Consider the following 57,014-nt stretch of genomic DNA (forward strand, 5'->3'; position numbering starts at 1 on the left):
GGGCGGTTCGTCAGGGGCGGGAGGAACGACATGATCCAGGTGGCCGAGATGCCGCCGTCCACATAGTTCTCAGTGGACGACGGCCGCCCGTCGATGGTGCATGTTCACGCGGGGCGGTAGGTCAGCAGGACGTTGCCTGAGCGGAACGTCGTGGTCCGCCACAGTTCGAGCGGGATGCGCCTGGTCAGCGTCGAGAACAGCGAGCGGCCTTCGCCCAGGATGAGCGGGTTGACGAGCACGCGCAGCTCGTCGATCAGGCCGAGTTCGAGCAGGCTCGCCGTCAGTTTCACGCTGCCGAAGAGCGCGATCTCCTTGCCCGGCCGCTGTTTCAGCGCCTGGACGGTTTCGGCGAGGTCGTCGCTGCCGACGAGGGTCGTGTTGTTCCACTCCGCCTTCTCGAGGGTGGAGGAGACCACGACCTTCGCCACGCTGTTCATGAACTCGACGATCTCCGGGTCGGGCCCGGTGGCGTTGGGCCAGTGCGCGGCCATGTGCTCGTATCCCGTCCGGCCGAACAGCAGCGTGTCGATGTAGGCGTCGCTCTGGTTGGCGAACTCGAAGTACTCCGCGTCGACGTTCGGCCAGTCGAACTCGCCGTTCGGGCCTTCGTAGTAGCCGTCGAGGCTGATCGCCACGTAGGAGAAGAGTTTGCGCACGGGATTCGGTCTCCTATCTCGTCTGCGTGCCGGCGCGCGTGGTCCTGTCGCGGCCGATGAGCTTCGGGAGGGCGGACCCCGCCGAAGCTGAGTGGTTGCAAGTTGCAAGCACTCGGATGCTAACAGGGAGTGCTGGTGGACTGCTACCGGTTCGGGGCGGAAGGAACGACATGATCCAGGCGGCCGGGATGCCGCCGTCCGCATAGTCCTCAGTGGACTTCGGGCGGTCCGTGGTCGCCGTGGCGATTTCCTGCCTGGACGTGTTTTTCGGAATCCGCAGTGCGGAAGTCCTTGCGCTGGTAGGAAGAACGCGTGGGCAGTCATTGCGTCAGCGAGCTCGAGCGGGCCGGCTGGATTCGGCGGAGCACCATCCAGGAGGCCGCTTGCCTGACCTTCGTTCGGGGCACCGACATCGACCAGGTGGCCGAGGACTTCGGTGCGGTCGCCAGGCTCGGCCGGGTGCTGGACATCGATGACTTCTGCGAGGAGGCCTTCGCCCACCAGGAGAAACACCCCATGATCGCGCTCCGGCGGATCGGCGACTGGGTGCTGGTGGTCGAGGACAACGGTCGGCAGGGGCAGCGGCCGGAGGTGCTGCGGAAGGTCGCGCGGCAGGCCGCCGTGTCGGTGTTCTGGGACGCGAGCACGCTCACGCGCTTCTCCCACGCGGTTCGCGGCGACGTCCGGACGTCGTTCGAGGCCGTGCTTCCGGAGTACCGGGAGGGCAGCCGCCCGGACGAACTGGAGGCCGCCCGCGCCGACCTGCCCTGGTCCCAGGCCGACCCGGTGGCGCTGATGCTGGCGTTGTCAGGGCGGCTGACCGGGCTGTCGCCGAGCCCGGCCTGGCTCGCCGGCGACTTCCAGACCTTCCCGGTCGCACCGTGGCCCGACGACCTGGTGACCGTGCCCGATCCGCTGGACAAGATCACCGGATTCCCGCCCGAACTGATCGCGGCGCTGGGCACTGCTACCCAGACCGACCTGCGGCGGGCCGCCGCCGCGGTGGCGCGGCACGCTGTCAGCGCCGCCGACTGCGCGGACCACCCCGTCGTGCAGGAGGCCCTGTCGTCGCTGAACGGCGGGCCCGCGATCGACCGCGGCGTGCTCTGCGCGGTGGTCCGGGAATGGGCCTGGCAGAGCACCTGGGACCGCCCGAACAGCAAGATCCGCAACCAGCTGCGGGCCGCGGACGCGCTGCGCCGGGCGACCCACGAAGATCCGCTGAACGCGCTCGTCGGCACGCTGACCGAGGCCCGGCAGGTGCGGGGCGTCGACGTCGGCGACCTCGTCGGCATCGTCACCGCCGAGCTGGGTGGCCGGCCGGCTCGGTGAGTCCGCGGGATCGCGCCCGGAGACCGCGCCCCGCCCGGCACAATGGTGGGCATGTTCAGGTTCCTCCGTCGTCGCGACGCCGAAGCCCCGGGCAACGCCGAGGCCGCCGAGGTCGATGTCCACGCCCAGGCCGCCGAGCGGTTCTGGCAGCGGTGGGACGACCTGCTGCCGGAGATCGCCTCCGCGCTGGGCGACAGCGTGCCGCAGCGGATCGAGAGCCTGGTCGCCGAGGCGCTCGCCGAGGTGCACCCGAACCTGACCTTCGCCATCGAGCACGGCGAGAAGGCCGTGTACGCGCTGGTCGTCAGCGGTCAGGCCGACCCGGAGCTGCGCCCCTACACCGACGCCTGGATGGCGGCCGCGCCGCAGGGCGACACGTTGTGGGAGTACCACGACTCGGTGCCGCCGGTGCCCGATCCGACCGGGGTCACCGTGAACCTGCGGGGCGAGAAGTATCCGCTGGCCGACGTTCGGGTCGTCGCCCAGGTCGACGAGGCGGAGGGGCTCGTCGACGTCGCCGTCTACCACCCGGGCTTCAGCGGCCTGGAGGAGAACGCGCGCCGGGCCCTGACGTTCCTGCCGCTGGACGCCACCCTCGGCGAGCGGCTGGCCGCCGACCGGCTGGGCCGGGTCGAGACCGCGGAACTCGAACCGGAGGGCGCGATCGGCCTGCTGGAGCTCCGCGAACTGGTCCGCGAGCTGGACCGCACCGCAGCCGCGCCGCCCGAGTCGTGAGTGCTGAGTCCGGTTCTTACCGGATTCGTCACTCACGACGCGTCGTGCGTGCCGTTGTCGGGGGCGCTCGCTAGTCTCGGGGCGTGACCAGCAAGGACGTGGATCTCGCCCCGAACGACGCAGTGGCCGCCGCCGAGGAGGTCGTGCCCGACGACCCGGCCGCCGGCCGCTCGGCGGAAGGCGTCGAAGACGTGCCCGCCGACGTGCGCGAGCGCTACGCGGAACTGGCCGAGGAAGTCCGCGGCCACCAGTTCCGCTACTACGTGCTCGATTCGCCGACGGTCTCCGACGGCGAGTTCGACGTGCTGTTCGCGCAGCTGCAGCAGATGGAGGAAGAGCACCCGGCGCTGCAGGCGCCGGACTCGCCGACGCAGGTGGTGGGCGGCACCTTCTCCACCGAGTTCACCGCGGTCGCGCACCTGGAGCGGATGCTGAGCCTGGACAACGCGTTCAGCGCCGAGGAGCTGCAGACCTGGGTCGACCGGGTGGAGCGCGAGGTGGGCACCGACGCGCACTACCTGTGCGAGCTGAAGATCGACGGCCTGGCGATCAACCTGCTCTACCGCGACGGGCGGCTGGAGCGCGCCCTGACCCGCGGCGACGGCCGGACCGGCGAGGACGTGACGCTCAACGTCCGCACCATGGGCGACGTGCCGGAGCAGCTGACCGGGACCGACGAGTACCCGGTGCCCGCGCTGGTCGAGGTGCGCGGCGAGGTGTTCTTCCGGGTGGACGAGTTCGCCGAGCTCAACGCCAAGCTGGTGGAGGCGGGCAAGCCGCCGTTCGCCAACCCCCGCAACTCCGCCGCCGGGTCGCTGCGGCAGAAGGACCCGCGGGTCAGCCGCAGCCGGCCGCTGCGGCTGATCTGCCACGGCCTGGGCAAGCGGGACGGCTTCGAGCCGAACCTCCAGTCCGAGTCCTACGCGGCGCTGAAGGCGTGGGGCCTGCCGGTTTCCAAGCACACCGTCGTCCTGTCCACTGTGGATGAGCTGGTCGCGCACATCGACTACTGGGGCAAGCACCGCGACTCCGCGGAGCACGAGATCGACGGCATCGTGATCAAGGTCGACGAGGTGCCGCTGCAGCGCCGGCTCGGCACCACCTCCCGCGCGCCGCGCTGGGCGATCGCCTACAAGTACCCGCCGGAGCAGGCCACCACGCGGCTGCTCGACATCCAGGTCAACGTCGGCCGCACCGGCCGGGTCACGCCGTTCGCCGTGATGGAACCGGTGAAGGTGGCCGGCTCCACGGTGTCGATGGCGACCCTGCACAACGCCGACGAGGTCCGCCGCAAGGGCGTGCTGATCGGCGACCGGGTGGTGATCCGCAAGGCCGGCGACGTGATCCCCGAGGTGCTCGGCCCGGTGGTCGACGTGCGCACCGGCGACGAGCGCGAGTTCGTCATGCCCGCCGTGTGCCCGGAGTGCGGGTGGCCGCTGGCGCAGCAGAAGGAGGGCGACGTCGACCTGCGCTGCCCTAACGCCCAGGGCTGCCCGGGGCAGCGCCGCGAGCGGCTGTTCTACCTGGCCAGCCGGAAGGTGCTGGACATCGACGCGCTCGGCTACGAGGCCGCGGGCGCCCTGCTGACGGCCGGCGTGATCGAGGACGAGGGCGACATCTTCGACCTCGACGAGCCGAAGCTGCTCAAGACGGCGCTGTTCACCACCAAGGAGGGCAGCCTGTCGGCCAACGGCGCCAAGCTGCTCGCCAACCTCGAGGTGGCCAAGCAGAAGCCGCTGTGGCGGGTCCTGGTGGGGCTGTCGATCCGGCACGTCGGGCCGACCGCCGCGCAGGCGCTCGCCCGCGAGTTCGGCTCGCTGGACCGGATCGAGGCGGCGTCGGAGGAGGAACTCGCGGCCGCCGACGGCGTCGGGCCGACGATCGCCACGGCCGTCCGCGAGTGGTTCGGGGTCGACTGGCACCGCGAGGTGGTGCGCAAGTGGCGGGACGCCGGGGTGCGGATGGCCGACGAGCGCGACGAGTCGATCCCGCGCACCCTCGAAGGCCTGTCCATCGTGGTCACCGGCACGCTGCAGACGTTCTCCCGGGACGACGCCAAGGAGCTGATCATGGCCCGCGGCGGCCGGGCGGCGGGATCGGTGTCGAAGAAAACGGCGTTCGTCGTGGTCGGCGACTCGCCGGGCTCGAAATACGACAAGGCCGTGCAGCTCAAGGTCCCGGTGCTCGACGAGAGCGGGTTCCAGGTGCTGCTCGACGACGGCCCGGAGGCCGCCACCGAGGTCGCGCTGCCGACCGAGGAGGAATGATCGCTGTCGGCCGGGGTGTCACGATCTGCGGCATGACGACGATCCGCGCGGCCCGGTCGGCCGAGTACGAAGCCATCGGTGAGATTTCGGCCCGGGCCTACACCGAGAGAGGGAACCTGTCGGACGACATCGACTACACCGTGGTGCTGCGCGACGCCGCCGGGCGGGCGGAGCACGCCGAACTGCTCGTCGCCGTCAAGGGGGACGAAGTGCTGGGCACGGTCACGCTGGTGCGGCACGACAGCTCCTACGCCGACCTCGCGCGGCCCGGCGAGCTGGAGTTCCGGATGCTGGCCGTGGCGCCGGAGGCGGTGGGCAACGGAGTCGGCCGGGCGCTGGTGGAGGCGGTGATCGACCGGGCGCGCGCGGAGGGGCTGGAGCGCGTCGTGCTGTGCGTGCGGGACTCCGTGAAGCCCGCCCGGCGCCTTTACGAGCGGCTGGGCTTCGAGCGCCGCCCCGACCGGGACTGGCACCCGGCACCGGACGTCCACCTGCTCGGCTACGCCCTGGAACTCTGACCGATCCGGTTATCTCCGCAGGTCAGGTGCTCGTGAGTGTTTTGGATCGCGATAGCGGTCCAAAACACTCACGAGTGCTCGCCGCGACGCCCAGTGCTGCGTGCGGGAGCCGCTCGCAGCTCGCACCGCCACGCAGAACGGGTCTGGGAACGGGGCTTCTCAGCTGTCGAGGACGACCGAGACGATGCCCGCGAGGTGGGCCAGGCGGGCCAGCTCCGCGGTGCGGAACATCGGGCCGCCCGGGCGGCCCGCCAGCAGCACCCGGTCCGGCTTGCCGATCGGCGTCGCTGCCAGCTCGGTGCCCAGTTCCTTCCAGGTGTCCGGCACCCACGGCTCGTCGCCGTCGAGGATCGTCGCCCGCGCCAGCGGCAGCCACGGCAGCTCCAGGTAGCCCTCCTGCGGGGCCGAGGTGCTGGCAGCGAGCTGCTCCGCGCCGCCCGAGCGGTGCCCGAAGACGACCGCCCAACCGGATCGGATGATCTTCGGGACGCCCTCGGCGAGGATCTGCAACCCGTTCGCCGGCTCGGCCGCGATCTCCTCGACGAGTTCCAGCTCGCGGTGCGTGTCCAGCACGCCCGCGTACGGCCGGACCGCGTCGACCTCCACGCCGTCGACCGACTCGGCGGCGGTGATCAGCACGTCCGGCAGCCGGCCCGACGGCAGCTCCACGACCAGGTCGTCGATCGCCACGCCGTTGCTGCGCTCGACGACGTCGACGCTGAGGATGTCGGCACCGATCTCGCCGAGCGCGCTCGCCACCGACCCGAGGTTGCCGGGCCGGTCCGGTATCTGCACCCGGATGAGGAAGGACACCGGACTCAACGCCTCCAGTTTCGTGCGCGACACCTCGCCGGCCGCGCTCTCGCTACCGCACGAGGCCGCACTGCAGCGGCTCCTCGTGCGAGGAACTGGCGGTTGAAATTGTGTCAGACGCGACGCGCCCGCGGTGCGCCCGGCGTCCACGGAGTGGAAGTACCTGCGGTTTTCCGTCGTGTCGTCGGCATTTTCGGGAGCGGTCGGCACGTTGATCCGCAGTGGAATCGCTGCGGGCCCGGGTGGTCGCGGCGGTGCCCGCGCCCCCTCCAGGAGCGGGTCCGGGCACCGCCATAGACTGAGCTGTACCCGTGAAACCGGACATGACCAGGGAGCCTTCGCAGTGTCCAAGATCTCCCGCGACGAGGTCGCACACCTCGCCGGCCTGGCGCGGCTGGCCGTCACCGAGGCCGAGCTCGACACCTTCGCCGGCCAGCTCGACCAGATCCTCGATGCGGTGGCCAAGGTGGGCGAGGTCGCTGCGGACGACATCCCGCCGACCTCCCACGCCGTGCCGGTGACCAACGTTTTCCGCGATGACGAGGTGCGGCCGGGCCTGTCGCGCGAGCAGGCGCTCGCCGCGGCGCCGGCTGCCGAAGAGGACCGGTTCCGCGTGCCGCGGATCCTGACCGAGGAGGCCTGATGACGACCGCATCCGGCGGCAGCCTGACCGGGCTGACCGCATCCGAGCTCGCCGCCAAGCTGCAGGCGGGCGAGGTCACGTCGGTCGAGGTGACGCAGGCGCACTTGGACCGGATCGCCGCCGTGGACCAGGAGGTGCACGCGTTCCTGCACGTCGACGCCGACGGGGCGCTGGCCGCCGCGCGGCGGGCCGACGAGGAGCGCGCCGCCGGGAACACCACGTCGCCGCTGGCCGGCGTGCCGCTGGCGCTCAAGGACGTGCTGACCACCACCGACATGCCCACCACCTGCGGCTCCAAGATGCTGGAGGGCTGGGTTCCGCCGTACGACGCGACCGTGACGCGCCGGCTGCGCGAGGCGGGCGTGGTCATCCTCGGCAAGACGAACATGGACGAGTTCGCGATGGGCTCGTCGACCGAGAACTCCGCGTACGGCCCGACCCGCAACCCGTGGGACCTGGAGCGCATCCCCGGCGGTTCCGGCGGTGGTTCGTCGGCGGCGCTGGCCGCGTTCGAGGCGCCGCTGGCCATCGGCACCGACACCGGCGGCTCGATCCGCCAGCCCGGCGCGGTGACCGGCACGGTCGGCGTCAAGCCGACCTACGGCGGTGTTTCCCGCTACGGCCTCGTCGCGTTCTCCTCGTCGCTGGACCAGCCCGGCCCGTGCGCGCGCACGGTGCTGGACGCCGCGCTGCTGCACGAGGTGATCGCCGGGCACGACCCGATGGACTCCACCTCGATCGACCAGCCGGTGCCGCAGGTCGTCGCCGCGGCCGAGCAGGGCGCTTCGGGCGGCCTGCAGGGCGTGCGCGTCGGCGTGGTCCGCGAGTTCTCCGGCGACGGCTACCAGCCGGGCGTGCAGCGGGCCTTCGACGCCGCCGTCAAGCAGCTGTCCGCGCTGGGCGCGGAGGTCATCGAGGTCTCCTGCCCGCACTTCAGCTACGCGCTGCCGGCCTACTACCTGATCGCGCCGAGCGAGTGCTCCTCCAACCTCGCCCGCTTCGACGCGATGCGCTACGGCCTGCGCGTCGGCGACGACGGCGCGCGCAGCGCCGAGGAGGTCATGTCGCTGACCCGCGAGGCCGGGTTCGGGCCCGAGGTGAAGCGGCGCATCATGCTCGGCACCTACGCGCTGTCGTCGGGCTACTACGACGCCTACTACGGCCAGGCGCAGAAGGTGCGGACGCTGATCACCCGCGACTTCACCGCCGCGTTCGAGCAGGTCGACGTGCTGGTGTCGCCGACGACGCCGACCACCGCCTTCAAGATCGGCGAGCGGGTCGACGACCCGATGGCGATGTACCTGGCGGACCTGTGCACCATCCCGTCCAACCTGGCCGGCAACGCCGCCATGAGCGTCCCGTGTGGACTGTCCGATGAGGATGGTCTGCCGGTCGGGCTGCAGATCATGGCCCCGGCGATGGCCGACGAGTGGCTGTACCGGGTCGGCGCGGCCTACGAGGCGGCGCGCAACGCCAGCCAGGACGGCCCGCTCATCAACCGTGTTCCCCAGCTGGAGGTCGCGCGATGAACCCGAAGATCAAAGCAGCGTTCCAGCTCGCCTCGGTGCTGTCGGCCGCCCTCGGGCTGCGGGCGAGCTTCCGCTCGGCGCGGGAGGAGAAGGACAAGCTCGCGCTGGCGGACGCGGTCATCACCGCGCTCGGCCTGATCACCGGCACCGCGCTGGCCGTGCGGGCCCTGCGCAAGGGGGAGGACGACAAGTGACCGCCGTCGCCGAGATCATGGACTACGACGAGGTCCTCGCGCGGTTCGACCCGGTGCTCGGGCTCGAGGTGCACGTGGAGCTGTCCACCAGGACGAAGATGTTCTGCGGCTGCGCCAACGCCTTCGGCGCCGAGCCGAACACCCAGGTGTGCCCGGTGTGCCTGGGCCTGCCGGGTGCGCTGCCGGTGCTCAACGGCAAGGCCGTGGAGGCCGCCATCCGGATCGGGCTGGCGCTGAACTGCCAGGTCGCCGAGTGGTGCCGGTTCGCCCGGAAGAACTACTTCTACCCGGACATGCCGAAGAACTTCCAGACCTCGCAGTACGACGAGCCGATCGTCCACGACGGCTACCTGGACGTGCTGCTGGACGACGGCGAGACCTTCCGGGTCGAGATCGAGCGGGCGCACATGGAGGAGGACACCGGCAAGTCCTCGCACATGGGCGGCAGCACCGGCCGGATCCACGGCGCGGACTACTCGCTGCTGGACTACAACCGGGCCGGCGTGCCGCTGATCGAGATCGTCACCAAGCCGATCGTCGGCGCCGGGGAGCGGGCTCCCGAGGTCGCGCGCGCCTACGTCTCGGCGCTGCGGGACCTGCTGCGCGCGCTGGACGTCTCCGACGTGCGGATGGACCAGGGCTCGCTGCGCTGCGACGCGAACGTGTCGCTGATGCCGAAGGGCACGCCGGAGTTCGGCACCCGCACCGAGACGAAGAACGTCAACTCGCTGCGCAGCGTGGAACGCGCGGTGCGCTTCGAGATGCAGCGGCACGCCGCGGTGCTGACCTCGGGCGGCTCGATCCTGCAGGAGACGCGGCACTTCGACGAGTCCACCGGGACCACGTCGGCGGGCCGCCGCAAGGAGACCTCCGAGGACTACCGCTACTTCCCGGAGCCCGACCTGGTGCCGATCGCGCCGGCCAGGCAGTGGGTCGAGGAGCTGTCCAAGACCCTGCCGGAGATGCCGTGGGAGCGGCGCAAGCGCGCGCAGGAGGACTGGGGCCTCTCCGACGAGGAGCTGCGCGACCTGGTGAACGCCGGGGCGCTGGAGCTGGTGGCGCAGACCGTCGACGCGGGCGCGCCCTCCGGCGACGCCCGCTCCTGGTGGGTTTCGTACCTGGCGCAGCAGGCCAACACCCGCGGCGTCGAGCTCGCCGACCTGGCGATCGCGCCGAAGCAGCTGGCGCGGGTAATCGCGCTGGTCACCGAGGGCAAGCTGACCAACAAGCTGGCCCGGCAGGTCGTCGACGGAGTGCTCGCCGGTGAGGGCGAGCCGGATGACGTGGTGGTGGCCCGCGGCCTGGAGGTCGTGTCCGACGACTCGGCGCTGCAGGCGGCGATCGACGAGGCGCTGGCGGCGCAGCCGGACATCGCGGACAAGATCCGCGGCGGCAAGGTGCAGGCGGCGGGCGCGATCGTCGGAGCGGTCATGAAGGCCACCAAGGGCCAGGCGGACGCCAAGCGGGTCCGCGAGCTCGTCCTCGCTGCCTGCGGCCAGTAACGGGCGCCGGAACGGCCGAGAACCGAAGCGGGGAACCGGGATTTTCCGGTTCCCCGCTTCGTATCTCCGCAGTTTCAATTGAAACTGCGGGTTGGGGTCAGCGGGCGAGGTAGCCGCCGTCGACGTAGAGCTCGGAACCCGTGGTGAAGGACGCGTCGTCGCCGGCGAGGTAGGCGACGGCCGCCGCGACCTCGGCCGGGCGGCCGAGGCGGCCCAGCGGGGTCACCGCCAGCATCGCCGCTTCCCGGTCGGTGCCGCGGGCGCCGTCCAGGATCGCGGTGTCGATGAACCCGGGATGCACCGAGTTGACCCGGATCCCCGCATCGGCCCACTGCAGCGCGGCGTTCTTGGTGAGCAGCCGGACCGCGCCCTTCGCCGCGTGGTAGGCCGGGCTGGTGCCGAAGCCGCCGCTGGCGCCGAAGATCGAACTGATGTTGATCACCGACGCGTGCTCGGAGGCGCGCAGCGCCTCGGCGGCGGCCCGCATGCCCAGGAACACGCTGGTCTGGGTGACCGCGATGGTGCGTTCGTAGCTCTCCGCGGTGGTGTCCTCGATGGTGCCGCGGTCGGCGATCCCGGCGTTGTTGACCAGGATGTCCAGGCCGCCGAACTCGTCGATGGCGGTGCGGACCGCGGCCGCCCACTCGGCCTCGTCGGCGACGTCGTGGTGCACGAAAAGCGACCTTCCGCCGTCGTCGCGGATCTCGGCGGCGACGGCGGCCCCGGCCTCGTCCTGGATGTCGGTGACCACGACCGCCGCGCCTTCCGCAGCAAGCCGGAGGGAGGTCTGCCGGCCGATTCCGCCCGCACCGCCGGTGATCAGCGCGACCCTGTCCTGCAACCGCAACATCTCTCCACCTCTCGCTGAACGATCGTTCAACGGAGGGTGGCACGGCGCGGCGGGATCCGTCACCGGCCGGATGGGCGAGCGCCCGCGGCCTCGGTGATCCGGCCGATGTGGCCGTCTGGCCGCACCAGCACGAGCGTCCCGGCGGCCACGTCGTAGGCCCGCCAAGCGTCCACATGGGACTGATCGATCCGGTGGACCAGCACGTCGGGGCCGGTTTCCGGCGGCTGCGCGCCGAATGCCAGCAGCGTCCAGTGCGGGCCCCGGAACAGGTCGAAGAGGCGCACGCCGTCGCCCACGGGCGAATCCGGCGCCCGGTCACCGGCCTGCACGCGGCCGCGCGCCGCTCGCTCGTCGTGCGCCAGCGGCCCGGTGCGGTAGGAGATGTCCAGTTGCCGGGTCTCGGTCCCGCGGCGGTACGCGTCCTCGTGGCCATCGGTGTGCTTGCGCAGGAGCGCCGTGCTGATCCCGAGCACCGAGGCGGCGACCGGGAGCCGTTCCGCTTCGTAGCTGTCGAGCAGGTCGTGATCTCCGTCGGCCAGCTTCCAGCCGAGGTTGTAGGCGTCCTGCACGCCGGTGTTCAGGCCCTGGCCGCCGGTCGGCGGGTGTACGTGCGCTGCGTCGCCGGCGAGGAAGACGCGGCCGCGCCGGAACTGCCGCGCCAGCCGCATGTTCGCCCGCCATGCGGTGGACCACGTCAGGTCGTGCAGCCGGAGGTCCGTGCGGCCGGAGAGCTCGTCGAGCAGGCGCTGCAGGGCGGGCAGCGAGGCGTCCTGGTCGTCGGGCAGCGGGGCGGCGCACTGGAAGGAGTCCGTGCCGGGCAGCGGCGTGAAGGCGATGCCGTGCGCGAGGTCCGCCGCGGTGCCGAACCAGTGCCCGCGGTCGGGGTCGAGCCCGGCGACCCTCACGTCGGCCAGCAGCATGCGAACGGATTCGTCGGTCTCGCCGACGAAGTCGATGCCGACGCTCTTGCGGACCGCACTGCGCCCGCCGTCCGCGCCGACCAGGAAATCGGCTCGCACCGGGCCGGTGCTCAGCTCCGCCGTCACGCCCCGGGAATCCTGGCTGCAGCCGAGGAACTCGGTGCCCACCTCGACTCGCACGCCGAGTCGCGCCAGCCGGTTGCGCAGGATTTCCTCGGTGCGCCACTGCGGAAGCACCCACGGGTTGGGGTGCGGGATGTCCGGCGTCGGTTCGACGTGCTCGGCCATCCGCCGCTCGCCGACGAACTCGCCGTCGAGGTGGGCGCGGATCGGGGCCGGTGGCGCGCCGCCGGCGAGCACCTCGTCGAGCACGCCGAGATCGTCGAAGACCTCCAGCGTGCGGGGTTGGAGGCCGTCGCCTCGCGAGCCCCTGGGCGGTTCCGGCGCCGCGTCCACGATCCGGCATCCGACGCCGCGCCTGGCGAGCTCGATGCCCAGCGTCAGGCCGGTCGGTCCCGCGCCGGCGATCAGCACCCGGGTGTCCATGCGCCACTCCTTGGTGAATTAAGATTCAGTGAATTCAAATTCAGAATGCGGCTTGCTAGCGTTCCTGTCAAGCAGCGGGAGGAGTGCGATGCCGGGCAGCCGCAAGGCGAAGGCCGCCGAGACCGAGGCCGCGCTGAAGGCTGCGGCGACGCGGGTGTTCGAGCGAGCCGGATACCTCAACACCAAGATCACCGACATCACGGCCGAGGCGGGGCGCGCCGCCGGGTCGTTCTACAACCACTTCCGCGGCAAGGAAGAGCTGCTCGAGTCGCTGCTGGCGGACATGCTCGCGGCCAGCGACCAGGCCGTCGAGGCCGATCCGGCGCACGATCCGGACCTCGGCGGCCGCGACGCGATCCGCTGGCACGTCGAGCAGTACTGGCGGTTCTTCCGCGACCACCGGGTGGTGATGATCGCGCTGCACCAGGCGTCGCTGGTCGACCAGCGGTTCGCGGACCGGCTGTCAGCGCTGCTCGAACCGGATCTCCGGCACCTGGCGGATCACCTGCGGGGCACGGCCCAGCGGCCGGAGGCGACGGCGCTCGCGCTGTCCTCGCTCTGGCACCAGTTCGCCTACGCGGTCCTGGTCGAGCGCAGCCCGCTGGCCGAAGGGCTGGCGGACGAACAGGCCATCGACCTGCTCACCGACCTGACGCACCGGGGCCTCAACGGCAAGTAGGCCTAGTCCTTGCCCGCGGAGCCGGCGGACGGGGACTCGATGCGCAGGGCGCGGTCGTCGCTGGAGATCGGCTGGCCGCCGTCCTTGTTCGCCGTGCCCAGCCAGATCAGGCCGTCCGGGCCGAGCGCGGCGGCGGAGAAGCGCCCGTAGGTCTTCTCCATGACCTTCGTCGGCTGGCCGGTGAAGCTGCCGTCCGGCGCCGGGTGCAGCGTGTACAGCGCCGCGGCGTCGGTCAGCGCCACCACGACCTGCGCCGGGTCGGCGGCGCACCCCGCCACCCCGGGCCGCTCCGCCCAGGTCCACGCCGGCGACCCCAGCGGCTCGCCGAGCCGCACCCGGTACAGGGCGTCCTGGCCGCCGCTGCGGTCGGTCACCCAGTACATGCCCAGCGCGGGCGTGCCGCACAGCCCGCCCGGCGAGGTCAGCCCGGCTGCGACCACCGGTGACGTGGGGTTCGGGTTGCCCGCCGCGGGCTTGCCGGAACTGTCGATGCGCAGCACCTTGCCCGCCAGCGACTGCGGATTCGCGGCGTTGGCCGGGTTGCCCGCGTTGCCGGTGGCGATCAGCAGCGAGCCCTGGCCGTCGTCGAGCATCGCCCCCGCGTTGCCCGTCGAACCCTTCGGGATGCCGGTCAGCACCGGCTTGGGCCGGTCCCCGGCCGCGACCCGGACGACTTGGTTGTCGCTGCGGGTCGTGACGTAGGCGTAGAAAAGCTCGTCCTCGTGGTACGTGGGGGAGAGGGTGAGACCGGTGAGCCCGCCACCGCCGCTCGGGTCGACCGGAATCCGGGCCAGTTCAACGGGTTTCGTGCCGCGCTGCACGCGCAGCACCCGCCCGGTGGCGCGCTCGCCGACGAGCGCGGCCTGGCCGCCGGGCAGCACCGCGATCGCGCCGACCGGATCCAGGCAGGTGGCCACCACGGCCGGATCGGGGTCCTCGCACCCGACCGGCGCGTTCGGCTGCTGCGGCGAGCTGCCGGATTCCGGCGGCGGCGAGGACTCGTTCTCGAAGGAGGGCTGGGGGCCGGCCTGCGGCTCCAGCGAGGGCGGGTCGCCCCACGGCCGGGGGTGCTCGTCGGGGAACTGCGCGCAGCCGGCCAGCAGCGTGCCGAGCACGGCGGTCATGCCCAGCAGAAGACGACGCATGCGAAACGAGGCGGCCACGACGCCCGACCCTATCGGCCGATGGGTGAACCCAGGGTGAGACGGGGCTCAACACCTGCTCGACCCCACCGCCGAGGTGACGGCAAACGGGTCTCGGGTTCCGGGATGCGGAAGGTTCAGTGGTCGGGGTGTTCGGCGCGGCGGCGCGGGCCCGGTTCCGGGAGGCGCAGGCTGATCCGCCGGACCGGCGGCGGTGGCGGGTCGATGCCGAGCCGGGCGCACTCGACCGCTTCCACCCGGCGCAGCAGCAGGGCCAGCTCCTCGCGCACCACGTCGGGGGCTTCGAACGGGATGAAGTGCGACGTCGCCAGCTGCCGCACCCTCGCCTGCGGCAGCGCCGCGACCGCCCTGGCGGTGCCGGCGAAGTCCGCCAGCACATCGTGCCGTCCAGTGAGGACGGTCAGCGGGCAGCTCAGCCCCGTCACCTGGGTCCGGGCCGATGCGCTCCACGCGAGGCCCATCGCCAGGTGCCACTGCCAGTCCTGGGGCAGCAGCTGGCGGAGCACCGCCGCGGCGACCTCCCGGTCCACCTCGGGGCGCAGCAGGCCGCTGCACCGCACGAGCTGCGCCGCGAGTTCCGTGACCGGCAGCCGGGACGTGATCGACGTCAGCAGGCCGCCGAAGACCTGCAGTGAAGCGGAGCCGCCCGCGGCGAGCAGCCGCCGGGCGAGCTCCGGCACGCCGAGCGCCCCGAGCAGCGCGTCCGCGGCCGCCGTCGGCGGCCCGGCGAGGAGCATCAGGCCGCGGACCCGGTCCGGGAACCGCCGGGCGAGCTCGACCGCCACCACCGTGCCCGCCGACCAGCCGACGACGGTGCAGTCCTTCACCTCCGCGTCGTCGAGCACGGCCAAAGCGGCGTCCACGTGATCACCGAGAGTGCCGGAATGGTTGTTCTCCGGTGTCCAGCCCAGCATTTGGGCCGACGAATCCACCGGAAGAATTTCGGGCGCGGCACCGAGCTCCGGGCACATCAGGACCGCCTGCGGCGCTGCGGTCTCCGGCGCCCAATGCGCGGACGCCCATTCCCGGGGCCGCGAGCCACCTGCGGAAACGTCGAACTCCCGGAACAGCTGATCGGCCATCGAACCATTTTCCCCCAGCCGGGTGTGCGCAGTATCGAACAAATCACGTGTCGGGAAGCTTTTGCCGGAAAAGCTCGCACGTTGGGGTGACCATGCCCTAGCCTCGTCCGGCGTGAGGATTCACGACGATCGCCCCGGCGGTGCGGGCGGCTACCCCGACGATCGCAACTACGGCGCGCACGCCCAGCAACCCGGAGCGGGTTCGCAGGGTGCACCGAGTGCCGCGCAAGGCGCACCCGGTGCGCGGAGCACGCAGAGCCTCAGCGCGCAGAAGTACAACTACTACGACGAAGATGACGGCTACAGCGACGCCGAAGCCACGTCCATGGTCGACCAGCGCGGCGGCGCGGCGGCGGGCGACTACTACGACGACCTCGGCGGCGACCCGCGCAAGCCCTTCGGCTGGAACGCGGGCACCGACCTCGGCCTGCTGATCCTGCGGCTGGCGCTGGGCGGGATCTTCCTCGCCCACGGCGCGCAGAAGCTCTTCGGCATCCTCGGCGGTCCCGGCCCGGACGGCTTCGCCATGGCGCTGGGCAAGATGGGCTTCGAGAACAGCGCCATGCTGGCCCTCGTCACCGGCGGCACCGAGCTCGGCGCGGGCGCGCTGCTGGTGCTGGGCCTGTTCACGCCGCTGGCCGCCGCCGGCATCGTCGGCGTGATGGGCAACGCGATCTTCCTCAAGCTCGGCGCCGGGTTCTTCGCCGCCTCCGGTGGTTTCGAGTTCGAGGCGACGCTCGGTGTGCTGGGCCTCGGCCTGATGTTCACCGGTCCCGGCCGGGTGGCGCTGGACTACGGGCGCGTGTGGTTCCGCCGCCCGCTGATCTTCGGGTTCATCGCCCTGATCATCGCGGTCGCCGCGTCCGCAGCGGTCCTGGTCCTGTTCCACCGCCCCTGACCGCGGGACGACCCGGAAGCGGGGGCGCGCACGCCGAGTGCGCGCCCCCGCTTCGTCTTCCGCGAGGCGCTACCGGACCCGGGTCTGCTCGGCGTGGTAGCCGCCGCCCGGCCAGACCCAGTCCCCGGCGATGGTGTCGCCGTCGGCGCTGAAGTGGGCGCGGTAGTACGCCGGCGACCCCTTCTCGCCGCCCCAGATGGTGAGCACGTCACCCTCGATTTCGTAGACGTAGTCGAGGGTTTCGCCCTCGTCGCCGTAGAACCGGGACTTGAGGTCGGGGCCGGGTTCCTCGGCGCCGAAGGGCTTCTCCCGGCCGATGATCTCGATCCCGGTCACCCGCCTGCCGCCCTGTTCGAGGTCGATCTCCTGCTTCAGGAAGTGACCGCCCGGCAACCACGAGTAGGTGACGCGGCCGGTGGCTTCGCCGCTCACCTCCCAGGTGCCGACGAGCCGGTCGAGCGAACGGATTCCGTTGTCGGTGTGCTGCGCGGTGTTGTTCTCGGACATGACGATCTCCACAGTTCTCCCGGATTCGGTGTTCTTGCCCGTGTGACGGCCCGCCGGCGGAAAAGGAATCGGTGCCGCCGAGAAGTTCTCCCGGCGGCGCCTCAGGGCAGGACCAGGGGCAGCCCGAACGCGGCGAAGTAGCGCGGTTCGAACGAGGTGATCGCGGTGATCCGGCCGCCTTCGACCGTCAGCACGTCGAGCACTTGCGCGCGGAACCCGCCAGCGAGGTCCCGGGTCTCCGCCGCCGTCGGGTGCTGGACGTACTGCGCGACCGCGGGCTGCAGGTTCGCGCCGGTGACCACGCCGCGCCAATGCCCGTGGTACCACTGCGAATCCCGGTCGAAGACCTCGGCGGTGAAGGCCAGCAGCGGGTCGCGACCGATGAGCCAGGCCGGGTGCGGCGGCATCGTGAGCCGCACGTCCTCGGCGAGCAGCTCCGCGAGCGCGTCGAGGTCGGCCCGCTGGTGCGCATCGACGTAACGCCGCAACAGCGCGCGCTCGTCCGCCCCCGGCTCGCCGCTGGGCGCCCACTCCTCCCGGCGTCGGGGCAACTGCTGCTTGAGCGTCGCCCGTGCCCGCTGCAACGCGCTCTTCACCGACGCCACGCTGGTCTCCAGCAGCGCCGCCGTCTCGGTCGCCGGCCAGCCCAGCACGTCCCGGGTGATCAGCACGGCCCGCTGCCGGGCGGGCAGCTGCTGGATCGCGGCCAGGAACGCGAGCTCGATCGTCTCCCGCGCGACGGCCATGGCGGCCGGCTCCTCGGCGGCGTCCGCGGCCGGTTCCAGCAGGCGGTCCGGGACCGGCTGCAGCCAGGAGACATCGGCGGGCGGCTCGCCCGACCCGGCCAGCGGCGGGACCTGGTAGGGGACCGCCCGCCGCTTGTTCTGGTCGATCAGGTCGAGGCAGGCGTTCGTCGCGATCTTGTACAACCAGGCGCGGAACGTCGACCGGCCCTCGTAGGTCTCCCGCCGGCGCCACGCGCGCAGCAGCGTCTCCTGGACGACGTCCTCGGCGTCGTCGTACGAGCCCAGCATCCGGTAGCAGTGCACCCGGAGTTCCCGGCGGTAGCGCCCGGTCAACTCGCCGAACGCCCGCTCGTCGCCGGACCGCGCCGCGCTCACCAGCTCGGCAACCTCACCCGAAACCACCGCAACCTCCCCAGACCGCAACGGGACGGATCAACAGTACAAAGCGGCGGCCGCCCGCTTCGGGCAAAACGCGAGGGGCACCCGGTGACGGGTGCCCCTCGCGTTCGGCAGGTCGATCACTTGTTGACGTCGCGGACCGCTCCGTAGGAGGCGGACGTGGCGAAGCGGGCGTAGGCGCGCAGCGCCGCCGTGACCTTGCGGTCGCGGCCCACCGGCTGCCACGGGTGCTCGCTGGCGTCCATCTTGGCGCGGCGCTCCGCCAGGACCTCCTCGGGGACGAGCAGTTCCAGCTTGCGCTCGCGGACGTCGATCAGGATCTGGTCGCCGTTCTCCACCAGGCCGATCACGCCGCCGTTGGCCGCCTCCGGGGAGATGTGCCCGATCGACAGGCCCGACGAACCGCCGGAGAACCGGCCGTCGGTGATCAGCGCGCACTTCTTGCCCAGGCCCGAGCCCTTCAGGAAGGCCGTCGGGTGCAGCATCTCCTGCATGCCCGGCCCGCCCGCCGGACCCTCGTAGCGGACCACCAGCACCTCGCCCGGCTGGATCTCCTTGTTCAGGATCACCGACACGGCCTGTTCCTGGCTCTCCACCACGCGCGCCGGACCCTGGAAGTGCCAGAGCTCCTCCTCGACACCGGCGGTCTTGATCACCGCGCCTTCCTCGGCGAGGTTGCCCTTGAGCACCGCCAGGCCGCCGTCGGCGGTGTAGGCGTGCGCGACATCGCGGATGCAGCCGTTCTCGGCGTCGGTGTCCAAAGAGGACCAGCGGTTCTCCGTGGAGAACGCCTTCGTGGTGCGGACCCCGCCCGGCGCCGCGTGGAACAGCTCGACGGCCTCCGCCGACGGCGACTCGCCGCGGATGTCCCATTTGGACAGCCACTCGGTCAGGCTCGCGCTGTGCACCGACGAAACGTCGCGGTGCAGCAGGCCGGCCCGGTCGAGCTCGCCCATGATCGCGCTGATGCCACCGGCCCGGTGCACGTCCTCCATGTGGTAGTCGGAGTTCGGGCTCACCTTCGACAGGCACGGCACCCGGCGGCTGGTCTCCGCGATGTCGTCCAGCGAGAAGTCGATCTCGCCCTCGAGCGCCGCCGCCAGCGTGTGCAGCACCGTGTTCGTGGAACCGCCCATGGCCATGTCCAGCGCCATCGCGTTCTCGAACGCCTTCTTGTTCGCGACCGAGCGCGGCAGCACCGACTCGTCGTCCTCGCCGTAGTAGCGCTTCGCGATGCGCACCACCGTGCGGCCGGCCTCCTCGAACAGGGCGCGGCGCGCGGCGTGGGTCGCCAGCGTGGACCCGTTGCCGGGCAGCGCCAGGCCGAGGGCCTCGGTGAGGCAGTTCATCGAGTTCGCGGTGAACATGCCCGAGCACGAACCGCACGTCGGGCACGCCGACCGCTCGACCTCCGAGAGCCCGTCCTCGTCCACCGCCGGGCTCGCGGACGCCGAGATCGCCGTGATCAGGTCGGTCGGTGCCTGCGCCACGCCATCCACCACGACCGCCTTGCCGGCCTCCATCGGCCCGCCGGAGACGAACACCGCCGGGATGTTCAGCCGCATCGCGGCGTTGAGCATGCCGGGCGTGATCTTGTCGCAGTTGGAGATGCACACCAGCGCGTCGGCCTGGTGCGCGTTGACCATGTACTCCACCGAGTCGGCGATCAGCTCGCGCGAGGGCAGCGAGTAGAGCATCCCGCTGTGGCCCATCGCGATGCCGTCGTCCACCGCGATGGTGTGGAACTCGCGCGGCACGCCCCCGGCCTCGCGGATGGTGGCGGCGACCACGTCGCCGAGGTCGCGCAGGTGCACGTGGCCGGGCACGAACTGGGTGTAGGAGTTGGCGATCGCCACGATGGGCTTGCCGAAGTCGTCGTCGGTCATGCCGGTGGCACGCCACAGCGAGCGGGCGCCGGCGGCATTCCGTCCGTGCGTCGTGGTGCGGGAGCGCAACTGAGGCATTTTGAAGGTTTCCAAACTCGTTTTGCGTGGCGGTGCAGGTAGCGGAACCTCAGAAGCCTTCTCGACTCCGGGATCCCCGACTTGCGTATGACCAAATACGCGGCGTCGGGGCTGTCCTCGCGAGAAGACTTCTGAGAACCCGCGGCGGTGCAAGTTGCTCAGGTGGGCTAAGCGGCTTCGCCGCTTGCGGCTGCTTTCGGCCTTGCGAGTCGGGCGTCGCGGCGGCGGTCTACCACCGGAAGTGGCTTCGCCACTTCCTGACGGCGAGGCGTTGCGAGCCCGCCCCCGGACCGCGCCTTGTGGGCGCGGGAAGTTGCGGTGCGGCCGACATTACTCCTGCGTGGTCGGGTCGGGCAGCCGCCCACCGCTGATCGCCGCCACTCGCGGCAGGTCGCGCACCCGCACCGCCGGGAGCTGGACCTCCTTGCCGGAGCGCAGCACCGCCTTGAGCCAGCGCTTCTCGTCCAGCCGCAGCGACACCACGTCGTCCCAGCCGAACTTGGTGCGGCCGAACATGGTGCGCGCCACCACCTGCTGCGCGTCGAACGTGGTGCGGGTGCGCAGGATCCACACCGCCAGCCCGAGCGGGATCAGGTAGATCAGCAGCGCCCAGGTGCCCGCGGTGGTGGCCAGCGGGGTGGCGCAGATGATGACCGCCAGCACGCCCAGCAGCGCCACCGGCGTGATCCGGAACGTCAGGGACTTCGGGCCCTCGGGCTCCGCCGGGGCGGCCTGCTCCGCGTCGGCGGGCTCGGCGGTCCGCTCCGCGGCCTGCTCCGCGTCGGAGGACTGGGTGTCGGACGGCTCCGGGGCGGGCTGCTTGGCGTCAGGCTGCTCGGGCTCCTGCGGGGTCTCGCTCACGTCCCGATGGTCTCACCTGCGGTTCCCGGCCCCGTGGGCGGCCGAACGCCGCCGGCGATCCGCCGCCCGCGTGACCGCCGCGACGCGCACGGCCCACGCGTCGCACGTCACATCTCACGGCGCGGACCACCTCGGACGGCATCGCTGAGCTGGGATTATCGTCGCGACTGGGGCAGCGCGGGGCCATCCCGGGCGTCCACGATGCGGGAAGATCGTCCCGCATGGTTTGACGTCGCGGGTCGCTTTGATTAACGTCCTTGCCATGCTGCGACTGCACGACATTCTCGTACTTCCCCGGCGCGTCGACGCCTAGGAAGTTCGCAGCGTCGACGCGCCAACCCTCGTCAGGCCTATTGGGGTCTGCGGGGGTTTTTTCGTGTCCGGTCCAACTCCCGACCCCGAGGCAGACCCGATGACCAGCGCCAATACTCGGCAGAATCCGGTCCCGGCGCCCCCGCCAGGACGCCGTCCCAAGCCCGCGCCGCCCAGCGGTGCTCCAGTGAAGATGACCGGTGCGCAGGCACTGGTGCGCTCGCTGGAGGCCGTCGGCTGCGAGATCGTCTTCGGGATTCCGGGCGGCACGATCCTCCCCTCCTACGACCCGCTCCTCGACTCGAAGAAGGTCCGGCACGTCCTGGTGCGCCACGAGCAGGGCGCCGGGCACGCGGCCACCGGCTACGCGCAGGCCACCGGCAAGGTCGGCGTGTGCATGGCGACGTCCGGCCCGGGGGCGACGAACCTGGTCACCGCGCTCGCCGACGCCAACATGGACTCGGTCCCGATCGTCGCGATCACCGGTCAGCAGAGCACCGGCCTGATCGGCACCGACGCCTTCCAGGAAGCCGACATCTGCGGCATCACGCTGCCGATCACCAAGCACAACTTCCTGGTCACCGACCCCGAGGACCTGCCGCGGGTCATCGCCGAGGCGTTCTACATCGCCGCCAGCGGCCGCCCCGGCCCGGTGCTGGTGGACATCCCCAAGGACGTCCAGCAGGCGACCATGTCGTTCTCCTGGCCGCCGGAGATGAAGCTGCCCGGCTACCGGCCGACCAGCAAACCGCACGGCAAGCAGGTCCGGGAGGCCGCCAAGCTGATCACCGAGGCGCACCGCCCGGTGCTCTACGTCGGCGGCGGGGTCATCAAGGCCGAGGCGCACGCCGAGCTGCGGCAGCTGGCCGAGCGCACCGGCATCCCGGTGGTCACCACGCTGATGGCGCGCGGCGCGTTCCCCGACTCGCACCCGCAGCACATGGGCATGCCCGGCATGCACGGCACGGTCGCCGCGGTCGCCGCGATGCAGCGCGCCGACCTGCTGATCGCGCTGGGCACCCGCTTCGACGACCGGGTCACCGGCCAGCTGTCGTCGTTCGCGCCCGAGGCCAAGGTCGTGCACGCCGACATCGACCCGGCGGAGATCTCCAAGAACCGCTACGCGGACGTGCCGATCGTCGGCGACTGCAAGGAGGTCATCGCCGAGCTGATCGACGCGGTCGCCGCCGCCACCGAGCAGCACGGCACCGCGGACCTGACGGCCTGGCGGGAGGACCTCGACGACCTGCGCAAGCGGTTCCCGCTGGGCTACCAGTGGCCGACCGACGGCAGCCTGTCGCCGGAGTACGTCATCGAGCGCCTCGGCAAGCTGGTCGGGCCGGAGGCGATCTACGCCGCCGGCGTCGGCCAGCACCAGATGTGGGCCGCGCAGTTCGTCGGCTACGAGAACCCACGCACCTGGCTGAACTCCGGTGGCCTCGGGACCATGGGTTACGCGGTGCCCGCCGCGATGGGCGCCAAGGCCGGCATGCCGGACAAGGCCGTGTGGGCCATCGACGGCGACGGCTGCTTCCAGATGACCAACCAGGAGCTCGCCACCTGCGCCATCGAGGACATCCCCATCAAGGTGGCCGTCATCAACAACGGCAACCTCGGTATGGTCCGGCAGTGGCAGAACCTGTTTTACGCCGAGCGCTACTCACACAGTGACCTCGGCACCCACAAGCACCGCATCCCGGACTTCAAACTGCTGGCCGAGGCTTACGGCTGCGCGGGCCTGCGGTGCGAGTCCAAAGAGGACGTCGACAGCGTCATCCAGCGGGCGATGGAGATCAACGACCGACCCGTCGTGATCGACTTCGTGGTGGGCAAGGACGCCCAGGTGTGGCCGATGGTGGCCGCGGGCACCGGAAACGACGAGATCATGGCGGCGCGCGGCATCCGCCCGCTGTTCGAGGAGGATGAATGAGCAGCCCTATGTCAACTCTGGTGCTGCTCAACCGCACCTCAGGGGACCGTGACGTAAACCAGCCACAAGAAACCTCGAAACGAGCGATTGAGCTGGACGCAACCACAACTGCAAATCTCGGAGAGGCGGGACTGCGCCCATGACCCGACACACGCTGAGCGTGCTGGTGGAGAACGTCCCCGGGGTGCTGGCCCGGGTGTCCGGCCTGTTCTCCCGGCGCAGCTTCAACATCGAGTCGCTCGCGGTCGGCCCGACCGAGCACCCGGAGATCTCCCGGATGACGATCGTGGTCGCCGTCTCCGACCAGCCACTGGAGCAGGTCACCAAGCAGCTCAACAAGCTGGTCAACGTGATCAAGATCGTGGAGCTGGAGACCGATGCCGCGGTGCAGCGGGAGCTGCTGCTGGTCAAGGTCCGCGCCGACGCGTCGGTGCGCAGCCAGGTGCTGGAGACGGTGCAGCTGTTCCGCGCGAAAGTGGTGGACGTCTCGCCGGAGGCGCTGACCATCGAGGCCACCGGTACCGCCGATAAGCTCGACGCGCTGCTGCGAATGCTGGAACCTTACGGCGTCCGCGAGATGGTGCAGTCGGGAACGATCGCGATCGGGCGTGGCCCGCGTTCCATCACGGCCACTGCAGTGCGCTGATCCGGCGCCCCCGCCACAGGGCCGAAAACCGAAGAACCTGTCGCCGAATTCGTCCGCGGAGCCGTCCTGGCGGGGTACCCCGGACGAGAAGACCACCGCATTCGGCGGCGGGTACGAAGAAGTCCCGAAAGGAAACGCTGAATCACCATGGCAGTTGAAATCTTCTACGACGCGGACGCCGACCTGGGCATCGTCCAGGGTCGCAAGGTCGCGGTCATCGGCTACGGCAGCCAGGGCCACGCCCACGCGCTGAGCCTGCGGGACTCGGGTGTCGACGTGCGAGTCGGCCTCCCGGAGGGCTCCAAGTCGCGCGCCAAGGCGGAGGAGGAGGGCCTGCGGGTGCTCACCCCGGCCGAGGCCGCCGCGGAAGCCGACCTGATCATGATCCTCGCGCCCGACACCAAGCAGCGCGAGATCTACGCCAACGACATCGCGCCGAACCTGAAGCAGGGCGACGCGCTGTTCTTCGGCCACGGCTTCAACATCCGCTACGGCCTGATCCAGCCGCCGGCGGACGTCGACGTCGCCATGGTCGCCCCGAAGGGCCCGGGCCACCTGGTGCGCCGCCAGTTCGTCGACGGCAAGGGCGTGCCCTGCCTGATCGCGGTCGAGCAGGACGCCTCCGGCAACGCCCAGGCGCTGGCGCTGTCCTACGCCGCCGCCATCGGTGGCGCGCGGGCCGGCGTCATCAAGACCACCTTCAAGGAGGAGACCGAGACCGACCTGTTCGGTGAGCAGGCGGTCCTCTGCGGTGGCGCGAGCGCCCTGGTGCAGACCGGCTTCGAGGTGCTGGTCGAGGCCGGCTACCAGCCGGAGATCGCCTACTTCGAGGTCCTGCACGAGCTCAAGCTGATCGTGGACCTGATGTGGGAGGGCGGCATCGCCGGCCAGCGGTACTCGATCAGCGACACCGCCGAGTACGGCGACCTCAGCCGCGGCCCGCGGGTGATCGACGCCCACGTCAAGGAGTCGATGCGCAAGATCCTGAGCGAGGTCCAGGACGGCACCTTCGCCAAGGAGTGGGTGGCCGAGGACGAGGCCGGGCGCCCGAACTTCACCAAGCTGCAGGCCGAGGGCAACGCCCACCAGATCGAAGAGGTCGGCAAGAAGCTGCGTTCGCTGATGTCCTGGACCAACAAGTAAGGACCCGCGATCCTCGGCGGCGCGCCGACCGCGCGTCCGGCCGATGCGAAAAGGCCCGGTGAGCCCCACGAGGGATCACCGGGCCTCGGCCTTCCCGGTAGGTTCCCGGTGCGGCTTTCCCAGTTGCCAAAGGGGGAAACCGGTCGCTGCGGGTGAGGGATAAGGTACGCATCGTGAGTGCAGACAACGAGATCGTCGACAACAAGGCGCACATCCGCCACAAGCTCGACTTCACTGACGCGGAGTGGATCACCAGCACGGACGACCCGGACGAGCCGGGCGTCGAGATCGCCTTCGTGGACGGCTACATCGGCATGCGCAACGGCGCCGAACCGGAGGGCCCGGTCCTGGTCTTCACTCCCGAGGAGTGGGACGCGTTCGTCGCCGGAGCCAAGGACGGCGAGTTCGACGAGCCGTGATTTTTGGAGTGAACGGCTCGTTCTGCGTGGCGGTGCGGGTAGCGGCCCCCCTGCGGGAGTTGCAGAAGCCTTCTCGGCTGTGGGATCCCCGACTTGTGTATAACCAATACGCGGCGTCGGGGCTGTCCTCGCGAGAAGACTTCTGAGAACCCGCGGCGGTGCCGGTTGCGAGGGTGGGCTAAGCGGCTGCGCCGCTTGCGGTAGGTCCCGCGTGTGTGGGTTCGGCATCGCGGCGGCGGATGCGTTTCGGCGGAAGGCGAATCTCGCTCGTGCAGGCGTCAGAAGAAACGGCATTCACGTTGGTTGCCAGGAGGCTGGCGCGCGTGCCGGCGGTAGCCGCGCCTTCGGGCTACCGGTGGCCCGGCAGCCGCATGGGTGACAACGCGTCCCCGCGGCGTTGCGCGTTGTGTTCGCAGCCTGGTTGATCTGCGACAATGCCGAAGAATCGGGTTTAACGGGCGGGCGATTCCGGACCGGTGATCCGGGCAACACCCTTGTGAACGCTTTCTCAAACTCCCGTTAAACTTCGACCCCGTCCGGGCACATCGCCGTGCCGACCGTGATCTTCAAAATGGAGTTCGCCCGTGACCAACGCAAGCCGTCCTGTCGTCCTGATCGCCGAGAAGCTGGCACCGTCCGTGATCGACGCCCTCGGGGACGAGGTCGAGATCCGCAACGTGGACGGCACCGACCGGCCGGCGTTGCTCGACGCCGTCGCCGACGCCGATGCGCTGCTGGTCCGCTCCGCCACCAAGGTCGACGCCGAGGTGCTGTCGGCGGCGAAGAAGCTCAAGGTCGTCGCCCGCGCCGGGGTCGGCCTGGACAACGTCGAGGTGCCCGCCGCCACCGAGCGCGGCGTGATGGTGGTCAACGCCCCCACCTCCAACATCGTCTCGGCCGCCGAGCACGCGATGGCGCTGCTGCTCGCGGTGGCGCGCAACGTCGCGCAGGCCGACGCCAGCCTCAAGAACGGCGAGTGGAAGCGCAGCTCCTACACCGGCGTCGAGCTCAACGGCAAGACTGTCGGCGTGGTCGGCCTGGGCAAGATCGGCCAGCTGTTCGCGCAGCGCGTCGCCGCCTTCGGTACCAAGCTGATCGCCTACGACCCCTACGTGTCGGCGGGCCGCGCCGCGCAGCTGGGCATCGAGCTGGTCACGCTCGACGAGCTGCTGGCCCGCGCCGACGCGATCTCCATCCACCTGCCCAAGACCGCCGAGACGCTCGGCCTCATCGGCGCCGAGGAGCTGAAGAAGGCCAAGCCGGGCCTGCTGGTCGTCAACGCCGCCCGCGGCGGCCTGATCGACGAGGACGCGCTGGTCGACGCGCTGCGCAACGGCCAGATCGGCGGCGCGGGCATCGACGTCTTCAAGACCGAGCCGACCACCGAGAGCCCGCTGTTCGAGCTGTCCAACGTGGTCGTCACCCCGCACCTGGGCGCGTCCACCGTGGAGGCGCAGGACCGCGCGGGCACCGACGTGGCCCGCTCGGTGCGGCTGGCGCTGCGCGGCGACTTCGTGCCGGACGCCGTCAACGTGCAGGGCGGCGTGGTCGGCGAGGAGGTCCGCCCGTACCTGTCGCTGACCCAGAAGCTGGGCCAGGTGCTGGCCGCGCTGGTCGGCAGCACGCCGAGCTCGGTGACCATCGAGGCCCGCGGCGAGCTGGCCGACGAGGACGTCTCGGTGCTGCAGCTGGCGGCGCTGCGCGGCGTTTTCGCCGGTGCCGTGGAGAACCAGGTGACCTTCGTCAACGCGCCGCAGCTGGCCGAGGACCTGGGCGTGCAGGTGGAGGTCAAGACCTCCTCGGAGAGCCCGAACCACCGCAGCGTGGTGTCGGTGCGCGCGGGTCTGCCGGACGGCCGCACCGCCGTTGTCTCGGGCGCGCTGTCCGGGTCGAACCAGGTGGAGAAGCTGGTCGAGGTCAACGGCCGGCACTTCGACCTGCGGGCCGAGGGCAACGTGCTGCTGCTGGAGTACCCGGACCGGCCGGGCGTGATGGGCCGGGTCGGCACCCTGCTCGGCGAGGTCGGCGTGAACATCGAGGCGGCGATGGTCAGCCAGACCACTGAGCGCTCGGAGGCGATCATGCTGCTGCGCGTGGACCGTCCGGTCGAGCCGGGCGTGCTGGAGCCGATCGGCGCCGCGGTCGGTGCGCGCATCGTGCGCACCGTCAGCTTCGAGTAACTCGGACGAGTGACCCGGGGGCCGTTCCACGATGTGGGACGGCCCCCGTGTCGTACCAGGGACCGATGGTCATCTCACTCCAATGGGTGTCCCACACTCCGGGAGATATCATCCACTTGGTGGGCCCGGCATGCCGCTGCCCGCAGTCGTGCCGGTAGCCTTCGGCTCAACAGTTCGAGCCCCGCGGGTCGGGGTGGTTCTCGGGAGGTGTGTAGATGCGGCTCGCTGTGATCCCCGGCGACGGGATCGGGCCGGAGGTTATTGCCGAGGCACTCAAGGTCCTCGGCGAGGTGGTGCCGGATACCGAGATCACTCGTTACGACCTGGGAGCGGCGCGCTGGCACGCGACCGGGGAGCTGCTGCCCGAGTCCGTGCTGGGTGAACTCCGCCAGCACGACGCGATCCTGCTCGGCGCCGTCGGCGACCCGACGGTGCCCAGCGGCATCCTGGAGCGCGGCCTGCTGCTGCGGCTGCGCTTCGAGCTCGACCACCACGTGAACCTGCGGCCGGCCCGGCTCTACCCGGGCGTGAAGAGCCCGGTGGCCGACCCCGGCGAGATCGACATGGTCGTGGTCCGCGAGGGCACCGAGGGTCCGTACGTGGGCAACGGCGGTCTGCTGCGCAAGGACACCACGCACGAGATCGCGACCGAGGTCAGCATCAACACCGCGTTCGGCGTGGAGCGGGTGGTGCGCGACGCGTTCGCCCGCGCCGCCTCCCGGCCGCGCAGGCACCTGACGCTGGTGCACAAGACCAACGTGCTCACCCACGCCGGATCCTTGTGGTCGCGCGTGGTGGAAGAGGTCTCGCTGCAGTACCCGGACGTCACCGTGGCCTACCAGCACGTGGACGCCACCACGATCCACATGGTCACCGACCCGTCCCGGTTCGACGTGATCGTCACCGACAACCTCTTCGGCGACATCATCACCGACCTGGCCGGCGCCATCACCGGTGGCATCGGCCTGGCGGCCAGCGGCAACATCGACGCCACCCGCCGTAACCCGAGCATGTTCGAGCCGGTGCACGGCAGCGCGCCGGACATCGCCGGGCAGGGCGTGGCGGACCCGACCGCGGCGGTGCTGTCGGTCGCGATGCTGCTCGACCACGTCGGCCTGACCGAGGCCGCCAAGCGGGTCGAGGCGTCGGTGGCGTTCGACCTGGCCACCCGCGACCACTCGTCGCCGGGCGCGACCTTCGCGATCGGCGACCGCCTCGCGGCGCTGGTCTCCTCCCGCGAGGTCGCCCCGCAGTCCTGATCTCGTTCATCGCGTTGAGGGCGTCCCGGTGGGGCGCCCTCTTCGTTGCTCCCATGTGCAACCCACGAGTTGCACATGGCGCGATGGGGTGCAACCCTGGGGTTGCACAACCGTGGATTGGAGTGGGCATGGTTTCCGACCGGATCGAACGCGAGATCGTCATCGAGGGGCCTGCGGAGCAGGTGTGGGCGGCGCTGCTGGAACCCGAGTTCTGGCTCGGCGAGGCGGATCCGACCGGCGTCGAGGTCGGCGAGGGCAGCCGACTGGTCTCGGAGCACGCCGAGTACGGCAACTTCCCGCAGCTGATCGAGAAGCTGGAACCCCACCGCTACCTCGCCTACCGCTGGGCGAGCGCCTTCCCCGGCGAGCACCCCGCGGCGGGCAACTCGACGCTGGTCGAGTTCACCCTGACCGAAGAGGGCGGAACGACCCGGCTGCGCGTGGTCGAGAGCGGGTTCGCCGCGCTTGCCGCCTCGGAGGAGGCGCGGCGCGGCGCGGTCGACGACAACACCGGTGGCTGGGAGCAGGTGCTGGATGAGGTCAAGCAGAAGGTGGAGAAGCAGCAGGCGTGACGGAGCACGGTGAGGTCGACGAGGTGCTGGCGGCGCTGGCCGACCCGACCAGGCGGCAGCTCGTGGACCTGCTCGGCGAGCGTGGTGAGGCCAGCGCGACGGCGCTGGCCGCCGCGCTGCCGGTGTCGCGGCAGGCGGTCGTCAAGCACCTGGCGGTGCTGGAGAACGCGGGCCTGGTGACGTCGAACCGGGTGGGGCGCGAGGTCCGCTTCGCGATCCGGTCGGAACCGCTGGCGGCGACGGCGCGCTGGCTGGCGTCCCGCGCCGCCCGGTGGGACCGGCGGCTGGCGGCGATCAAGCGCCGCGCCGAATCCGGGCAGTAGGCCGGTTCCCGCCCGGATGGTGGGACGGCGCGGCCATCTGGTGGTCCGGTGCCGGGTTGTGGCAGCATGGGTGCGTGGCTTTCCGCAGTGTGATCATTATTGGCGAGCGCGCCGGGTAGACGATTCCGCACCCCGGCGCGCTGACCTCTCGCATCTGCGGGGGGTCTTTTTTGTTGCCTGCGCCGCCGCTCCACCCCATCTCCGATGCCGACGGGAGAAATCCAGTGACCCGCACCAACCCGGCCGGAACGCCGCTGGGCGACGACTTCCACGTCTACGACACGACCCTGCGGGACGGCGCGCAGCGCGAGGGCATTTCCTACTCCGTCACCGACAAGCTCGCCGTCGCGCGGCTGCTGGATTCGCTGGGCGTCGGCTTCATCGAAGGCGGCTGGCCCGGCGCGCTGCCCAAGGACACGGAGTTCTTCCACCGCGCGGCCGAAGGCGAACTCGAACTCCGGCACGCCGCCCTCGTCGCCTTCGGCTCCACCCGGCGGGCCGGGACCAAAGTGGACGAAGATCCGCAGGTGCGGGCGCTGCTGGAGTCGCGCGCCCCGGTGGTGACCCTGGTGGCCAAATCGGACCGACGGCACATCGAGCGGGCGCTGCGCACCGATGTGGCCGAGAACTGCGCGATGGTCGCCGACACGGTGCGCTACCTGGTGGGGGAGGGGCGCCGGGTGTTCCTCGACGCCGAGCACTTCTTCGACGGCTACGCCTTCGATCCCGACACTTCGCTGCGCGTGCTGGACGCCGCCGCCGGAGCGGGCGCCGACGTCGTCGTGCTGTGCGACACCAACGGCGGGCAGCTGCCGCTGCAACTGGCCGAGACGGTCCGCGAAGTCGTGTCGCGCACGGGATTCCGCGTCGGCATCCACTGTCAGGACGACACCGGCTGCGCGGTGGCCAACAGCGTCGCCGCCGTGCAGGCCGGCGCGACGCACGTGCAGTGCACCGCCAACGGCTACGGGGAGCGGGCGGGCAACGCGGATCTGTTCGCCGTGATCGGCAATCTCGCCGCGAAACTGGAGATGCCGGTGTTGCCGGAGGGAAAGCTGCGCGAGCTGACCAGGGTTTCGCACGCGCTGGCCGAGATCGCCAACCTCGCGCCGGACACGCACCAGGCCTACGTCGGCCAGTCGACCTTCGCGCACAAGGCGGGGCTGCACGCGAGCGCGATCAAAGTGGACCCCGAGCTGTACAACCACATCGATCCGGCGGTGGTGGGCAACGGGATGCGGGTGCTGGTCACCGAGATGGCCGGGCGTGCCAGCCTGGAGCTCAAGGGCGCCGAGCTCGGCCTCGACCTCGCGGAGTCGCCGGCCGCCGTCACCGGCGCGGTGCGCCGGGTGAAGGAACTGGAAGCGCGCGGCTGGTCCTTCGAAGCGGCCGACGCGTCGCTGGAACTGCTGCTGCGCGGCGAAATGGCCGCCGTGGCCGACGGCGATCCGGTCGAGGCGCCGTTCGAGCTGGAGTCCTATCGCGTCGTGCTCGACCACCGATCGGACGGCGAGACGGTTTCCGAAGCGACGGTCAAGGTGCACGTCGCGGGGGAGCGCGTGATCGCCACCGCCGAAGGGAACGGGCCCGTCAACGCCCTCGACGCGGCGCTGCGCAAGGCGCTGGTCCCGCACCTGCCCTGGCTGGAATCCGTTGAGCTGGCCGACTACAAGGTGCGCATCCTCATCGACGCGCCAGGCACCGACGCGGTCACCCGCGTGCTCGTGGAATCCCGCGACGGCGAGGAGGAGTGGACCACGGTGGGCGTGCACGGCAACATCGTCGAGGCGAGCTGGCTCGCGCTCTGCGACGCGCTGGTGTACAAGGCCCTGCGGCGCAACGCGGCCGCTGCCCGGTAGCGATCCGGTCGTGAGTGGTTGTGGTCGCTGTGACGACCACCGCCACTCACGACACATCGCACCCGGTCGTGAGTGACGGCGGTCGCCATGGCCATTCGCGCGGCTCTTGCCGCGACAACCGCGCACGGGCTTTCGCTTTCGCGGCGTTACGCTGGTGACGGTCCACTTTCGATTCCGGAGGTTCGTCTTGCGCTTGGCACGTGTCGCCCACTCCGACGGGGTGTCCTTCGTCGCACTGGAGCCGGATCCGGCCGCACCGCAGGAGAAGGTGCTGGCGGTCGAGATCGACCAGCACCCGTTCGGCGACCCGACGTTCACCGGTCGCAAGTGGCCGATGGCCGATGTCCGGCTGCTGGCCCCGATCCTGCCCACCAAGGTCATCTGCGTGGGCAAGAACTACGCCGAGCACGCCCGCGAGATGGGCTCGGAACCGCCGGAGAACCCGGTGATCTTCATGAAGCCGTCGACCACGGTGATCGGCCCCAACGCCGCCATCAAGCTGCCGCCGAACTCCGAGCGGGTGGACTTCGAGGGCGAACTCGCCGCCGTCGTCGGGCAGCCGTGCAAGGACGTGCCGGAGGCGCGGGGCACCGAAGTGCTGCTGGGCTACACGATCGCCAACGACGTGACCGCGCGCGACCAGCAGCAGGCCGACGGGCAGTGGACGCGGGCCAAGGGCTACGACACGTTCTGCCCGCTGGGCCCGTGGATCGACACCTCGGTGAGCCCGTCGGACCTGGCGATCCGCACCGAACTGGACGGCGAGCTCAAGCAGAACTCGCGGACGTCGCTGCAGATCCACGACATCGCGGCGCTCGTGTCGTGGATCTCGCGGGTGATGACGCTGCTGCCGGGAGACGTGATCCTCACCGGAACCCCGGCGGGCGTGGGCCCGATGCAGGCGGGCCAGAAGGTCTCGGTCTCCATCGACGGCCTGGGCACCCTGACCAACCCGGTCCAGCAGGGCTGACGCCGGGTCCCCAGGATCCGCAATTTCCATTGAAATCGAAGGTTCAATTTCAATGGAAATTGCGGAGGTCCGTGGCCCGGTCCTCAGCGGAGGGCCGCCTTGGGCGGGCGTTCGCGGACCGCGCCGTAGGCGAGGACGTACGCGGGGATCCTGCGCAGCCACGGCACGTTCGAGACCGCCCGCAGGGGCAGCGGCAGGCGCGCGGTGTCGCCGAAGTCGATTTCCCCGCGCAGCGCCGGGGAGATCACGTTCTCGTGGATCACCCGCTGCAGCCGCTGGATCAGCACCGTCGTCGGCCAGCGCCGCCGCTGCACGGCCGCGACGTGCCTGCGCTCCAAACGACCTTCGCGCAGCGGCCCGGCCAGGTGGCGGGCCGCCGCGACGGCGTCCTGCACCGCGAGGTTGATCCCGATGCCGCCGACCGGTGACATCGCGTGCGCCGCGTCGCCGATGCACAGCAGGCCAGGCACGTGCCACTTGCGCAACCGGTCCAGGGTCACGTGCAGCACCTTGACGTCGTCCCAGCTGCGCACCAGGTCGCGCCCGGCCAGCCACGGGAAGAAGCGGGCCAGGCGTTCGTTGAGCTCCTCGATGGGCCGGCTGCGGCCCTCCGCGTCGGTGCCCTTGCCGATGATCGACGCGACCTGGAAGTAGTCGCCCCGGTCGAACATGGCGGTGAAGGTGCGTTCCCGGATCAGGCCGATGCCGCCCGCCGGATCGCCGGTCTGCCGCGGGACCCGGAACCACCGGACGTCCATCGGCGTCGGGAAGTCCTGCAGCCCGAGCTCGGGCATCTCGCGCACGAACGACTTCCGGCCGTCGCAGGCCACCGTGATGGTGGCGCGCAGCTCGCCGGTCTCGCCGTCGGCGGTGCGGTAGCGCACCCCGTTGACGCGGCCGCGTTCCCGGATCAGCTCCGTCGCCTCGGTGTTCATCCGCAGGGTGAACGTCGGCTCCTGCTTGCCCGCGTCGGCCAGCATGTCCAGGAAGTCCCACTGCGGGACCATCGCGATGTAGTTGTACTTCGCCTTGAGCGCTTTGAAGTCGCCGAAGGTGAACAGCTCGCCCGCCGGGCCGATCGGCAGCTGCACCTGGCTCAGGCGGCGTTGCGGGAGTTCGGCAAACCGCTCGGCCAGCCCGAGGTCGTCGAGGAGCTGCAGCGTTGTGGGGTGCACGGTGTCGCCCCGGAAGTCCCGCAGGAAGTCGCCGTGCTTCTCCAGCACGGTCACCTCGACTCCGGCCCTGGCGAGCAGCAGCCCCAGCACCATGCCCGCCGGCCCGCCGCCGATCACGCAGCAGGTGGTCCGCTCCATTGCGATCCCCTCCAGTTTTTCAACGGGTGTTGAATAAGCTCAGGATGCCCTCCCCGGATGCGCCCGTCAACCGCTGACGGCGAGTGACTACGCTGGATGTGTTATGAGCACGCCAGAAGCCGCAGCACAAGCCGATGTCAGGACCGTTCGCGCCCGGTTCTGCCCCTCGCCGACCGGGACACCGCACGTCGGCCTCATCCGCACCGCCCTCTACAACTGGGCGTTCGCCCGGCACAACAAGGGCACCCTGGTGTTCCGCATCGAGGACACCGACGCCAGCCGGGACTCCGAGGAGTCCTACCAGGCGATCCTCGACGCGCTGCGCTGGTTGGGCCTCGACTGGGACGAAGGCCCCGAGGTCGGCGGCCCCTACGGCCCCTACCGGCAGAGCGAGCGGCGCGACATCTACGCCGACGTCGCCCAGCGACTGCTGGCCGCCGGCGAGCTCTACGAGTCCTACTCCAGCCCGGAAGAGATCGAAGCCCGCCACAAGGCCAAGGGCCGCGACCCCAAGCTGGGCTACGACAACTTCGACCGGGACCTCACCGACGAGCAGATCGCCGGCTACCGCGCCGAGGGCCGCAAGCCCGTGCTGCGCCTGCGGATGCCCGACCGCGACATCACCTTCGCCGACCTGGTGCGCGGCGAGATCACCTTCCCCGCGGGCAGCGTCCCGGACCCCGTGCTGGTGCGCGGCAACGGCGACTCGCTCTACACCCTCACCAACCCGGTCGACGACGCGCTGATGCGCATCACCCACGTGCTGCGCGGCGAAGACCTGCTGTCCTCCACGCCCCGCCAGATCGCGCTCTACGAGGCGCTGCAGCGCATCGGGGTCACCGACTTCACCCCCGAGTTCGGCCACCTGCCGTTCGTCATGGGCGAAGGCAACAAGAAGCTCTCCAAGCGCGACCCGCAGTCCAACCTGTTCCACCACCGCGACCGGGGTTTCCTGCCGGAAGGCCTGCTGAACTACCTCGCGCTGCTCGGCTGGTCCATCTCCGACGACCGCGACGTGTTCAGCCTCGACGAGATGGTGGACGCCTTCGAGATCGGTCGCGTCAGCGCCAACCCGGCGCGCTTCGACCAGAAGAAGGCCGACGCGATCAACTCCACGCACCTGCGCGCCCTCGCGCCCGACGAGTTCGTCGACCGCGTGGTGCCCTACCTCGTGCAGGGCGGCGTGCTCCCGGCCGAGCCGACCGAGCAGCAGCTCGCCACCGTGCGCGCCGCCGCGCCGCTGGTGCAGGAGCGGCTGATCGTGCTCTCCGACGCCGTCGGCATGATGGCCTTCCTGTTCGCCGGCGACGACTTCGCGCCCGAACCCGCCTCCGCGGAGAAGGCTCTCGGCGAAGACGCCAAGCCGGTCCTGGAAGCCGCTATCAACGCCCTCGACGCGCTGCCCGAATGGACCACGGCGGCCATCGAGCAGGCGCTGAAGGACTCCGTCGTCGACGGCCTCGGCATCAAGCCGCGCAAGGCCTTCGCGCCGGTCCGCGTGGCGATCACCGGCCGCACGGTGTCGCCGCCGCTCTACGAGTCGATGGAACTCCTCGGCCGCGACATCTCGCTCGAGCGACTGCGCAAGGCCCTCGGCTGACCGGCCGGTCGTGAGTGCGAGAACACACCTCGCGCTCACGACCGCCGCCGCCAACCGGACTCAACCGAAACAGGCCAACAGGATCACCGTGTTGGCCGAGTCGGACGCAGCGGGTGAGCGCCTAGCCTCTCGGGGTGACATCCGCGCCTGAAGCACCGACCACCCACGAACTCGGACAGATCAAAGCGGTCTGCCTCGATTTCGACGACACCCTGCTCGACAGCGGACGAGCGGCGCGGCACAGCCTGCGGGAGCTCGTCGGCAGCGACCGTGCCTGGCCGGTGTGGCAGCGCACCACGGACCAGCACTACGCGCGGTACGTCACCAACGAGGTCGACTTCGACGCGATGTGCGTCGAACGCACCCAAGCGTTCTTCGCGGCCTTCGGCGAGAAACTCGACACCGCCGAAGCGGCGCGCCGCGAAACCCTGCGAATGGCCGCCATGCAGCGCGCCTGGGCCCTCTACGACGACGCCTGGCCGTGCCTCGACTGGCTCCGCGCCAGCGGCCTCCGGCTCGCTGTGATCACCAACGCGCCCAGCGCCTACCAGCGCAAGAAGATCGCCGCCGTCGGCCTTGCCGACGCCTTCGACGAACTGATCATCTCCGCCGAGATCGGCGTCGCCAAACCGGACCCGCGCATCTTCCGCACCGCCTGCGACGCGCTCGGCCTGCGCCCCGGGGAAGTCGCCCACGTCGGGGACAAGCTCGACATCGACGCCCTCGGCGCCGCCCGTGCCGGCCTGCACGGCATCTGGCTCAACCGCGGCGGCAACCAGGACCCGGCCGCGAACGTGCCGACCATCACGGGCCTCCACCAGCTGCCCGAACTCCTCGTCGCCGACCTGCCCGCCGTCCCCGCCCCCGCGCAGCCACCGCGCCGGGCCGTCGAGCTGGTCGGCCGCTGACCCCGCCGCCGGGCCGCTGCAACCGCCGCCACCTGCGACGATCCCAAAAAGAGGGGGGCGATTTTCGGGCCCCTGAAGGGATGGTCTAATATTCTTATCAACACGGAGGGCAGCGGCCCGGAGCCCGAACTTCTCCCAGAGGAGATCGGAAAACCGAGCTGGCCATCCGGCACCATGGGGTATGGTGTAATTGGCAGCACGACTGATTCTGGTTCAGTTAGTCTAGGTTCGAGTCCTGGTACCCCAGCGAGCTGATCACCTCGTGATCACTCAACAACGCGGTCCCGTCGTCTAGCGGCCTAGGACGCCGCCCTCTCAAGGCGGTAGCGCGGGTTCAAATCCCGTCGGGACTACAAGGGTGGGAGGGCCCTGTCTACGCTTCGCGTAGACAGGGCCCTTTTCGTTTTTCGATTGGGGGGCCGAGCCCCCCATGCCCCCCACGGTGCGGGGGTTGCTTTTTGTGGGCTCCATCGCCTTTTCGGGGGTACCCGGCCTGGGTTGCCGACCAGCCGGAAGGCTTAGCCTCATCTGGGCCTTTGCAGCCGGATTGCCTTATCCGGGCCTTCGGGGGTGGCTGGCCCTGCGCTTCGCTTGGGCGTTTGGGGTTGGTTGGCCCTGCGCTTCGCTTGGGCGTTGGGGGTTCGCCCTTCGCTTCGCTTGGGCTTCTGGGGTGGGCCTGCGCTTCGCTTGGGTCTTGGTTGGGGCTTTGCTTTGCTTTGTTGGGTTGCTCGGGCTTTGTTTGGGTGGGGTTGTTGGGTTCTTGGGCTCTGGGCTCTGGGCTCTGGGCTCTGGCTCTTGGGGGTTTGGGGTGGTTCTTCTTTTTGGGGCGGTAGCTTTTTCTTGTGGGTCTTGGTGGGGGGCTTGGGCGTCGCTTTGTCGTTGTTGCTTATGACGGGGCTCAGATCCTTGATGTCGCTTGTCCTTGTGGGGCTTTGGAGGTTGCCAACTCTCATGGGGCCTCTCCTCCTTACGTCGTCGAGTTGGCCACCGTTTCCGGGGCCGGGGCACGTAGTTCTTCCGGGATCGTCGTTGGGGGCGCTCGGCGCTTGGCGTCCTTGACCGGGGAGATCGACACCTTGCTCGTCGTTGGTGGGGCCGGGACTTGGGCCGCCGCCACCGATCAGCGGCTGTTGGGGCAGGTTCGGCGGTTGGCCCAGCGGAGCCGGCGGGTCGCTTCCGTTTGCACCGGCACCTTTGTGCTGGCCGCCGCCGGATTGCTCGACGACCGGCGGGTCACCACTCACTGGGGGTACGGCGCATCCCTCGCCGCCGAGTTTCCTTCCGTGACCGTGGATCCCGCTCCGCTGTACATCCGGGACGGCAACGTCTACACGTCCGCCGGGGTCACCAGTGCGCTGGACCTCACGCTCGCCTTGATCGAGGACGACCACGGTCCGACCTTGGCTCGTGAAGTCGCCCGGGAACTCGTGACCTACCTGCACCGTCCGGCCGATCAGGCACAGATCAGCACCTTCCTGGCCGCTCCGCCGCCCAGCAACCGGCTGGTTCGGGACCTGCTAGCGCACATCACCGCCAACCTCGCCGACGATCTGAGCCCGTCCGCGCTGGCCGCCCGCGCCGGAGTTACCAGCAGGCACCTCAACCGGCTTTTCGCCACGCATCTGGGCACCACTCCGGCTCGCGCTGTGCGGCTTGCGCGGACCGAGGCCGCCGCGCAGTTGGCGCGGGCCAGCGAGCTGTCGCTGGCCGCTGTCGCGCGCCGGTGCGGATTCCGGTCGGCGACGACGCTGCGCCAAGCTTTTCTCGACCACTACGGGGTCAGCGGGGACAAGATTCGCAGGATGGCGGACATGCCGCGTCCGCTCGACCCGGAAACCGCCAAGACTCCCCGGGCATGAGGAGTCAACCAACGACCCGCCGGACAGTGCTCGCCGGCATGGCCGCCGTCGCCGCATTCGGCATCCCGGCCGGCACGGCCGTCGCGGAAGGCAGCGGCCCACGGATCGGAATCCTGCTCTACGACGGCTTCAGCCTGCTGGACCCCACCGGCCCGGCCGAGCTGTTGTCCCGGCTGCCTGGCGCGACCGTCACGATGATCGCCGAGCGCCGCGGCCCGGTTCGCACCGACACGCGCCAGACCTCGGTGATGGCCGAGCGGTCGATCGCTGAGGTGGACCGGTTGGACGTGCTGCTCGTCCCGGGCGCCGGTGAGCGCGGCACAGTCGCCGCGATGGAAAACCCGGCTCTGATCGACTGGATCCGCCGCGTGGACCGGCGCACGACGTGGACCACATCGGTCTGCACCGGCTCGCTGATCCTCGGCGCGGCCGGTCTGCTCCGCGACCGCGCGACCACGTACTGGGCCTCGGCGAGCTACCTGGAGAGCACGTTCGGCGTGAAGTACGTGCCGGAGCGCTACGTCCAGGTCGGCAAGGTCATCACCGCCGCAGGCGTTTCGGCGGGCATCGACATGGCGCTCTTCCTGGCCGCCCGCCTCGCCGGCGACGAGATCGCCCGCGGCATCCAGCTCGCCGTCGAGTACGACCCGCACCCGCCGTTCGATTCCGGCAACGCCGCCACCGCGAGCCCGGAGCTCAAGAAACTCGCCCTCCGGCTGCTCGCCGAATCGCAGAAGTAGCTCGTCAACGCCCCGGAAGCGGCGCCTCCGGAGCGCTGGGCGCCGCTTGCCGGGGGGTGGGTGTTCGAGGTGAATCCGGGGTGCTGTAAAGTTCTTCTCGTTCCAAGGTCCCGTCGTCTAGCGGCCTAGGACGCCGCCCTCTCAAGGCGGTAGCGCGGGTTCAAATCCCGTCGGGACTACAAGGGTGGGAGGGCCCTGTCTGCGCTTCGCGTAGACAGGGCCCTTTTCGTTTTTCGATTGGGGGGCCGAGCCCCCCATGCCCCCCACGGTGCGGGGATTGCTTTTTGTGGGCTCCATCGCTTTTTCGGGCGTACCCGGCCTGGGTTGCCGACCAGCCAGAAGGCTCAGCCTCATCTGGGCCTTTAGAGCCAGCTAGCCCTTATCCGGGCCTTTGGAGTTGGCCCTGCGCTTCGCTTGGGCGTTTGGAGCTGGTTGGCCCTGCGCTTCGCTTGGGCGTGGGGGGGTCGCCCTGCGCTTCGCTTGGGCTTTTGGGGTTGGCCCTGCGCTTTGTTTGGGTTGGTTCTTCGGTCTCTTCCGGTGGGATCGTGGCGGAGTTGGGGTGTGGCCTCAGTAGCCTTCGGTGGCTTTCAGTGGGTGGGAACCGTGTTGCGCGGGCGTCTTCGCGTGCGTCGAGGGTGGGACGCCTTTGGCGGGATTCTGCGCTGGGTGCTGGTGGTTGTCGCGTTTCCCGGTTGGTGGGGTGCGTGGGTTTTGGCGATGCGGGCCGATGGCCCGCATCGCTCCGGTTCACAGGCGGTTCTGGAGCGCGTCCGCCGCCGCCAGCAGGTCCGCCGCCCAGCGGGCTCCCGGGCGCCTTCCCATCCGGTCGATCGGGCCCGAAACCGATATGGCCGCCACGACGTTGCCTTGGGTGTCCCGGACCGGCGCCGAGACGCTTGCCACTCCCGACTCCCGTTCCGCGACGCTCTGGGCCCAGCCCCTCCTCCGGACCTCCATCAGCGTTCGTTCCCCGTAGACCGCTTCCGCCAGGACCGCGCGTTGGGTCGCCGGGTCGGACCAGGCCGCCAGGACCTTCGCCCCCGAGCCCGCCGTCATCGACAGCGCCGTTCCCACCGGGACCGTGTCCCGCAGACCGCTCGGCGGTTCCGCCGTCGCTATGCACAGGCGTTGCATTCCGTCCCTCCTGTAGAGCTGGACGCTTTCGCCCGTGACGTCTCTAAGCTTGGGCAGGACCGTCGCCGCCGCTTCCAGGAGCGGATCCACCGCTCCGCCCGCCAATTCCGCCAGCGCCGCACCCGGGCGCCAGCGACCGTCCGAGCCCCTCCGCAGGAGGCGGTGGACCTCCAGACCCACCGCCAGGCGGTGCGCCGTTGCCCTTGGCAGCCCCGTGCGGCTGCACAGTTCGGCCAGGCCGCAAGGTTCGGCCGCTACCGCCTGGAGGACGGCCACTGCCTTGTCCAGTACTCCGATGCCGCTATGCTGTCCCACGTACCGATACTAACTTCCCGGCATCTGGGAAGTCCACTCTGTGGGAGAGACCCGATCCGGGTCTCGGCAGGCTCGACTGGGAGCAGCGATGGGAAAAACGCTCGCGGAGAAGGTTTGGGAAGCGCACATCGTGCGCCGTGGTGAAGGGCACGAGCCAGACCTGCTCTACATCGATCTCCACCTGGTGCACGAGGTCACCAGTCCGCAGGCATTCGAAGGGCTCCGGCTGGCCGGGCGGCCCGTCCGGCGGCCCGACCTGACGCTGGCCACCGAAGACCACAACGTGCCCACCACCGGCATCGACCTCCCGATCGCCGACCCGGTGTCGCGAACCCAGGTCGACACCTTGCGGAAGAACTGCGAGGAATTCGGCATCCGGCTGCACCCGATGGGCGATGCCGAGCAGGGCATCGTGCACGTCGTCGGGCCGCAGCTCGGGCTGACGCAGCCCGGCACGACCGTGGTCTGCGGTGACAGCCACACCTCGACCCACGGCGCGTTCGGCGCTTTGGCGTTCGGCATCGGCACTTCCGAGGTCGAGCACGTGCTGGCCACCCAGACCCTGCCGCTGAAGCCGTTCAAGACCATGGCCATCAACGTCGAGGGCACGCTGCGGCCGGGAGTCACCAGCAAGGACGTGATCCTCGCCGTCATCGCGAAGATCGGCACCGGCGGCGGCCAGGGCTACGTCCTGGAGTACCGCGGCGAGGCGATCCGCAAGCTGTCCATGGAAGCCCGCATGACGGTCTGCAACATGTCGATCGAGGCGGGCGCGCGGGCCGGCATGATCGCGCCCGACGAAACGACTTTCGCCTACCTGAAGGGGCGGCCGCACGCCCCGGAGGGCGCGGACTGGGACACCGCCGTCGAGTACTGGCGGACGCTGCGCACCGACGACGACGCCACATTCGACGCAGAAGTCACGCTGAACGCCGACGAACTGACCCCGTTCGTCACCTGGGGCACCAACCCGGGGCAGGGCCTGCCGCTGGGCGAGCGGGTGCCGGACCCGGCGGATATCGCCGACGAGGGCGCGCGGTTCGCCGCCGAGAAGGCCTTGGCGTACATGGGCTTGACGCCTGGGACGCCGCTGCGCGAGGTCGCCGTGGACACCGTCTTCCTCGGTTCGTGCACCAACGGACGGATCGAGGACCTGCGCGCCGCCGCCGAGGTCCTCAAGGGCCACAAGGTGGCCGCGGACGTGCGGATGCTCGTCGTGCCCGGCTCGATGAAGGTCCGCAAGCAGGCGGAGTCCGAGGGGCTGCACGAGGTTTTCACCGCGGCCGGGGCGGAATGGCGTTCGGCCGGTTGTTCGATGTGCCTGGGCATGAACCCGGACCAGCTGACGCCGGGCGAGCGCAGCGCGTCGACCTCCAACCGCAACTTCGAGGGCAGGCAAGGCAAGGGCGGCCGCACGCACCTGGTCTCCCCGCTGGTCGCCGCCGCCACCGCCGTGCGCGGAACCCTGTCCTCCCCCGAAGACCTGAGCTGAACGCCGACGTTGAACTCGGCCTGCGCAGGTGGTCCCGTAGCGGAACCTCAGACGCCTTCTCGGTCCGGGATCCCCGAGTCCAATACGCGGCATCGGGGCAGGTTCTCCCAGAGAACCCCGGCGGGGTGGGCACGGTCTGAGAACCCGCGGGTGGTCACCGTGCGTGCGTGGGCCAAGCGGCTCCGCCGCTTCAAAGACAAGACCTGAACCACATCCCACCAGGAGCAGTGACGATGGAACCGTTCAAGACGCACACCGGGGTCGGCGTCCCGCTGCGCCGGTCCAACGTGGACACCGACCAGATCATCCCGGCCGTCTACCTCAAGCGGGTTTCCCGGACCGGGTTCGAGGACGCCCTGTTCGCCGCCTGGCGCGGGGACGAGGACTTCATCCTCAACCAGGAGCCCTTCCGCGCCGGCAGCGTGCTGGTCGCCGGGCCCGACTTCGGCACCGGGTCGTCGCGCGAGCACGCCGTGTGGGCGTTGAAGGACTACGGCTTCCGGGTGGTCATCTCCAGCCGTTTCGCGGACATCTTCCGCGGCAACTCGGGCAAGCAGGGGCTGCTGGCGGCCCAGTGCGAGCAGTCCGATGTGGAGCTGCTGTGGAAGCTGCTGGAGAACGAGCCGGGTACCGCCGTGACGGTGGATCTGGAGCGGCGGACGGTGCAAGCCAAGGACCTCACGGTGCCCTTCAGCATCGACGACTACACGCGCTGGCGGCTGCTGGAAGGGCTCGACGACATCGGTCTGACCCTTCGGCACGCCGAGACGATCGACACTTTTGAGCAGGCCCGGCCGAGCTTCAAACCGGCGACCCTGCCCGCCCACCAGGGCTGATCCAGACGCCTTTCGGGGGCGAGTTTTTCCTGTTGTGAAAGGAAAAACTCGCCTGCCGGGCGACAACTGAACAGTTGCTCCAGGAGCTCTGCGGACCCCGTTGCCCGGACGCGAATGCCCACGCCCCAACGAAAAAATGAGGCGTGGCGAATGGCATTTGCTTGTCCGGGGCTTTACCGTTGACATTGAGTCGGCCCAACGGGGCCGTTGTTGTGTCCTGGGAGGGACTGAAGTGAACAAGGCCCAACTCATCGAGGCTCTGGCAGAACGCCTCGGAGACAAGAAGACCGCCAGCCAGGCTGTGGAAAGCGTTGTGGACATCATCGTTCGCAACGTCAACAAGGGCGAAAAGGTCAACATCACCGGCTTCGGGGTTTTCGAGAAGCGGGCCCGCGCCGCACGCACCGCCCGCAACCCGCGCACCGGTGAGAGCGTGAAGGTCAAGAAGACCAACGTCCCCGCCTTCCGCGCCGGCACCCAGTTCAAGGAAGTCGTGGGCGGACAGCGGAAACTGCCGCGCGCCACCACGGCCAAGGCGGCCACCACCCGTGGTGCCACCACGAAGACCGCGGGCGCCGCCAAGGCCCCCGCCGGTACTCGCGCCAAGGCCACCACCACGCGTGCCGCCGCGACGAAGACCGCGACCCGCGCCACCACGGCAAAGGCGACCGCCACCAAGGCCGCCCCGAAGCGGGCCGCTACCAAGGCGACCACGGCCAAGGCGGCCCCGGCGAAGTCCACCGCCAAGGCGACCCCGGCCAAGTCCACCGCGAAGCGGGCGACGACGGCCAAGGCCGCCACGAAGGCGACGGCCAAGACGACCCGTCCGGCGACCAAGAAGGCGACGACGACGCGCAAGTCCACGAAGAAGTGACTGCTCGCTACTGCAGCGAGCACCAGTGGACCGAGCGGGCGGCGAGATGACCCTGCAAGGGGTTACCAGCCGCCCGCTCACGGCGTTCCCCGGTCGCCCGGTCATCGCCCCGACGTCAGGCGATGCCCGGAAAACCACTTGAGAAGGCCGTGACCGCCGGGGCCTCGGCGGTCGAACAGATTCACCCGTGGACGGCGCGCAACGTCCACACGGCGCGATCAGCGCCGGACAGCGCCCGCGCAGCACGCCACCGGCCCAGCCGGTTCGGTGCTGGTGCGGTCGCGGTCGTCAGTTGGAGCCGGGGCGTCGGCGGATCATTCGCCGGCACCGAATTCGCCGACGCATCCGTCTCCTGCACAGCCTGGTTTTGTTCCTGAAGCGGCGCAGCCGCTCAGCTCACCTGCGCAGCTGGCACCGCCGCGGGTTGTCAGGCTGTGCCCGCCCTTCTGGGCTACTGGGCGAGGCCGGGTCCCCAGCGCCGCATTGGTCATGCACAAGTCGGGGATCCCGCAGTCCAGGCGGCGTCTGCAACTCCCGCAGGCCACGCAAGAGGAGCAGGACAGGCTCTCAGGCCAGTGGGTCCGCGAGGTAGTCCGCCGCGGCCAGCCGCAGCGCCGGGGCGCTGCCGTTCCCGGAAGACCTGTCCCGGGCGAACGTCAGCGTCCAGACGCTGCCCTTCCGGCTGGCCACCTCGCCGAGCGACAGGTCGGCGGAATCGGCCAGCCGCGCCACCAGGTCCGGGATCACGCCGCCCTGGCTGCACACCACCGCCGTGCCGGGGCCACCGGCCACCCTGCGGAGCACGTCGGCGGCCGCGTCCGGATCGCCGAGATAGCCCTCTTCGGAAAAGAGCGGCTCGGACGCAATCCCGATTCCGAGGTCCGCCGCGATCGGCGCCACCGTTTGTTCGCAGCGCAGTCGCGGCGCGGAATAGATGCGGGCGGGACCGAACAACGACAACAGCGAATGCAATGCATCGCGCTGCCGCTGTCCGGCTTCGGTGAGCGGGCGCAGGTTGTCGTCACCGGCCCATTCGGACCTCTTGCCTGCTTTCGCGTGCCGCACCAGCAACACGGTCGCGGATTCGGCGGGCGACTCCTCGAATGCGTCGAGCACCCCGGCGTCCTGCGGATAGCTCAGCAGCTCCCGCGCCCGGCCGGTGGGCAGCCAGCGCAGCTCGTCCACTTCGTCGTTCGGCGCGAACGACCCGTCGCCGGCCCGGGCCGTGAAGTAGTCGACGACCTTCGGGGCCCGGCCGCCGCCGGCCACCGGCACCGAGTAGTCCACCCGGGTCAGGAATCGCGACAGCACGCAGGGAAACCCGGTCTCCTCGGCCACCTCGCGGACCGCCGCGTGCGCGGGTAGCTCGCCCGGGTCGAGCTTGCCCTTCGGCAGCGACCAGTCGTCGTAGCGGGGCCGGTGCACCAGCGCCACCTCGGTACCGCCGGCGCCCGCGCGCCACAGGACGGCGCCGGCCGCCCGGACCGGTGCGGACGCTTCTTCGTCGATTCCGCCGGGCACCGGCTGGTTCTCGGTCGTGCTCATCTTCCTCAGGACACCTTCGCACCGTGCATGCGCAGCATTTCCACCTGGTGATCGCGAACCTGCTCCCCGCTGCGCGGCGACGCTTCCCAGTCGCCCTTCGCGTTGAGCACCCAGCAGCGGGTCGCCGGGTGCAGCGCCGAATCCAGCATCGCATCGAGCTGGCGGGTGAGCTTCACGTCGGTCACCCGGACCTGGGTTTCGATCCGCCGGTCCAGGTTCCGGTGCATCATGTCAGCGCTGCCGAGCCAGTGCTCGTCGATGCCGACGAAGTGGAACACCCGGGAATGCTCCAGGAAGCGGCCCAGGATCGAGCGCACCTCGATGTTGTCGCTGAGCCCCTCCACACCGGCCTTCAGCGAGCAGATCCCGCGCACCACCACACGCACCGGCACGCCGGCCAGCGAAGCCCGGTAGAGGGTGTCGATGATCTGCTCGTCGACCAGCGAGTTCACCTTCATCCTGATGCCGCACGGCAAACCCTGCCGGGCCCGCTCGATCTCGTCCTCGACGCGCTCCACGATGCCGTTGCGGATGCCCTGCGGCGACACCAGGATCCGGCGGTACTCGCCGTGCCGGGCGTAGCCGGTGAGCACGTTGAACAGGTCGGTGAGGTCTGCGCCGATCTCCGGCGAGGCGGTCAGCAGGCCCAGATCCTCGTAGATCCGCGCGGTCTTCGGGTTGTAGTTGCCGGTGCCCAGGTGGCAGTAGCGGCGGATCGTGGAACCCTCCTGGCGCACCACGAGCGCCGTCTTGCAGTGCGTCTTCAACCCCACCAGGCCGTAGACGACGTGCACGCCGGCGCGCTCCAGCGTCCGCGCCCACTGGATGTTGGCCTGCTCGTCGAACCGCGCCTTCAGCTCCACCAGCGCCACCACCTGCTTGCCCGCCTCGGCGGCGTCGATGAGCGCGTTGACGATGGGGGAGTCGCCGGAGGTCCGGTACAGGGTCTGCTTGATGGCCAGCACGTGCGGATCCGCCGCGGCCTGCTCGATGAACCGCTGCACCGACGTGGAGAACGAGTCGTAGGGGTGGTGCACCAGCACGTCGCCCTCGCGCAGCGTGGAGAAGATGCTCTTCGGCGTCTGCCCTTCGGCGAACGCCGGGTGCGTCGCGGGCACGAACGGCGATTCCTTGAGGTCCGGGCGGTGCAACCGGTCCAGCTGGAACAGGCAGGACAGGTCCAGGAGTCCCTTGACCTCCACCACGTCGTGCTGGTCGACCTCCAGCTCGCGCAGCAGGAGTTCGAGCATGTTCTCGCTCATCGTGTCGGTCACTTCCAGCCGCACCGGCGGCCCGAAGCGGCGGCGCGCGAGTTCCCGCTCCATGGCCTGCAGGAGGTCCTCGTCGCGGTCCTCCTCGACCTCCAGGTCGGCGTTGCGGGTGACGCGGAAGATGTGGTGCTCGGCGACCCGCATCCCGGGGAACAGCTTCCCGAGGTGCGCCGCGATGAGTTCCTCCAGTGGCAGGAAGGTGGCGTGCTCGTTCTCCCGGTCGGTCTCGACGCGGATCAGCCGCGGCACGTTGTCCGGCACCTTGACCCGTGCAAAGCGGCGCAGCCCGGCGTCCGGGTCGGCGACGGTGACCGCGAGGTTCAGCGACAGCCCCGAGATGTAGGGGAACGGGTGCGCCGGGTCGACCGCCAACGGGGTGAGCACCGGGAAGATGTGGTCCTCGAAGTAGCGGGTCAGCCTGTCCTGGTCGGCGGTTTCCAGCTCGGCCCAGCGCAGGATCCGGACGCCGTGCGCCGCCAGTTCCGGCAGCAGCTCGTCGAGGAAGACGCGGCTCAGCTTCTCCATCAGGTCCTGGTTGTGGGCGGCGATCCGCACCAGCTGCTCGTGCGGGGTGAGCCCGTCGGCGCTGCGCACCGAGAGGCCGGTCTCCTCGCGGCGCTTCAGCCCGGCGACCCGGACCATGTAGAACTCGTCCAGGTTGGACGCGAAGATCGCGAGGAACTTGGTGCGCTCCAGCACCGGCTGCGACTGGTCCTCGGCGATCGCCAGCACCCGCGCGTTGAAGTCGAGCCACGACAGTTCGCGGTTGAGGTACCGGTCTTCGGGCAGGTCGGTGGTGGCCGCCGCGCGGGTCACCGCGGGCGGGGCGGAGGGCACCCGGGCACCGTCGGCGGTGTTGCCGGTGGTGTCGACGGCGCGGTCGGCGGTCGCCGGCGCCTCGGGAGCGACCGGGTTTCCGGTGCGGCGGGCCGCGCGAGGCGTCCGGCCGTTGGAGGTCCGCTTGGCTGGCTGCTTCGGGATCCGGTCGCTGCTGTCGGTGCTCACCCTTCCATTGTCGCTCATCCGGGCGGTTCTCCTCGACTTCTGACGTGCGCGTGTGATGTTCACGGTTGTGGATGAACATTCACGTACGAGCCGCTTAACGCCGCGTCTCGCGCGGCCGCCCGGAGGGCGTCGTCATGACACCCGGCGGGCCGTGTGCGGGCCGAGGCCGAGCGCCGCCGCGGCGGCCAGGTCGGCCTCCGTGTCGACGTCGCAGCGCAGCGAGTCCCACTGCCCCAGGAGCGTTTTCGCCCCGGAGTCGGCGTGCGCGTCCGCCGAGCCCGGCCCGAACCGGGGCGCGAGCGGCCCGCCGGGCTCCGCCAGCAGCAGCGTGGTGCCGGTGCCGTGCCGGTCCGGGCAGAACGAGCGGTCGTCACCGGCGGCGGCGATCGCGGCGTCGAGCTCGGCGGGTCGCAGGGCGGGCAGGTCCGCCTGCAGCGCGCCGATCCGCGTCGCGATCCCGCGCCGCCGCAACTGGGCGTCGCCGTGCCGCAACGCGGCGTTCAGTCCGGCCGCCGGGGTGTCCGGGAGCACCTCGACGCCCTCGGCGGCGAACGTCTCGGTGAGCGTCGGGTCGGAGGTCACCACGACGACTCCGGCGACACCGGCCGCCCGGCGCGCGGCCGTCACTGTGTCCAAGGCCACGGCCGTGACCAGGTCGGCGTGCGCCGCGCCCCGGTCGGCGGCGCCGAGCAGCCGCGACTTCGCCAGGTGCAGCGGCTTGATCGGCACTATGAGGTACAAACCTGCGGTCACGTCTTTCATCTTGCCGTCGCGCGGCCTCGGACCGGCACCGCTCCGGCGGCATTCGGCTTCCGCCGTGCGGGATGTCCGGCGGCCCGGCCCGGCAGGTAACTTGTCGGGGCGCTTGCGACCAGTTGAAGGAGATGCCGTGGCGGAATCGAAGAGCCTCCGGCGCCAGCGGAGGCAGACCAGCGAAAAGGCGCAGGGCATGGGCAAGTTCTGGCTCGGCCTCGCCCGCGGTGTCTTCTACCCGTTGACCGCCGCGCTGGCCCGCACCAAGGTGACCGGGCTGGAGCGCATCCCCGCCGAGGGCCCGGCGCTGCTGGTGTTCAACCACGTCTCGCACCTGGACCCGATCTTCGACGCCGTCACCGTGCACCGGGCCGGCCGGGTGCCGCGGTTCCTCGCGAAGAACACGCTCTGGAACGTGCCGGTGCTCAAGAGCGTCCTGGTGGGCGTCGAGCAGATCCCCGTCTACCGCGGCACCGCCGACGCGCAGAAGAGCCTGCAGGACGCGCACAACGCGCTGGAGCGCGGCAAGGCGATCGTGATCTACCCCGACGGCACCATCACCAAGGACCCGGACGGCTGGCCGATGACGCCGAAGGTCGGGGTGGCGCGATTGGCGCTGGCGCACGACATCCCGGTGATCCCGGCCGCCCGGTGGGGCACCCGCGGCATCTACGACCACTACAAGAAGCGGTTCCGGCCGTTCCCGCGCAAGACCGTGGAGCTCGTCTTCGGCGAGCCGCTGGACCTGTCGGCCTACCGCGGCATGGAGAACGACACGCACGCGCTGCGCGAGGTCACGCAGCTGGCGATGACCCGCGTGCGGGAGCTGCTCGGCGAGATCCGCGGCGAGCAGCCGCCCGCCGAGTTCTACAGCAGCGCCCGCAAGAGCCGGGGCGACGATGGCGCGGCCTGAGCGGATCACCGTCCTCGGCGCCGGATCCTGGGGCACCACGTTCGCGAAGGTCCTCGCCGACGCGGGCAACGACGTAGTCCTGTGGGCGCGGCGCGCGGAGGTCGCCGCGGCGATCAACGAAACCCGCTGCAACGCCGCGTACCTGCCGGACATCCCGCTGCCGTCGACGTTGCGCGCCACCGATGACGCCGCCGAGGCGGTGCACGGCGCCGGCGCGGTGGTGCTCGCGGTACCCAGCCAGACGTTGCGCGAGAACCTCGCCGGCTGGCAGCCGCTGCTGCCGCCGGAGGCGACGCTGGTGAGCCTGGCCAAGGGCGTCGAGCTGAGCACGCTGAAGCGGATGAGCGAGGTGATCGGCGAGGTCGCGGACGTGCCGATGGAGCACGTCGCGGTGGTCTCCGGCCCCAACCTGGCCAAGGAGATCGCCGCCGAGCAGCCGACCGCGACCGTGGTGGCCTGCCCGGACCACGAACGGGCCGTCGCGCTGCAGCACGCCTGCTCGACGCCGTACTTCCGGCCCTACACCAACACGGACCTCGTCGGCATCGAGATCGCCGGGGCGTGCAAGAACGTGATCGCGCTGGCCTGCGGGATGGCCGCCGGGCTGGGCTTCGGGCACAACACGATGTCCTCGCTGATCACCCGCGGCCTGGCCGAGACGACCCGGCTCGGCGTCGCGCTGGGCGCCGACCCGATGACGTTCGCGGGCCTGGCCGGGCTGGGCGACCTGGTCGCCACCGCCATGTCGCCGCTGTCGCGCAACCGGACCTTCGGCGAGCGGCTGGGGCGCGGCGAAACCCTGGCGCAGGCGCAGGAGGCCGCGCACGGGCAGGTTTCCGAGGGCGTGAAGTCGTGCTCGTCGATCCGCCAGCTGGCGGCGCGGCACGGCGTCGAGATGCCGATCACGGACGTGGTGCACCGGGTGTGCCACGAAGGACTCGCGCCCGCGCCCGCGGCCGCCGAACTGCTCGGCCGCGAGCGCAAGCCGGAGTGACGGGCGGCTTCCCGAGGTCGTGAGCGATTGTGGTCGCCGGAGCGGCCATCACCACTCACGACAACCGTTACCGCGAGGGGGCACCGAACTCGCGATGGGAGAACTTGTGAGCACATCGGATCTTGGCGACGGCACGCGCTGCGTGCGCGGCGGGCACCCGGAGCCGTCCGGGGGGACGCCGCTGCTGCCGGGCCCGGTCTTCGCCGCGCCGTTCCACCTGGGCGAGGACGTCCAGGCCGCCGATTTCTACGGGCGGGCGGGCAATCCCACCTGGCGGGCGCTGGAGTCGGCGATCGGCGACCTGGACGGCGGGCACTGCGTCCTGCTGCCGTCGGGCATGGCGGCGATCAGCACGCTGCTGCGCGCGGTGCTCCGCCCCGGCGACGCGCTGATCCTGCCCAGCGACGGGTATTACGCGACGCGCCAGTTCGTCAGCGACGAGCTCGTCGAGCTGGAGCTGGACGTCCGGGAGATCGACACGCCTGGCCCCTGGCACGACGACGTCTTCGCCGGGGTTCGCCTGGTGCTGCTGGAAACCCCGTCGAACCCGGGGCTGAACGTCTGCGACATCGCCGAGCTCGCGGAGCGCGCGCACGCGGCGGGCGCGCTGCTGGCGGTGGACAACACGACGGCGACGCCGCTCGGGCAGCGGCCGCTGGAGCTGGGCGCGGACATCGTGGTGGCCAGCGACACCAAGGCCCTGTCCGGGCACAGCGACATCCTGATGGGGCACGTGTCGGTCCGCGACGAGGAACTGGCGCAGCGGCTGGTGCGGGCGCGGACGCTCTCCGGCTCGATCCCCGGTCCCTTCGAGACCTGGCTGGCGCACCGCAGCATGGGCACGCTGGACCTGCGCCTGGCGAGGCAGGCAGAGAACGCGGCGGCGCTCGTCGAGGCTCTGCGCGAGCACCCGGCGGTGTCCGGGCTGCGCTGGCCGGGATTGCCCGGCGACCCGTCGCACGAGCTCGCCCGGCGGCAGATGCGCCGCTGGGGCGGGGTGTTCCGGTTCGAGCTGGCCGATGCGCGGGCGGTCGAGGAGTTCGTCCGGCGCAGCGAGCTGGTCGTGGCGGCGACGAGCTTCGGCGGCCTGCACAGCACGGTCGACCGCCGGGCCCAGTGGGGCGACCCGGTGCCAGAGGGTTTCGTCCGGTTCTCGGCGGGCTGCGAAGACCCCGCCGACCTGGTCGCCGACGTCCTCCAAGCCCTGGCGTAGCCGTTTCCCCGCCCCGCGCGGTGAGGTGAACGGCCCGTTTGTCTCGTCTATCGAGGTGAGCGGGCCGTTGGCTTCGCGGCGTCAGGAGTGGGTGCCGCTATTTCGGTGAGGTGAACGGCCCGTTCGTCTCGTCTATCGAGGTGAGCAGGCCGTTGACTTCGCAGCAGCCCGCGAGGTGCGCCGCTGTGCAGGGTGAGTCGTCAGCCTCTGCAGCCACTCCAGTGCTCGCGGGCAGGCGGGATTCGTCACCGTGGTGTGAGATCTTGCGGGTTCGAGTTGACGCGGGTCCCCGCGGGCTGGTTCAGTTCTCCACGTGTTGCTGCGTGCTATGACTGATCGACGGGGTCACATCGACCTGCGCCGCGTCGCCAGCGCGCTCTGTCTGTGTTCTTCGTGTTGATCGTTCTCCCGTAATTCCCGGGCGTTTCCGGGCGCGCACGCACGCGCGCCGACGGCCCGGGGCTCATCACGATCCCGAAGGACATCTGCCGTGTTCGCCGTTCCGCCGAATACCGTTGCCGCGCCCGCCGATCTCTCCATCGCGCACCCGGTCCGCATCGCCCGGGAACTCGCCGCCGACCGCGGCTCGTGGACGCACCTGCTGCGCTACGACCCCGACCAGCGCTGGTCGGGCCTGCTCACGCGCACCGAGAGCTACGAGGCGTGGCTGCTGAGCTGGCTGCCCGGCCAGCACACCGAACTGCACGACCACGGCGGCGCCACCGGCGCCTTCACCGTGATCACCGGCAACCTGACCGAGCGCGTCGTCCAACCCCAGGGCACCGAGGTGCTGCACCCGCTGACCGCGGGCCAGTCCCGCGTCTTCGGCCCGAACTACGTGCACCAGGTGCACAACAACGGGCCGGACCCGGCGGTGAGCGTCCACGTCTACCGCCCGGCCCGGGCCCGGATGACCCTCTACACCCACGACCCGGTCACCGGCCTCCACCAGGCGCGGTGACGCGCGCGGGGCGCCCGGGGGACCGGGCGCCCCGCGCCGCAACGGCTTTCGCACCGTGTCCACAATCGACCCGGCCGCGGGGACTCAGGCCCCGGGCGCGGGTTTCGAGAAGTGGAAGGACGCGATCGCGAATCCCGTCCCGAGGTAACGGCGGTGCGCGTCGTGGCGGTGCGTGCCCGAATCCAGGTGGATTTCCCCGATTCCGAGCCTGCGGGCCTCCGCGTCGATCCAGTCGAGCAGCGCCTTCGCATGCCCTTGCTTCCGGGCCGCCGGCAGGGTGACGAGGTCGTCGACGTACAGGTAGTGGCCCCACGCGAACGACCGCCCGGTGCGGAACCCGGCGACGGCGGCGACCTCGCCGTCGCCGTCGAGCGACGCGATCAGCCGGTAACCCGCCGCCCGCTGCTGTTCCGCCTGCGCCCGGAACTCCTCCGGCGAAGCCAGATCCGGCCGCAGCTCGCGGAGCACCGGGTAGGCGGGCTCGACGTCTTCCAGTTCCACGACGCTCATGGCCGGTACTGCCGCTCGCCGACGTGCCGCGGCACCTCGAACCCCGCAGGCAGGTCCGGCGCGGATTCCGGCGCGCCCCAGTGCATGCGCAGCGGCAGCACCCCGGCCCACGCCTTGCCCGCCTCGACGTCCTCGGTGTCGTCGCTGGGGCCGCCGCTGCGGACCTTCACCGCGGCTTCGGCGAGGTCGACGGCGAGGACCGCAGTCGCGGCAAGTTCCCGCTTGTTCGGCTGCCGCGCGTGGTCCCACGAACCGGGCGCGAGCTGTTCGGTGATCACCCGCAGCGCCCGCAGCTTCTCGTCGTCGTCGACGACGTTCCGGGCGCGCCCGTGGATCATCGCGGAGCGGAAGTTCACGGAGTGGTGGAACAGCGAGCGCGCGTAGACGATCCCGTCGAGGTGGGTCACCGTGACGCACACCTCGACGCCCTCGGCGGCCTCCCGCAGGCTGCGCGCGCCGGTCGAGCCGTGCACGTAGAGCGTGTCGTCGCTGCGTCCGTAGCCTGTGGGCACGACCCGGGGCGAGCCGTCGACCAGCAGGCCGAGGTGGCAGATCAGGCCGGCGTCCAGGGCGGCGTGCAGGGCGCTGCGCTCGGTGCGGGCCCGGTCGCTGCCGCGGCGGATGGTGGTCCGTTCTGTGGTGGAGAGCTGTCGGGTCACGAGGAACAGGATCTTTCAGCAAGTGGCATTATCGAAGTGCCAATCAGGGAGAATTTCGAGATGCCACATTCCGTGCCCGCGGCCAGCTCCCCGCTGCTGGAGCTGGCCATCGACCTGCGCCGCGACGATCCGCGCCCGCTCGCGGTTCAGCTCGCCGACGCGTTGCGGCACGCCGCCACCCTCGGCCAGCTCCGCGGCGGCGACCGCCTGCCGTCCACGCGCGCGCTCGCGCGACACCTCGAAGTGAGCCGCACGGTGACCGCCGCGGCGTACGAGCAGCTGCACGCCGAGGGCTGGATCGCCGGCCGGCACGGCTCGGGCACCTACGTCACGACCAGCCCGCCCGGATCGCGGACCGGGGCCACCGCCGGCGCCGAGCGCGGCGCGCGGCAGGCGGACGAGCCGATGGTGGTGCTGACGCCCGGTGTGCCGTGGGCGGGCGGAGTCGACCGGGCGGCGTGGCGGCGGGCCTGGCGCGCGGCGGCGGACACCCCGCCCGACTCGAAGCCGCATCGCGGCGGGTCGGTCGAATACCGCGAAGCCATCGCCGAGCACCTGCTGCGCCACCGCGGTCTGGTCGTCGGCGGGCTGACGGTGGACAACGTGCTGGCCACCGGCGGCACCACGGCGGCGGTCGTCGAGCTGGCCGGCTCGGTGCTCCGCCGCGGCGCGACGGTCGCCGTGGAGGAGCCCGGATATCAGCGGGCGGTCGGCGCGCTGCGGTCGGTGGGCGTGCGGGTGGTGGCCGCACCGGTCGATCACGCGGGCATCGTGGTCGATGCCATTCCGCGCGGCGTGCAGGCGGTCTACTGCTCGCCCGCGCACCAGTACCCGATCGGCGGCCGGTTGCCGGCGGAGCGCCGGATCGCGCTGGTGGAGCGGGCGCGCGCCGAGGGCTGGCTGATCATCGAGGACGACTACGACGGCGAGCTCCGCTACGACGTGGCGCCGCTGCCGGTGCTCGCGTCGATGGCCCCGGACGTCGTCGTGCACCTCGGTACGACGAGCAAGATCCTCACCCCGACCCTGGGCGTGGGCTGGATGCTGGCGCCCGACGACGTCGCGTCTTGCGTGCTGCAGCACCGCGATCGCACCGGGACCAGCCCGGCTCCGGCGGGGCAGCGCGTGCTGGTGGAGCTCGCCCGGCACGGCGACCTCGGACGGCACCTGCGACGCCTGCGGCGGGAGCTGTCGCAGCGCCGGGCGTTCGTGGTGGAGAAGCTCGCCGCCGAAGGCGTCGAGGTGTTCGGCGACCGAGCCGGGGCGCACGTGGTGCTGCCGCTGCCGGACGCGAAGATCGAGCAGCACGTGGTCGCGATGGCTGCGGAGCACGGACTGGTGCTCGACGGGCTGCGGCGGCACCACTGCGGTCCGCAGCAGTGGTTCGGGTTGGCGCTCGGCTACGCCGCGTGCTCGCGCGATGAACTGGAACGCGCGCTGCCGATCCTGGCCCGGCTGTGCGGGAACGCGTGAAACAGCTCGCTCGCGGCGGGGGAGCCGATCGGTTCCGCTGCACGCCGGTCAACCTTTGTGAAACGGGCCTTCGGCACGGCAGGTAGGGTCCGGCGCATGACACAGCGCAAGACCCGGGTGGCCGTCGTCTTCGGCGGGCGCAGCACCGAGCACGGCATTTCCTGCGTGTCCGCCGGTAGCGTGCTCGCGCACCTGGACCAGGACCGCTTCGAGATCCTGCCGGTCGGCATCACCCGAGAGGGCGCCTGGGTGCTCGGCACCGACGACCCGAAGCAGTTGGAGATCCGGGACCGCCAGGCACCCGAGGTCGCGCCGAACACCGCGCTCGCGCTGCCCGGTGACCCCACCCGCCGCGAGCTGGTACTGCTGGAGCCGGGCCGCGGCGGCGAGGTGCTGTCGTCGGTCGACGTGGTGTTCCCGGTGCTGCACGGCGCGTTCGGCGAGGACGGCACCATCCAGGGGCTGCTGGAGATGGCCGACGTGCCCTACGTCGGGGCGGGCGTGCTCTCCAGCGCCGTGTCGATGGACAAGGAGTACACCAAGAAGCTGCTCGCCGCGGAGGGCCTGGGGGTGGGGCGCTTCGAGGTGCTGCGCCGCGATCAGGCCACGCTGGACGAGCGGCAGCGCGAACGGCTCGGGCTGCCGGTGTTCGTCAAGCCGACGCGGGCCGGATCGTCGCTGGGCATCACCAAGGTCACCGACTGGGCGGACCTGGACGCGGCGATCGCGGAGGCGCGGCGCACCGACCCGAAGGTGATCATCGAGTCGGCGGTGGTGGGCCGCGAGATCGAGTGCGGCGTGCTGGAGTTCCCGGACGGCCGGATCGAGGCGTCGTTGCCCGCCGAGCTGCGGGTCACCGGCGAATCCGACTGGTACGACTACGAGTCCAAGTACCTCGACGACGTCACCGAGTTCGACATCCCGGCCAAGATCGGCGACGACGCGATCGAGGAGCTGCGCGCCGCGGCGGTGCGGGCCTTCCGCGCGCTGGACTGCCAGGGCTTGGCGCGGGTCGACTTCTTCCTCGCCGAGGACGGCGAGCTGATCGTCAACGAGGTCAACACGATGCCGGGCTTCACGGCGATCTCGCTGTACCCGCGGATGTGGGCGGACACGGGCGTCGACTACCGGACCCTGCTGACCACCCTCGTCGAAACGGCGATCTCCCGGGGCACCGGCCTCCGCTGACCCGGCGGTTTCCGCGGCCTGTTTCCAAACTCGTTTTGCGTGGCGGTGCAGGTGGCGGCCCCCCTGCGGGAGTTACAGACGCCGCCTGGCTGTGGGATCCCCGATTTATGTATGCCCAATACACGGCATCGGGGCTGTCCTCGCCAGGCGACGTCTGAGAACCCGCGGCGGTGCGAGTCGCGTAGGCGGGCTAAGCGGCTTCGCCGCTTCAAAGAACAAAAGCCCGCGCTACCACACCCGACTGCACCACCTCCAAAACAGCCGCTGGAGCAGCACAAAACGTGCACGGCCTTTTGGCGCGTCAGGGGAAGACCGGCTGCTTGGGGAAGGTGTTGCGGAGGATCTCGGAGAGGTCCTGGATGGGGCCGGTCCCGGTGCCCTCAGGGGCGGTGAGCGCGACGTACACGGGGCGGTCGACCGCCAGCCACGAAGTGTCGCCGCCCTGGTTGATCTCAAGCCAGCTGACGCCGGAGACGTCCAGCAGCTGCGCCGTCGGCGTCAGCTCCTGCGGCGCGTCGATGCCGCACCGCACGGTCAGCGGGTCGTGCTTCGCATCTCCCCACGCGACGGTTCCCGCCGGCGCCGGCTCCGCCAGCGCGCGGCGCGGCACGAGCGCGTCGCCCACGGCCAGCTCGCGCGGCAGCGCTTCGAGCACCGCCGCGCACTCCGGCGACGACGCCTTCGGCGCCGGGACGGGCGCGAGCGGAAGCGGCCCGCTTCGCCGGGCCGCCTCCGCTTCCGCTTGGGCTTGCTGCGCCTGGTGCTCGCCGTACCAGCCGTACGCGCCGACGCCGGCGACCGCCAGGGCGAGGAGTGCGCCGAGCGTGATCGCCACGATCAACACCGGCCGGGGCAATCCGGGCGCTGATTGGTGAACCACGTCGTCCACTACAGCACGGCCGCCGCCAGGTGCGGTCACCGGCCCGGCCGTGCTCCACTCTGGTGCGGGCTGCCCACCCGCGCTTTCCTCGAGCGGCGCCGCCGCCCGGGGTGGCTCGCGCCGCTGCGGGAGATCTCCGGCGACGCGCGACCAGTTCAGTG

The 57,014-nt window shown here is 70.7% G+C and carries 51 protein-coding genes and 3 tRNA genes; 36 read left to right on the top strand and 18 right to left on the bottom strand.

Annotated features, from left to right (window positions below):
- Positions 1–104: 104 nt before the first annotated feature.
- Entirely contained in the window at positions 105–656 is a 552-nt protein-coding gene (locus E1288_RS46880) for a dihydrofolate reductase family protein (protein WP_165968087.1), read from the bottom strand.
- Positions 657–968: 312 nt separating this feature from the next.
- On the opposite strand from E1288_RS46880, the gene E1288_RS12930 reads away from it, so the two are divergent.
- The 4 genes from E1288_RS12930 to E1288_RS12945 all read left to right on the top strand — a co-directional run bounded on the left by E1288_RS12930 (position 969) and on the right by E1288_RS12945 (position 5,508).
- Positions 969–1,988 carry a DUF6461 domain-containing protein gene (locus tag E1288_RS12930; protein WP_132484666.1) on the top strand — a complete coding sequence of 340 codons (1,020 nt, stop codon included), beginning with the start codon at positions 969–971 and terminating at the stop codon, positions 1,986–1,988.
- A 51-nt stretch (positions 1,989–2,039) separates the two neighbouring features.
- Positions 2,040–2,723 carry a hypothetical protein gene (locus tag E1288_RS12935; protein ID WP_132484668.1) on the top strand — a complete coding sequence of 228 codons (684 nt, stop codon included), beginning with the start codon at positions 2,040–2,042 and terminating at the stop codon, positions 2,721–2,723.
- A gap of 122 nt (positions 2,724–2,845) precedes the next feature.
- Positions 2,846–4,990 carry an NAD-dependent DNA ligase LigA gene (gene ligA / locus E1288_RS12940; protein ID WP_235883530.1) on the top strand — a complete coding sequence of 715 codons (2,145 nt, stop codon included), beginning with the start codon at positions 2,846–2,848 and terminating at the stop codon, positions 4,988–4,990.
- Positions 4,987–5,508, top strand: coding sequence for a GNAT family N-acetyltransferase (locus tag E1288_RS12945; RefSeq protein ID WP_132484670.1), 522 nt, complete (start codon positions 4,987–4,989; stop codon positions 5,506–5,508). Before ligA ends, E1288_RS12945 begins: the two co-directional genes overlap by 4 nt.
- 159 nt (positions 5,509–5,667) lie before the next feature.
- Here the strand turns inward: E1288_RS12945 and E1288_RS12950 are convergent, their stop codons facing one another.
- The gene (locus tag E1288_RS12950; RefSeq protein ID WP_207954336.1) at positions 5,668–6,321 is read right to left on the bottom strand and encodes an ACT domain-containing protein; all 654 of its coding nucleotides are present in this window, start codon (positions 6,319–6,321) and stop codon (positions 5,668–5,670) included.
- Positions 6,322–6,664: 343 nt separating this feature from the next.
- Between E1288_RS12950 and gatC the strand changes: the two genes are divergently transcribed.
- Genes gatC through gatB form a run of 4 tightly spaced genes read left to right on the top strand, consistent with a single transcriptional unit; the run spans position 6,665 to position 10,189 of the window.
- Positions 6,665–6,964, top strand: coding sequence for an Asp-tRNA(Asn)/Glu-tRNA(Gln) amidotransferase subunit GatC (gatC, locus tag E1288_RS12955; protein ID WP_093262568.1), 300 nt, complete (start codon positions 6,665–6,667; stop codon positions 6,962–6,964).
- Positions 6,964–8,493 (top strand): Asp-tRNA(Asn)/Glu-tRNA(Gln) amidotransferase subunit GatA, encoded by a 1,530-nt coding sequence (gene gatA / locus E1288_RS12960; protein WP_132484674.1) that lies wholly within the window; start codon positions 6,964–6,966, stop codon positions 8,491–8,493. The genes gatC and gatA overlap by 1 nt, the downstream gene beginning before the upstream one ends.
- The gene (locus E1288_RS12965) at positions 8,490–8,687 is read left to right on the top strand and encodes a hypothetical protein (protein ID WP_132484676.1); all 198 of its coding nucleotides are present in this window, start codon (positions 8,490–8,492) and stop codon (positions 8,685–8,687) included. Before gatA ends, E1288_RS12965 begins: the two co-directional genes overlap by 4 nt.
- Complete coding sequence (gene gatB, locus E1288_RS12970; RefSeq protein ID WP_132484678.1) at positions 8,684–10,189, top strand: Asp-tRNA(Asn)/Glu-tRNA(Gln) amidotransferase subunit GatB; 1,506 nt, start codon at positions 8,684–8,686, stop codon at positions 10,187–10,189. Before E1288_RS12965 ends, gatB begins: the two co-directional genes overlap by 4 nt.
- A gap of 97 nt (positions 10,190–10,286) precedes the next feature.
- On the opposite strand, the gene E1288_RS12975 is transcribed toward gatB, so the two are convergent.
- Positions 10,287–11,039 (bottom strand): SDR family NAD(P)-dependent oxidoreductase, encoded by a 753-nt coding sequence (locus E1288_RS12975; protein ID WP_132484680.1) that lies wholly within the window; start codon positions 11,037–11,039, stop codon positions 10,287–10,289.
- A gap of 59 nt (positions 11,040–11,098) precedes the next feature.
- Positions 11,099–12,505 (bottom strand): FAD-dependent monooxygenase, encoded by a 1,407-nt coding sequence (locus E1288_RS12980; protein WP_132484682.1) that lies wholly within the window; start codon positions 12,503–12,505, stop codon positions 11,099–11,101.
- A gap of 88 nt (positions 12,506–12,593) precedes the next feature.
- On the opposite strand from E1288_RS12980, the gene E1288_RS12985 reads away from it, so the two are divergent.
- Complete coding sequence (locus E1288_RS12985; protein ID WP_132484684.1) at positions 12,594–13,184, top strand: TetR/AcrR family transcriptional regulator; 591 nt, start codon at positions 12,594–12,596, stop codon at positions 13,182–13,184.
- A 2-nt stretch (positions 13,185–13,186) separates the two neighbouring features.
- Here E1288_RS12985 and E1288_RS12990 read toward each other — a convergent pair whose 3' ends face one another.
- Together E1288_RS12990 and E1288_RS12995 are read right to left on the bottom strand one after the other, a co-directional pair.
- Positions 13,187–14,329: a PQQ-dependent sugar dehydrogenase gene (locus tag E1288_RS12990; RefSeq protein WP_235883525.1), complete on the bottom strand. Its 1,143-nt coding sequence runs from the start codon at positions 14,327–14,329 to the stop codon at positions 13,187–13,189.
- A 134-nt stretch (positions 14,330–14,463) separates the two neighbouring features.
- Positions 14,464–15,429, bottom strand: a complete 966-nt coding sequence (locus E1288_RS12995) for an alpha/beta fold hydrolase (protein WP_132484686.1) — start codon at positions 15,427–15,429, stop codon at positions 14,464–14,466.
- Positions 15,430–15,541: 112 nt separating this feature from the next.
- Between E1288_RS12995 and E1288_RS13000 the strand changes: the two genes are divergently transcribed.
- On the top strand, positions 15,542–16,327 hold the full coding sequence (locus E1288_RS13000; RefSeq protein ID WP_132484688.1) for a DoxX family protein: 786 nt from the start codon (positions 15,542–15,544) through the stop codon (positions 16,325–16,327).
- A 69-nt stretch (positions 16,328–16,396) separates the two neighbouring features.
- Here E1288_RS13000 and E1288_RS13005 read toward each other — a convergent pair whose 3' ends face one another.
- The 4 genes from E1288_RS13005 to E1288_RS13020 form a co-directional block, all read right to left on the bottom strand.
- The gene (locus E1288_RS13005) at positions 16,397–16,834 is read right to left on the bottom strand and encodes a hypothetical protein (protein WP_132484690.1); all 438 of its coding nucleotides are present in this window, start codon (positions 16,832–16,834) and stop codon (positions 16,397–16,399) included.
- 101 nt (positions 16,835–16,935) lie between these two features.
- Positions 16,936–17,982, bottom strand: coding sequence for an RNA polymerase subunit sigma-70 (locus E1288_RS13010; protein WP_207954329.1), 1,047 nt, complete (start codon positions 17,980–17,982; stop codon positions 16,936–16,938).
- 116 nt (positions 17,983–18,098) lie between these two features.
- The gene (gene ilvD / locus E1288_RS13015) at positions 18,099–19,943 is read right to left on the bottom strand and encodes a dihydroxy-acid dehydratase (protein WP_132484692.1); all 1,845 of its coding nucleotides are present in this window, start codon (positions 19,941–19,943) and stop codon (positions 18,099–18,101) included.
- 330 nt (positions 19,944–20,273) lie between these two features.
- Positions 20,274–20,804 (bottom strand): PH domain-containing protein, encoded by a 531-nt coding sequence (locus E1288_RS13020; RefSeq protein ID WP_235883526.1) that lies wholly within the window; start codon positions 20,802–20,804, stop codon positions 20,274–20,276.
- A gap of 412 nt (positions 20,805–21,216) precedes the next feature.
- Here E1288_RS13020 and E1288_RS13025 point away from each other — a divergent pair, with 412 nt between their 5' ends.
- From E1288_RS13025 to E1288_RS13070, 10 genes are all read left to right on the top strand, one after another.
- Entirely contained in the window at positions 21,217–23,046 is a 1,830-nt protein-coding gene (locus E1288_RS13025; protein WP_132484694.1) for an acetolactate synthase large subunit, read from the top strand.
- 139 nt (positions 23,047–23,185) lie between these two features.
- Positions 23,186–23,692, top strand: coding sequence for an acetolactate synthase small subunit (gene ilvN, locus E1288_RS13030; RefSeq protein WP_093262582.1), 507 nt, complete (start codon positions 23,186–23,188; stop codon positions 23,690–23,692).
- A gap of 147 nt (positions 23,693–23,839) precedes the next feature.
- Entirely contained in the window at positions 23,840–24,835 is a 996-nt protein-coding gene (gene ilvC / locus E1288_RS13035) for a ketol-acid reductoisomerase (protein ID WP_132484696.1), read from the top strand.
- Between the two features lie 173 nt (positions 24,836–25,008).
- Positions 25,009–25,254: a DUF397 domain-containing protein gene (locus E1288_RS13040; RefSeq protein ID WP_093262585.1), complete on the top strand. Its 246-nt coding sequence runs from the start codon at positions 25,009–25,011 to the stop codon at positions 25,252–25,254.
- A gap of 584 nt (positions 25,255–25,838) precedes the next feature.
- Positions 25,839–27,434, top strand: a complete 1,596-nt coding sequence (serA, locus tag E1288_RS13045) for a phosphoglycerate dehydrogenase (protein WP_132484698.1) — start codon at positions 25,839–25,841, stop codon at positions 27,432–27,434.
- Between the two features lie 215 nt (positions 27,435–27,649).
- Positions 27,650–28,693, top strand: coding sequence for a 3-isopropylmalate dehydrogenase (locus tag E1288_RS13050; protein ID WP_132484700.1), 1,044 nt, complete (start codon positions 27,650–27,652; stop codon positions 28,691–28,693).
- A gap of 128 nt (positions 28,694–28,821) precedes the next feature.
- Positions 28,822–29,265, top strand: coding sequence for an SRPBCC domain-containing protein (locus E1288_RS13055; protein WP_132484702.1), 444 nt, complete (start codon positions 28,822–28,824; stop codon positions 29,263–29,265).
- Positions 29,262–29,588, top strand: a complete 327-nt coding sequence (locus E1288_RS13060; protein ID WP_132484704.1) for an ArsR/SmtB family transcription factor — start codon at positions 29,262–29,264, stop codon at positions 29,586–29,588. The genes E1288_RS13055 and E1288_RS13060 overlap by 4 nt, the downstream gene beginning before the upstream one ends.
- Positions 29,589–29,812: 224 nt before the next feature.
- Positions 29,813–31,447: a citramalate synthase gene (cimA, locus tag E1288_RS13065; RefSeq protein ID WP_132484706.1), complete on the top strand. Its 1,635-nt coding sequence runs from the start codon at positions 29,813–29,815 to the stop codon at positions 31,445–31,447.
- A gap of 187 nt (positions 31,448–31,634) precedes the next feature.
- Entirely contained in the window at positions 31,635–32,417 is a 783-nt protein-coding gene (locus tag E1288_RS13070; RefSeq protein ID WP_132484708.1) for a fumarylacetoacetate hydrolase family protein, read from the top strand.
- 83 nt (positions 32,418–32,500) lie between these two features.
- On the opposite strand, the gene E1288_RS13075 is transcribed toward E1288_RS13070, so the two are convergent.
- Positions 32,501–33,730 carry an FAD-dependent oxidoreductase gene (locus tag E1288_RS13075; RefSeq protein WP_132484710.1) on the bottom strand — a complete coding sequence of 410 codons (1,230 nt, stop codon included), beginning with the start codon at positions 33,728–33,730 and terminating at the stop codon, positions 32,501–32,503.
- A 103-nt stretch (positions 33,731–33,833) separates the two neighbouring features.
- On the opposite strand from E1288_RS13075, the gene gltX reads away from it, so the two are divergent.
- The 7 genes from gltX to E1288_RS13110 all read left to right on the top strand — a co-directional run bounded on the left by gltX (position 33,834) and on the right by E1288_RS13110 (position 39,016).
- Positions 33,834–35,330 (top strand): glutamate--tRNA ligase, encoded by a 1,497-nt coding sequence (gltX, locus tag E1288_RS13080; RefSeq protein WP_132484712.1) that lies wholly within the window; start codon positions 33,834–33,836, stop codon positions 35,328–35,330.
- 134 nt (positions 35,331–35,464) lie between these two features.
- The gene (locus tag E1288_RS13085; RefSeq protein WP_132484714.1) at positions 35,465–36,238 is read left to right on the top strand and encodes an HAD family hydrolase; all 774 of its coding nucleotides are present in this window, start codon (positions 35,465–35,467) and stop codon (positions 36,236–36,238) included.
- A gap of 175 nt (positions 36,239–36,413) precedes the next feature.
- Positions 36,414–36,485: transfer RNA gene (locus E1288_RS13090), tRNA-Gln, on the top strand.
- A 33-nt stretch (positions 36,486–36,518) separates the two neighbouring features.
- Positions 36,519–36,591, top strand: a tRNA-Glu gene (locus E1288_RS13095).
- Positions 36,592–37,080: 489 nt separating this feature from the next.
- On the top strand, positions 37,081–38,097 hold the full coding sequence (locus E1288_RS13100) for a GlxA family transcriptional regulator (protein ID WP_132484716.1): 1,017 nt from the start codon (positions 37,081–37,083) through the stop codon (positions 38,095–38,097).
- Positions 38,094–38,837 carry a DJ-1/PfpI family protein gene (locus E1288_RS13105; protein WP_132484718.1) on the top strand — a complete coding sequence of 248 codons (744 nt, stop codon included), beginning with the start codon at positions 38,094–38,096 and terminating at the stop codon, positions 38,835–38,837. Before E1288_RS13100 ends, E1288_RS13105 begins: the two co-directional genes overlap by 4 nt.
- Before the next feature lie 106 nt (positions 38,838–38,943).
- Positions 38,944–39,016: transfer RNA gene (locus E1288_RS13110), tRNA-Glu, on the top strand.
- A 568-nt stretch (positions 39,017–39,584) separates the two neighbouring features.
- Here E1288_RS13110 and E1288_RS13115 read toward each other — a convergent pair.
- Positions 39,585–40,286: an IclR family transcriptional regulator gene (locus E1288_RS13115; RefSeq protein ID WP_165968088.1), complete on the bottom strand. Its 702-nt coding sequence runs from the start codon at positions 40,284–40,286 to the stop codon at positions 39,585–39,587.
- 88 nt (positions 40,287–40,374) lie between these two features.
- Here E1288_RS13115 and leuC point away from each other — a divergent pair, with 88 nt between their 5' ends.
- The 3 genes from leuC (at position 40,375) to E1288_RS13130 (ending at position 43,488) form a co-directional block, all read left to right on the top strand.
- Positions 40,375–41,778: a 3-isopropylmalate dehydratase large subunit gene (gene leuC / locus E1288_RS13120; protein WP_132484720.1), complete on the top strand. Its 1,404-nt coding sequence runs from the start codon at positions 40,375–40,377 to the stop codon at positions 41,776–41,778.
- Between the two features lie 233 nt (positions 41,779–42,011).
- Complete coding sequence (leuD, locus tag E1288_RS13125; RefSeq protein WP_132484722.1) at positions 42,012–42,614, top strand: 3-isopropylmalate dehydratase small subunit; 603 nt, start codon at positions 42,012–42,014, stop codon at positions 42,612–42,614.
- 232 nt (positions 42,615–42,846) lie between these two features.
- The gene (locus tag E1288_RS13130; protein WP_132484724.1) at positions 42,847–43,488 is read left to right on the top strand and encodes an HU family DNA-binding protein; all 642 of its coding nucleotides are present in this window, start codon (positions 42,847–42,849) and stop codon (positions 43,486–43,488) included.
- 567 nt (positions 43,489–44,055) lie between these two features.
- Here E1288_RS13130 and E1288_RS13135 read toward each other — a convergent pair.
- The 3 genes from E1288_RS13135 to cofC form a co-directional block, all read right to left on the bottom strand.
- On the bottom strand, positions 44,056–45,033 hold the full coding sequence (locus E1288_RS13135) for an NUDIX hydrolase (protein WP_132484726.1): 978 nt from the start codon (positions 45,031–45,033) through the stop codon (positions 44,056–44,058).
- A 5-nt stretch (positions 45,034–45,038) separates the two neighbouring features.
- Positions 45,039–47,327 carry an RNA degradosome polyphosphate kinase gene (locus E1288_RS13140; protein WP_132484728.1) on the bottom strand — a complete coding sequence of 763 codons (2,289 nt, stop codon included), beginning with the start codon at positions 47,325–47,327 and terminating at the stop codon, positions 45,039–45,041.
- Between the two features lie 114 nt (positions 47,328–47,441).
- A complete protein-coding gene (cofC, locus tag E1288_RS13145; protein ID WP_132484730.1) occupies positions 47,442–48,062 on the bottom strand; it encodes a 2-phospho-L-lactate guanylyltransferase in 621 nt (206 codons plus the stop codon).
- A 136-nt stretch (positions 48,063–48,198) separates the two neighbouring features.
- On the opposite strand from cofC, the gene E1288_RS13150 reads away from it, so the two are divergent.
- From E1288_RS13150 to E1288_RS13165, 4 genes are all read left to right on the top strand, one after another.
- On the top strand, positions 48,199–48,975 hold the full coding sequence (locus tag E1288_RS13150) for a lysophospholipid acyltransferase family protein (protein ID WP_132484732.1): 777 nt from the start codon (positions 48,199–48,201) through the stop codon (positions 48,973–48,975).
- On the top strand, positions 48,962–49,969 hold the full coding sequence (locus E1288_RS13155) for an NAD(P)H-dependent glycerol-3-phosphate dehydrogenase (protein ID WP_132484734.1): 1,008 nt from the start codon (positions 48,962–48,964) through the stop codon (positions 49,967–49,969). The genes E1288_RS13150 and E1288_RS13155 overlap by 14 nt, the downstream gene beginning before the upstream one ends.
- 94 nt (positions 49,970–50,063) lie before the next feature.
- A complete protein-coding gene (locus E1288_RS13160; protein WP_132484736.1) occupies positions 50,064–51,182 on the top strand; it encodes a cystathionine gamma-lyase in 1,119 nt (372 codons plus the stop codon).
- Positions 51,183–51,672: 490 nt separating this feature from the next.
- Entirely contained in the window at positions 51,673–52,143 is a 471-nt protein-coding gene (locus E1288_RS13165; RefSeq protein ID WP_132484738.1) for a cysteine dioxygenase, read from the top strand.
- Positions 52,144–52,227: 84 nt separating this feature from the next.
- On the opposite strand, the gene E1288_RS13170 is transcribed toward E1288_RS13165, so the two are convergent.
- Positions 52,228–52,653 carry a GNAT family N-acetyltransferase gene (locus E1288_RS13170; RefSeq protein WP_132484740.1) on the bottom strand — a complete coding sequence of 142 codons (426 nt, stop codon included), beginning with the start codon at positions 52,651–52,653 and terminating at the stop codon, positions 52,228–52,230.
- Positions 52,650–53,312, bottom strand: coding sequence for a pyridoxamine 5'-phosphate oxidase family protein (locus E1288_RS13175; protein ID WP_207954330.1), 663 nt, complete (start codon positions 53,310–53,312; stop codon positions 52,650–52,652). The genes E1288_RS13170 and E1288_RS13175 overlap by 4 nt, the downstream gene beginning before the upstream one ends.
- A 60-nt stretch (positions 53,313–53,372) precedes the next feature.
- Between E1288_RS13175 and pdxR the strand changes: the two genes are divergently transcribed.
- Positions 53,373–54,785 (top strand): MocR-like pyridoxine biosynthesis transcription factor PdxR, encoded by a 1,413-nt coding sequence (gene pdxR / locus E1288_RS13180; RefSeq protein WP_132484742.1) that lies wholly within the window; start codon positions 53,373–53,375, stop codon positions 54,783–54,785.
- Between the two features lie 96 nt (positions 54,786–54,881).
- Positions 54,882–55,973: a D-alanine--D-alanine ligase family protein gene (locus E1288_RS13185; protein WP_132484744.1), complete on the top strand. Its 1,092-nt coding sequence runs from the start codon at positions 54,882–54,884 to the stop codon at positions 55,971–55,973.
- A gap of 301 nt (positions 55,974–56,274) precedes the next feature.
- On the opposite strand, the gene E1288_RS13190 is transcribed toward E1288_RS13185, so the two are convergent.
- Positions 56,275–56,808 (bottom strand): DUF3515 domain-containing protein, encoded by a 534-nt coding sequence (locus E1288_RS13190; RefSeq protein WP_328592458.1) that lies wholly within the window; start codon positions 56,806–56,808, stop codon positions 56,275–56,277.
- Between the last annotated feature and the right edge of the window lie 206 nt (positions 56,809–57,014).

This window comes from Saccharopolyspora elongata (genome assembly GCF_004348985.1).
GTDB lineage: Bacteria > Actinomycetota > Actinomycetes > Mycobacteriales > Pseudonocardiaceae > Saccharopolyspora > Saccharopolyspora elongata.

Bases quoted from the DNA above. Each gene is read 5' to 3' on its own strand.
- E1288_RS12935 (WP_132484668.1), top strand. From the start codon at position 2,040: ATGTTCAGGTTCCTCCGTCGTCGCGACGCCGAAGCCCCGGGCAACGCC.
- E1288_RS12945 (WP_132484670.1), top strand. From the start codon at position 4,987: ATGATCGCTGTCGGCCGGGGTGTCACGATCTGCGGCATGACGACGATC.
- gatA (WP_132484674.1), top strand. From the start codon at position 6,964: ATGACGACCGCATCCGGCGGCAGCCTGACCGGGCTGACCGCATCCGAG.
- E1288_RS12965 (WP_132484676.1), top strand. From the start codon at position 8,490: ATGAACCCGAAGATCAAAGCAGCGTTCCAGCTCGCCTCGGTGCTGTCG.
- E1288_RS12975 (WP_132484680.1), bottom strand. From the start codon at position 11,039: ATGTTGCGGTTGCAGGACAGGGTCGCGCTGATCACCGGCGGTGCGGGC.
- E1288_RS12980 (WP_132484682.1), bottom strand. From the start codon at position 12,505: ATGGACACCCGGGTGCTGATCGCCGGCGCGGGACCGACCGGCCTGACG.
- E1288_RS12985 (WP_132484684.1), top strand. From the start codon at position 12,594: ATGCCGGGCAGCCGCAAGGCGAAGGCCGCCGAGACCGAGGCCGCGCTG.
- E1288_RS12990 (WP_235883525.1), bottom strand. From the start codon at position 14,329: ATGCGTCGTCTTCTGCTGGGCATGACCGCCGTGCTCGGCACGCTGCTG.
- E1288_RS12995 (WP_132484686.1), bottom strand. From the start codon at position 15,429: ATGGCCGATCAGCTGTTCCGGGAGTTCGACGTTTCCGCAGGTGGCTCG.
- E1288_RS13005 (WP_132484690.1), bottom strand. From the start codon at position 16,834: ATGTCCGAGAACAACACCGCGCAGCACACCGACAACGGAATCCGTTCG.
- ilvD (WP_132484692.1), bottom strand. From the start codon at position 19,943: ATGCCTCAGTTGCGCTCCCGCACCACGACGCACGGACGGAATGCCGCC.
- E1288_RS13025 (WP_132484694.1), top strand. From the start codon at position 21,217: ATGACCAGCGCCAATACTCGGCAGAATCCGGTCCCGGCGCCCCCGCCA.
- ilvN (WP_093262582.1), top strand. From the start codon at position 23,186: ATGACCCGACACACGCTGAGCGTGCTGGTGGAGAACGTCCCCGGGGTG.
- ilvC (WP_132484696.1), top strand. From the start codon at position 23,840: ATGGCAGTTGAAATCTTCTACGACGCGGACGCCGACCTGGGCATCGTC.
- E1288_RS13050 (WP_132484700.1), top strand. From the start codon at position 27,650: ATGCGGCTCGCTGTGATCCCCGGCGACGGGATCGGGCCGGAGGTTATT.
- E1288_RS13055 (WP_132484702.1), top strand. From the start codon at position 28,822: ATGGTTTCCGACCGGATCGAACGCGAGATCGTCATCGAGGGGCCTGCG.
- E1288_RS13075 (WP_132484710.1), bottom strand. From the start codon at position 33,730: ATGGAGCGGACCACCTGCTGCGTGATCGGCGGCGGGCCGGCGGGCATG.
- gltX (WP_132484712.1), top strand. From the start codon at position 33,834: ATGAGCACGCCAGAAGCCGCAGCACAAGCCGATGTCAGGACCGTTCGC.
- E1288_RS13105 (WP_132484718.1), top strand. From the start codon at position 38,094: ATGAGGAGTCAACCAACGACCCGCCGGACAGTGCTCGCCGGCATGGCC.
- leuC (WP_132484720.1), top strand. From the start codon at position 40,375: ATGGGAAAAACGCTCGCGGAGAAGGTTTGGGAAGCGCACATCGTGCGC.
- leuD (WP_132484722.1), top strand. From the start codon at position 42,012: ATGGAACCGTTCAAGACGCACACCGGGGTCGGCGTCCCGCTGCGCCGG.
- E1288_RS13135 (WP_132484726.1), bottom strand. From the start codon at position 45,033: ATGAGCACGACCGAGAACCAGCCGGTGCCCGGCGGAATCGACGAAGAA.
- E1288_RS13140 (WP_132484728.1), bottom strand. From the start codon at position 47,327: ATGAGCGACAATGGAAGGGTGAGCACCGACAGCAGCGACCGGATCCCG.
- E1288_RS13155 (WP_132484734.1), top strand. From the start codon at position 48,962: ATGGCGCGGCCTGAGCGGATCACCGTCCTCGGCGCCGGATCCTGGGGC.
- E1288_RS13160 (WP_132484736.1), top strand. From the start codon at position 50,064: ATGGGAGAACTTGTGAGCACATCGGATCTTGGCGACGGCACGCGCTGC.
- E1288_RS13170 (WP_132484740.1), bottom strand. From the start codon at position 52,653: ATGAGCGTCGTGGAACTGGAAGACGTCGAGCCCGCCTACCCGGTGCTC.
- pdxR (WP_132484742.1), top strand. From the start codon at position 53,373: ATGCCACATTCCGTGCCCGCGGCCAGCTCCCCGCTGCTGGAGCTGGCC.
- E1288_RS13185 (WP_132484744.1), top strand. From the start codon at position 54,882: ATGACACAGCGCAAGACCCGGGTGGCCGTCGTCTTCGGCGGGCGCAGC.